At 72.9% G+C, this 56807-nt stretch carries 50 protein-coding genes (1 of these 50 only partly in view); 21 read left to right on the forward strand and 29 right to left on the reverse strand.

What is annotated here, in order from left to right:
- The first annotated feature begins 398 nt into the window (after positions 1–398).
- Positions 399–968: a sigma-70 family RNA polymerase sigma factor gene (locus ACFVS9_RS08160; protein ID WP_383113705.1), complete on the forward strand. Its 570-nt coding sequence runs from the start codon at positions 399–401 to the stop codon at positions 966–968.
- On the opposite strand, the gene ACFVS9_RS08165 is transcribed toward ACFVS9_RS08160, so the two are convergent.
- The gene (locus tag ACFVS9_RS08165) at positions 902–1099 is read right to left on the reverse strand and encodes a zf-HC2 domain-containing protein (protein ID WP_389930967.1); all 198 of its coding nucleotides are present in this window, start codon (positions 1097–1099) and stop codon (positions 902–904) included. The two genes, ACFVS9_RS08160 and ACFVS9_RS08165, sit on opposite strands and share 67 nt — an antisense overlap.
- A gap of 111 nt (positions 1100–1210) precedes the next feature.
- Here ACFVS9_RS08165 and ACFVS9_RS08170 point away from each other — a divergent pair, with 111 nt between their 5' ends.
- Positions 1211–1720, forward strand: coding sequence for a hypothetical protein (locus ACFVS9_RS08170; RefSeq protein ID WP_383113707.1), 510 nt, complete (start codon positions 1211–1213; stop codon positions 1718–1720).
- A gap of 18 nt (positions 1721–1738) precedes the next feature.
- Here the strand turns inward: ACFVS9_RS08170 and ACFVS9_RS08175 are convergent, their stop codons facing one another.
- The 9 genes from ACFVS9_RS08175 to ACFVS9_RS08215 form a co-directional block, all read right to left on the reverse strand.
- Positions 1739–2962: a sensor histidine kinase gene (locus tag ACFVS9_RS08175; protein WP_383113708.1), complete on the reverse strand. Its 1224-nt coding sequence runs from the start codon at positions 2960–2962 to the stop codon at positions 1739–1741.
- Entirely contained in the window at positions 2959–4449 is a 1491-nt protein-coding gene (locus ACFVS9_RS08180) for a cation acetate symporter (protein ID WP_383113709.1), read from the reverse strand. Before ACFVS9_RS08180 ends, ACFVS9_RS08175 begins: the two co-directional genes overlap by 4 nt.
- On the reverse strand, positions 4446–4808 hold the full coding sequence (locus ACFVS9_RS08185; RefSeq protein WP_383113710.1) for a hypothetical protein: 363 nt from the start codon (positions 4806–4808) through the stop codon (positions 4446–4448). Before ACFVS9_RS08185 ends, ACFVS9_RS08180 begins: the two co-directional genes overlap by 4 nt.
- A 62-nt stretch (positions 4809–4870) precedes the next feature.
- Positions 4871–5623, reverse strand: a complete 753-nt coding sequence (locus tag ACFVS9_RS08190; protein ID WP_383113711.1) for a LytR/AlgR family response regulator transcription factor — start codon at positions 5621–5623, stop codon at positions 4871–4873.
- A 155-nt stretch (positions 5624–5778) separates the two neighbouring features.
- The gene (locus tag ACFVS9_RS08195; RefSeq protein WP_383113712.1) at positions 5779–6639 is read right to left on the reverse strand and encodes an Fpg/Nei family DNA glycosylase; all 861 of its coding nucleotides are present in this window, start codon (positions 6637–6639) and stop codon (positions 5779–5781) included.
- A 162-nt stretch (positions 6640–6801) separates the two neighbouring features.
- Positions 6802–7668, reverse strand: a complete 867-nt coding sequence (locus ACFVS9_RS08200; RefSeq protein ID WP_389930969.1) for an amidohydrolase family protein — start codon at positions 7666–7668, stop codon at positions 6802–6804.
- Between the two features lies 1 nt (position 7669).
- Complete coding sequence (locus ACFVS9_RS08205; protein WP_383113714.1) at positions 7670–8638, reverse strand: aldo/keto reductase; 969 nt, start codon at positions 8636–8638, stop codon at positions 7670–7672.
- A gap of 94 nt (positions 8639–8732) precedes the next feature.
- Entirely contained in the window at positions 8733–10085 is a 1353-nt protein-coding gene (locus ACFVS9_RS08210; RefSeq protein WP_383113715.1) for a wax ester/triacylglycerol synthase family O-acyltransferase, read from the reverse strand.
- 120 nt (positions 10086–10205) lie between these two features.
- Positions 10206–12272 (reverse strand): SpoIIE family protein phosphatase, encoded by a 2067-nt coding sequence (locus ACFVS9_RS08215; protein ID WP_389930971.1) that lies wholly within the window; start codon positions 12270–12272, stop codon positions 10206–10208.
- A 136-nt stretch (positions 12273–12408) separates the two neighbouring features.
- On the opposite strand from ACFVS9_RS08215, the gene ACFVS9_RS08220 reads away from it, so the two are divergent.
- Genes ACFVS9_RS08220 through ACFVS9_RS08230 form a run of 3 tightly spaced genes read left to right on the forward strand, consistent with a single transcriptional unit; the run spans position 12409 to position 15235 of the window.
- Positions 12409–13245 carry a YndJ family protein gene (locus ACFVS9_RS08220; protein WP_389930972.1) on the forward strand — a complete coding sequence of 279 codons (837 nt, stop codon included), beginning with the start codon at positions 12409–12411 and terminating at the stop codon, positions 13243–13245.
- Positions 13242–13751 carry a DUF1990 family protein gene (locus ACFVS9_RS08225; protein WP_383113717.1) on the forward strand — a complete coding sequence of 170 codons (510 nt, stop codon included), beginning with the start codon at positions 13242–13244 and terminating at the stop codon, positions 13749–13751. Before ACFVS9_RS08220 ends, ACFVS9_RS08225 begins: the two co-directional genes overlap by 4 nt.
- A 29-nt stretch (positions 13752–13780) precedes the next feature.
- On the forward strand, positions 13781–15235 hold the full coding sequence (locus ACFVS9_RS08230) for a lipase maturation factor family protein (RefSeq protein ID WP_389930974.1): 1455 nt from the start codon (positions 13781–13783) through the stop codon (positions 15233–15235).
- Positions 15236–15317: 82 nt separating this feature from the next.
- On the opposite strand, the gene ACFVS9_RS08235 is transcribed toward ACFVS9_RS08230, so the two are convergent.
- Entirely contained in the window at positions 15318–15491 is a 174-nt protein-coding gene (locus ACFVS9_RS08235; protein WP_383113757.1) for a hypothetical protein, read from the reverse strand.
- A 372-nt stretch (positions 15492–15863) separates the two neighbouring features.
- The gene (locus ACFVS9_RS08240; protein WP_389930975.1) at positions 15864–17354 is read right to left on the reverse strand and encodes an SDR family NAD(P)-dependent oxidoreductase; all 1491 of its coding nucleotides are present in this window, start codon (positions 17352–17354) and stop codon (positions 15864–15866) included.
- A 437-nt stretch (positions 17355–17791) separates the two neighbouring features.
- Here ACFVS9_RS08240 and ACFVS9_RS08245 point away from each other — a divergent pair, with 437 nt between their 5' ends.
- The 6 genes from ACFVS9_RS08245 (at position 17792) to ACFVS9_RS08270 (ending at position 24069) form a co-directional block, all read left to right on the forward strand.
- Positions 17792–18688, forward strand: a complete 897-nt coding sequence (locus tag ACFVS9_RS08245) for an RNA polymerase sigma factor SigF (protein ID WP_383113720.1) — start codon at positions 17792–17794, stop codon at positions 18686–18688.
- Between the two features lie 112 nt (positions 18689–18800).
- On the forward strand, positions 18801–20054 hold the full coding sequence (locus ACFVS9_RS08250; RefSeq protein WP_383113721.1) for a PP2C family protein-serine/threonine phosphatase: 1254 nt from the start codon (positions 18801–18803) through the stop codon (positions 20052–20054).
- Complete coding sequence (locus ACFVS9_RS08255) at positions 20051–21676, forward strand: ATP-binding protein (RefSeq protein ID WP_383113722.1); 1626 nt, start codon at positions 20051–20053, stop codon at positions 21674–21676. The genes ACFVS9_RS08250 and ACFVS9_RS08255 overlap by 4 nt, the downstream gene beginning before the upstream one ends.
- The gene (locus ACFVS9_RS08260) at positions 21673–22116 is read left to right on the forward strand and encodes a response regulator (RefSeq protein WP_383113723.1); all 444 of its coding nucleotides are present in this window, start codon (positions 21673–21675) and stop codon (positions 22114–22116) included. Before ACFVS9_RS08255 ends, ACFVS9_RS08260 begins: the two co-directional genes overlap by 4 nt.
- 97 nt (positions 22117–22213) lie before the next feature.
- Entirely contained in the window at positions 22214–22669 is a 456-nt protein-coding gene (locus tag ACFVS9_RS08265) for an ATP-binding protein (protein WP_383113724.1), read from the forward strand.
- 212 nt (positions 22670–22881) lie between these two features.
- Positions 22882–24069 carry a DMT family transporter gene (locus tag ACFVS9_RS08270; protein WP_389930978.1) on the forward strand — a complete coding sequence of 396 codons (1188 nt, stop codon included), beginning with the start codon at positions 22882–22884 and terminating at the stop codon, positions 24067–24069.
- On the opposite strand, the gene ACFVS9_RS08275 is transcribed toward ACFVS9_RS08270, so the two are convergent.
- Positions 24039–25274 (reverse strand): transglycosylase family protein, encoded by a 1236-nt coding sequence (locus ACFVS9_RS08275; protein WP_389931076.1) that lies wholly within the window; start codon positions 25272–25274, stop codon positions 24039–24041. The genes ACFVS9_RS08270 and ACFVS9_RS08275 overlap by 31 nt on opposite strands.
- A 231-nt stretch (positions 25275–25505) precedes the next feature.
- Between ACFVS9_RS08275 and ACFVS9_RS08280 the strand changes: the two genes are divergently transcribed.
- Positions 25506–26576 carry a LacI family DNA-binding transcriptional regulator gene (locus ACFVS9_RS08280; protein ID WP_389930979.1) on the forward strand — a complete coding sequence of 357 codons (1071 nt, stop codon included), beginning with the start codon at positions 25506–25508 and terminating at the stop codon, positions 26574–26576.
- A gap of 234 nt (positions 26577–26810) precedes the next feature.
- Here the strand turns inward: ACFVS9_RS08280 and ACFVS9_RS08285 are convergent, their stop codons facing one another.
- A complete protein-coding gene (locus ACFVS9_RS08285) occupies positions 26811–28145 on the reverse strand; it encodes an ROK family protein (RefSeq protein ID WP_389930981.1) in 1335 nt (444 codons plus the stop codon).
- Positions 28146–28288: 143 nt separating this feature from the next.
- Here ACFVS9_RS08285 and ACFVS9_RS08290 point away from each other — a divergent pair, with 143 nt between their 5' ends.
- The 6 genes from ACFVS9_RS08290 (at position 28289) to ACFVS9_RS08315 (ending at position 34973) form a co-directional block, all read left to right on the forward strand.
- Positions 28289–29602, forward strand: a complete 1314-nt coding sequence (locus ACFVS9_RS08290; protein ID WP_389930982.1) for an ABC transporter substrate-binding protein — start codon at positions 28289–28291, stop codon at positions 29600–29602.
- Positions 29603–29612: 10 nt separating this feature from the next.
- Positions 29613–30623: a carbohydrate ABC transporter permease gene (locus ACFVS9_RS08295; protein WP_389930984.1), complete on the forward strand. Its 1011-nt coding sequence runs from the start codon at positions 29613–29615 to the stop codon at positions 30621–30623.
- Complete coding sequence (locus ACFVS9_RS08300; RefSeq protein WP_389930986.1) at positions 30616–31491, forward strand: carbohydrate ABC transporter permease; 876 nt, start codon at positions 30616–30618, stop codon at positions 31489–31491. Before ACFVS9_RS08295 ends, ACFVS9_RS08300 begins: the two co-directional genes overlap by 8 nt.
- A gap of 97 nt (positions 31492–31588) precedes the next feature.
- On the forward strand, positions 31589–32038 hold the full coding sequence (locus ACFVS9_RS08305) for a family 1 glycosylhydrolase (RefSeq protein WP_389930987.1): 450 nt from the start codon (positions 31589–31591) through the stop codon (positions 32036–32038).
- A gap of 172 nt (positions 32039–32210) precedes the next feature.
- The gene (locus ACFVS9_RS08310; protein WP_383113731.1) at positions 32211–32591 is read left to right on the forward strand and encodes a hypothetical protein; all 381 of its coding nucleotides are present in this window, start codon (positions 32211–32213) and stop codon (positions 32589–32591) included.
- Positions 32592–32828: 237 nt separating this feature from the next.
- Complete coding sequence (locus ACFVS9_RS08315) at positions 32829–34973, forward strand: hypothetical protein (RefSeq protein ID WP_389930989.1); 2145 nt, start codon at positions 32829–32831, stop codon at positions 34971–34973.
- A gap of 215 nt (positions 34974–35188) precedes the next feature.
- On the opposite strand, the gene ACFVS9_RS08320 is transcribed toward ACFVS9_RS08315, so the two are convergent.
- The 3 genes from ACFVS9_RS08320 to ACFVS9_RS08330 all read right to left on the reverse strand — a co-directional run bounded on the left by ACFVS9_RS08320 (position 35189) and on the right by ACFVS9_RS08330 (position 39647).
- The gene (locus ACFVS9_RS08320) at positions 35189–36955 is read right to left on the reverse strand and encodes a discoidin domain-containing protein (protein WP_389930990.1); all 1767 of its coding nucleotides are present in this window, start codon (positions 36953–36955) and stop codon (positions 35189–35191) included.
- A 96-nt stretch (positions 36956–37051) separates the two neighbouring features.
- Complete coding sequence (locus ACFVS9_RS08325) at positions 37052–38173, reverse strand: DUF1996 domain-containing protein (RefSeq protein WP_383113734.1); 1122 nt, start codon at positions 38171–38173, stop codon at positions 37052–37054.
- Positions 38174–39257: 1084 nt separating this feature from the next.
- Positions 39258–39647 carry a VOC family protein gene (locus tag ACFVS9_RS08330; RefSeq protein ID WP_389930992.1) on the reverse strand — a complete coding sequence of 130 codons (390 nt, stop codon included), beginning with the start codon at positions 39645–39647 and terminating at the stop codon, positions 39258–39260.
- Positions 39648–39733: 86 nt separating this feature from the next.
- Between ACFVS9_RS08330 and ACFVS9_RS08335 the strand changes: the two genes are divergently transcribed.
- On the forward strand, positions 39734–40546 hold the full coding sequence (locus ACFVS9_RS08335; protein WP_389930993.1) for a TetR/AcrR family transcriptional regulator: 813 nt from the start codon (positions 39734–39736) through the stop codon (positions 40544–40546).
- A 1050-nt stretch (positions 40547–41596) separates the two neighbouring features.
- Here the strand turns inward: ACFVS9_RS08335 and ACFVS9_RS08340 are convergent.
- The 4 genes from ACFVS9_RS08340 to ACFVS9_RS08355 all read right to left on the reverse strand — a co-directional run bounded on the left by ACFVS9_RS08340 (position 41597) and on the right by ACFVS9_RS08355 (position 46118).
- On the reverse strand, positions 41597–42448 hold the full coding sequence (locus tag ACFVS9_RS08340) for an NAD(P)H-binding protein (RefSeq protein ID WP_383113737.1): 852 nt from the start codon (positions 42446–42448) through the stop codon (positions 41597–41599).
- A gap of 44 nt (positions 42449–42492) precedes the next feature.
- Positions 42493–43008 carry a hypothetical protein gene (locus ACFVS9_RS08345; RefSeq protein WP_389930995.1) on the reverse strand — a complete coding sequence of 172 codons (516 nt, stop codon included), beginning with the start codon at positions 43006–43008 and terminating at the stop codon, positions 42493–42495.
- A 287-nt stretch (positions 43009–43295) separates the two neighbouring features.
- Complete coding sequence (locus ACFVS9_RS08350) at positions 43296–44426, reverse strand: S1 family peptidase (protein ID WP_383113756.1); 1131 nt, start codon at positions 44424–44426, stop codon at positions 43296–43298.
- A 177-nt stretch (positions 44427–44603) separates the two neighbouring features.
- Positions 44604–46118, reverse strand: coding sequence for a carboxylesterase/lipase family protein (locus ACFVS9_RS08355; RefSeq protein ID WP_389930996.1), 1515 nt, complete (start codon positions 46116–46118; stop codon positions 44604–44606).
- A gap of 212 nt (positions 46119–46330) precedes the next feature.
- Between ACFVS9_RS08355 and ACFVS9_RS08360 the strand changes: the two genes are divergently transcribed.
- Positions 46331–46978 carry an HD domain-containing protein gene (locus ACFVS9_RS08360; protein ID WP_383113739.1) on the forward strand — a complete coding sequence of 216 codons (648 nt, stop codon included), beginning with the start codon at positions 46331–46333 and terminating at the stop codon, positions 46976–46978.
- 75 nt (positions 46979–47053) lie between these two features.
- Entirely contained in the window at positions 47054–47536 is a 483-nt protein-coding gene (locus tag ACFVS9_RS08365; protein ID WP_389930998.1) for a hypothetical protein, read from the forward strand.
- A 161-nt stretch (positions 47537–47697) separates the two neighbouring features.
- Here ACFVS9_RS08365 and ACFVS9_RS08370 read toward each other — a convergent pair whose 3' ends face one another.
- From ACFVS9_RS08370 to ACFVS9_RS08405, 8 genes are all read right to left on the reverse strand, one after another.
- Positions 47698–49242 (reverse strand): ABC transporter ATP-binding protein, encoded by a 1545-nt coding sequence (locus tag ACFVS9_RS08370; protein ID WP_389931000.1) that lies wholly within the window; start codon positions 49240–49242, stop codon positions 47698–47700.
- Positions 49239–50048: an ABC transporter permease gene (locus ACFVS9_RS08375; RefSeq protein ID WP_389931002.1), complete on the reverse strand. Its 810-nt coding sequence runs from the start codon at positions 50046–50048 to the stop codon at positions 49239–49241. Before ACFVS9_RS08375 ends, ACFVS9_RS08370 begins: the two co-directional genes overlap by 4 nt.
- Entirely contained in the window at positions 50045–50998 is a 954-nt protein-coding gene (locus ACFVS9_RS08380) for an ABC transporter permease (protein WP_383113743.1), read from the reverse strand. The genes ACFVS9_RS08375 and ACFVS9_RS08380 overlap by 4 nt, the downstream gene beginning before the upstream one ends.
- Positions 50995–52587: an ABC transporter substrate-binding protein gene (locus tag ACFVS9_RS08385; protein ID WP_389931004.1), complete on the reverse strand. Its 1593-nt coding sequence runs from the start codon at positions 52585–52587 to the stop codon at positions 50995–50997. Before ACFVS9_RS08385 ends, ACFVS9_RS08380 begins: the two co-directional genes overlap by 4 nt.
- Positions 52588–52684: 97 nt before the next feature.
- Entirely contained in the window at positions 52685–53479 is a 795-nt protein-coding gene (locus ACFVS9_RS08390) for a class I SAM-dependent DNA methyltransferase (RefSeq protein WP_383113745.1), read from the reverse strand.
- A complete protein-coding gene (locus ACFVS9_RS08395; protein ID WP_389931006.1) occupies positions 53476–54750 on the reverse strand; it encodes an MFS transporter in 1275 nt (424 codons plus the stop codon). Before ACFVS9_RS08395 ends, ACFVS9_RS08390 begins: the two co-directional genes overlap by 4 nt.
- Positions 54747–55814: an enolase C-terminal domain-like protein gene (locus ACFVS9_RS08400; protein ID WP_389931008.1), complete on the reverse strand. Its 1068-nt coding sequence runs from the start codon at positions 55812–55814 to the stop codon at positions 54747–54749. The genes ACFVS9_RS08395 and ACFVS9_RS08400 overlap by 4 nt, the downstream gene beginning before the upstream one ends.
- Positions 55811–56807 carry the 3' portion of a PLP-dependent cysteine synthase family protein gene (locus tag ACFVS9_RS08405; RefSeq protein ID WP_389931010.1) on the reverse strand. Its footprint extends 89 nt past the window's final position, so only the last 997 of its 1086 coding nucleotides appear in the window; its start codon lies off the right edge, out of view; the stop codon is at positions 55811–55813. Before ACFVS9_RS08405 ends, ACFVS9_RS08400 begins: the two co-directional genes overlap by 4 nt.

Here is a 56807-nt window from a genome sequence, read left to right on the forward strand (position 1 = left end):
CAGCCCGTCCGCGCCCCACCCGGCGGGCAGGTGCCGCCCGGCGAAGCCGGACGTCGGGGGCCGTCGGCCGGAACAGGCCGTCGTGGTGGCCGGCAGACCCGCGACGGTGATCACTTCGCCCCGTGGGGTGTCCTTCACCGTCCGCACGGCTTCCGGTTCACATGATTTCGGCCATTCACCTCCACGTACGCCGAAACCTGCGAGTCAAGGACAAAGGCACCGGACTGCCCGAACCGGCCGTATCGCCGCCCACCGACCGTTCACCGCACCACTCGCCGCTCCGTGCGACCGCTCGGCGCACATCTCGGTGCACCGGCTGTTCTCCCACGCCCCGATGCGTTCGTATTCGCCAGGCGGGAGCGAGGCGTCAGGGGCCTCTTCGGGAAAGGACGTTCACGATGACCACTGCGACAACCGATGAGCGGGCCCTCGCGGAGCTCCAGCGGGAACACGGGCCCGCGCTGTTCCACTTCCTTCTGGGGCTGACGTTCGGCGACCGGCAGCGGGCCGAGGACCTGCTGCAGGAGACCCTGGTACGCGCGTGGCAGCACCCGGAGGCGTTCGACGCCCCCTACGACTCGATGCGCCCGTGGCTCTTCACCGTCGCCCGCCGGCTCGCGATCGACGCCCGGCGGGCCCGTCAGGCCAGGCCGGCGGAGGTCAGCGACGCGGTCCTGGAGGGCGCCCCCGCCCAGGGCGACACCGCGGACGCGGCGGTGCACGCCCTCGACGTACGCGAGGCCGTGAGCACGCTCAGCCCGGAGCACCGCGCGGTGCTCGTGCAGATCTACTTCCGGGGGCTCAGCGTGGGTGAGACCGCGCAGGCCCTCGGCATCCCCTCGGGCACCGTCAAGTCCCGCTCGTACTACGCGCTGCGCCTGCTCAGCCGCAACCTCCCCGGCTACTCCAGCAGGTCCTCCACGTCCAGCAGGGCGAGCAGGGACACCGCCTCCGCGACCTCGACGTAGGCGGCCGCACACGTCCCGCACCGCTGGAGGTGCCGTGCCACCGGCGCGCTCTCGTCGTCGTCCAGGGCGTCGAGCACATAGGCTCCCAGCAGCTGCCGCACATGCGGGCCGTCGCCGTGGTCGGCGGTCATCGCACCTCGAATCTCCCGACGGATCCTGCCCTTCTGCCCACGCGGGGCGCGTGCCCCCGGTTCAATGCTGCGTGTAGCCCGGTGCCGAGTCGACGAAAGAGGCGAGACGGGATGCGTCCCGAACATCACGAGGGGACCGGCGGGGGCGGACTGCCGGTCCCGATGGCCTGGATGTACTCCGAGTACCTCGCCGACGAAGTGCTGGCGACCGGCGACCTGATGGAACCGGCGACCCTGGAGTACCGGGCGGGGCGCGACGCCCTCGCGCTGACGATCTTCCTCTCCGACGGGGCGGTCGCGGAGGACCTTCCCGTGGCGCGGGTGGACGAGCTGAGGCTGCTCACGGCGTACGGCGCCACGTGGAGGGGCTGGGTGTGCGCACGGCTGGAGGCGCTGGAGCGGCCGTACCCTCCGGCCGGGCTGCCGGGCCCCGATCTCGCGCTGGCGCGGGCCGCCTGGCGGTGGCTGGAGGAGACCGAACTCCTGGCTGCGGACCTCGACGCGCTCGGCCCGGCGCCCTGGGAACCGGTGGACGGCGAGGAAGAGGGCGAGGTCCGGGTGTGGACCCCGGCCTGGCAGCTGGGGCTGCCCCTGGGACATCTGGCCGTCCACCTGTACTGACTCGGCCTCGACGGGCCGTCAGCCGTGCACGCCCGCACGGTACTTGGGGAAACGCAGGGTGATCTTCATGCCGGCTCCCACACCGGTCTCGATGACGAGGCCGTAGTCGTCGCCGTACACCTGCCGGAGCCGCTCGTCCACGTTGAGCAGGCCGATGCCGGTGGAGGCGCCGCCCTCGCCCCGCAGAATCTGGCGCAGGCGCTCCGGCTCCATCCCGGTGCCGTCGTCCTCGATGACGACCTCGGCCTCGGCGCCCGCGTCCAGTGCGCTGATCGTGACCCGGATCGGCGCGTCGCCCGCCCGGACGGCTCCGCGTGGCCGGGCGAGGGTCACGGCGCCCTCCAGTCCGTGCTTGACGGCGTTCTCGACCAGGGGCTGGAGGCAGAGGAACGGGAGGGAGACGGGAAGCACCTCGGGGGCGACCTGGAGTGTGACGGACAGCCGCTCGCCGAAGCGTGCGCGTACCAGCGCCAGGTACTGGTCGATGGAGTGGAGTTCGTCGGCCAGGGTGGTGAACTCCCCGTGCCGCCGGAAGGAGTAGCGGGTGAAGTCGGCGAACTCCAGCAGCAGTTCACGTGCCCGCTCCGGATCGGTCCTGACGAACGAGGCGATGGCGGCGAGTGAGTTGAAGATGAAGTGGGGGGAGATCTGGGCCCTCAGCGCCTTGATCTCGGCCTCGATGAGCTGTGTGCGCGACCGGTCGAGCTCGGCGAGTTCCAGTTGTACGCAGACCCAGCGGGCCACCTCCCCGGCGGCCCTGGCCAGCACCGCCGATTCACGCGGGGCGTAGGCGACGAGGGTGCCGAGCACCCGGTGGTCCACCGTCAGGGGGACGGCGACGGCCCAGCGCAACGGGCAGTCCAGGTCGCCGCAGTCGCTGTGGAAGGCGGTGTCCCTGCCGCTGGCGAGCAGCCCCTCGACCTGGTGCATCACGTCCTTGCCGTGGTGGTCCCCCTCACCGTCCCAGACCAGTACCCGCTCGCGGTCGGTGAGGCACAGGGCGTCGGTGCCCAGCAGCGAGCGCAGCCCGCGTGCCGATCTGCGGGCGCTCTCCTCGGTGAGTCCGGCGCGCAGCGGGGGTGCCGCGAGGGAGGCCGTGTGCAGGGTCTCGAAGGTGGCGTGCTCGACGGGCGTGCCGACGTCGCTGCCGCGTACGGGGCGGGCGGTGCGGCCCAGGAGGAAGCCGGTGCCGAACAGCAGCAGCACGAGCACGGTGATGACGGCGATCCCCGCCCCGGTCACCGCGGGCGCCCCGAGGTCAGCGCTTCGGGCAGGTGGAAGCGGGTCATGGCCGCGTTGGTGCCCGGCGGTATCCGTCCGGGGGTGGCCAGCGAGACCAGGATCATCGCGAGGAAGCCGACCGGTACGGACCAGACGGCGGGCCAGGCCAGCAGGGCGTGCGGCCAGCCCGGCGGGCGTACGGCGCCGCTGACGGTGATGGCGACGGACAGCAGCGCGGACCCGCCGCCGAGCAGCAGTCCCGCGATGGCGCCCGGCGGGGTGAGCCGCCGCCACCAGATGCCCAGGACGAGCAGCGGGCAGAAGGACGACGCGGAGACCGCGAAGGCCATCCCGACGGCGTCGGCCACCGGCACCCGGCTCACCACCAGCGAGCCGGCCAGCGGCACGGCGATGGCCAGGACGGTGGCCAGCCGGAAGTGCCGTACGCCCCGCGAGGGCAGGACGTCCTGGGTGATGACTCCGGCGACGGCCATGGTGAGCCCCGACGCCGTGGACAGGAACGCGGCGAACGCCCCGCCCGCCAGGAGGGCCGCGAGGAGGTCACCGCCGAGTCCGCCGATCACCCGGGCGGGCAGCAGCAGCACGGCGGCGTCGGCCTCCTCACCGTGCATGAGTTCGGGCGCGTACAGCCGGCCGAGGGCCCCGTACACCGGGGGCAGCAGGTAGAAGAGTCCGACCAGGGCGAGGACGGCGACGGTGGTGCGGCGGGCGTCGCGGCCGTTGGGGCTGGTGTAGAAGCGGACCACCACGTGCGGCAGCCCCATGGTGCCGAGGAAGGTGGCCACGATCAGTCCGTACGTCGCGTAGAGCGGATGGTCGGCGCGGAAGACGGAGATCTGCTCCTCGAAGCTGACGCGGGGGCGCCCGTCGCCCTGCCAGGCGAGCACGAGGAAGATCGCGGGCACCAGGAGGGCGGTGAGTTTCAGCCAGTACTGGAACACCTGGACGAAGGTGATCGAGCGCATCCCGCCCGCGGCGACGGCCACCACGACGACGGAGGCGACGAGTACGTCACCGAGCCAGCCGGGCGCGCCCGTGAGGATCTTCAGGGTCAGGCCGGCTCCCTGGAGCTGCGGCACGAGGTAGACCCAGCCGGCGCCGACGACGAACACGCTGACCAGTCGGCGCACCTGCCGCGACTCGAGCCGGCCTTCGGCGAAGTCGGGGAGCGTGTACGCGCCGGACCGGCGCAGCGGGGCCGCGACGAAGACCAGCAGCACGAGGTATCCGGCGGTGTAGCCGACCGGGTACCAGAGCATGTCGGGCCCGTGCACGAGCACCAGTCCGGCGATGCCGAGGAAGGAGGCGGCGGAGAGGTACTCGCCGCTGATCGCCGCGGCGTTGAGTCTCGGCCGCACGGTGCGCGAGGCGACGTAGAAGTCGGAGGTGGTGCGGGAGATGCGCAGCCCGAACCCGCCGACGAGGACGGTGGCCAGGACGACGAGGGCGACGGCCACCACCGCTGCCGGGTGGCCGGGTGCGCTCACGGTGCGGGGAGGCCTTCCACGAGTCTGGCGAAGTCCCGCTCGTTGCGCTCCGCCCGGCGCACGTACCACCAGGCGGCCAGGGTGAGCGGCGGGTACGTGGCGAAGCCGAGGACCGCCCAGACGAGGGCGTTGCTGTGCAGCGCCTCGAAGACCAGGGGCAGGGTGCCGGCGACGAGGGCGAGCACGGCGAAGACGGTGAGTCCGGCGCGGAGCTGGCCGCGCATCAGCGAGCGGACGTAGGCGCCGCCGAGGGCGGTCTGCTCGTCGATCTCGGACTGGGCGCGGTAGCGGGGCAGCGGACGCACCCGCCGGGGCTCGCCCATGACCACCTCGCGCCGGGGCGTGCTCTCTGTGGGCATGGGCCCGGAGTGTAGGCGGCACAGGGCCCGGCTGGGAAGTGCCGCACCCCGGTAGCGCCAGGTCAGCGGCCGGTCTGGCGCATCAGGAGATCGCGGACGGCACGGGTGTGACGACGGCTCACCGCGAGTTCGGCGTCCCCGATCCGGACGCTCATGCTGCCCGCGTCGAGCCGGAGTTCGTCGATCCGGCCCAGGGCCACGAGATGGCGGCGGTGGATGCGTACGAATCCCCGGGAGCGCCAGCGCTCCTCCAGCGTGGTGAGCGGGATCCGGACGAGGTGGCTGCCGGTCGCGGTGTGCAGCCGGGCGTAGTCCCCCTGGGCCTCGGCGTAGGCGATGTCCTCGACGGGCACGAAGCGGATGACCCCGCCCAGCTCCACCGCGACCTGGTCGGCGGCCGTGTCGTGGACGGACGCCGTGCGCTCACCGACCTGTTCGGCGACCCGGCGGACCGCTTCGGCCAGCCGCTCGCGGCGGACGGGCTTGAGGACGTAGTCGACGGCCTTGAGGTCGAAGGCGTGGACGGCGAAGCCCTCGTGGGCGGTGACGAAGACGATGAGCGGGGGCGCGGCGAACCCGGCCAGCAGCTGGGCGACGTCGAGGCCGGTCAGCCCCGCCATGTGGATGTCCAGGAACACGACGTCGATCGCCGAGGGGTCCTCGGGTCCCGCGTCCACGGCACCCCCGATGCGGCGCAGCGCCTCGGTGGCGCCGGTGGCGCCCTCGGCGCTGCGGATGCGGGGGTCGGCGCGCAGGAGGTAGAGGAGTTCCTCCAGGGCGGGTTCTTCGTCGTCGACGGCGAGTACGCGCAGCATGAGGCCGGAGTTTAGGGGCTTCGGCGGGGTGATGGCGTACGTGGTGCGCAGGTGCGTCCCACCGGTGGGATCAGCGCCCCGCCGGGCCCTGCCGCCGGACCGGGGGCCCGCGCGGCGGGCTTCCGGCACGGCTGTCGGTGTGGTGCGCGCGGGCGCTACTTGAGCAGCCGGGACAGCCTGCGGTCGGCGAGTGGCTTGCCACCGGTCTGGCAGGTGGGGCAGTACTGCAGGGACGAGTCGCTGAACGACACCTCCAGCACGGTGTCACCGCAGACCGGGCAGGGCTGGCCGGCGCGTCCGTGCACCCGCATGCTGCTCCTCTTCTCGGCCTTGAGCCGCCCCGCCGCGACCCCACGGGAGCGTTCGACCGCGTCCTGGAGCGTGGTGCGCAGGGCGTCGTGGAGATGGGTGATGTCGTCGTCGCCCAGGCTGGTGGTGAGCTTGAACGGTGACATCTTCGCGACGTGCAGGATCTCGTCGCTGTAGGCGTTGCCGATGCCGGCGATCAGCGACTGGTCGCGCAGGGCTCCCTTGACCTGTCTGCGGGCCCCGCCGAGCACCGCAGCGAACGCGTCGCGGTCGAAGGAGTCGGCGAGCGGGTCGGGCCCGAGGCGTGCCACCCCGGGGACGTCCTCCGGATCGCGCACCAGGTGGACCGCCAGGCGCTTGGTGGTGCCCGCCTCCGTGAGGTCGAAGCCGTCGCCTCCGGTGAGGACCGTACGCAGGGCGAGCGGGCCCTTGCCGGGCCGCGGCGGGGCCGCGGGGAAGGAGTCCTTCCACCGGAGCCAGCCGGCCCGGGCCAGGTGGATGAGCAGGTGGAGCTCTCCCGCCGTGATGTCGAGGAACTTCCCGTGCCGGGTCACGGAGGTGACCGTGGTGCCTTCCAGCTGTGCGAGCGGCGGGTCGTAGGTCTTCAGGACGCTGATCGCGAGCGGCACGACACGGGCGATCTCCCTGCCGACCAGATGGTCGTCGAGGAAGTCCCGCAGGGCTTCGACTTCCGGCAGTTCGGGCATGCCTCCAGCCTGCCGCACGGGCTCCGCGTGTGCCCGCCGGGTGCGGCGGCAGCTGTTCGGACGGCGGGCCCCTCCAGCAGGTGGACCCGCCGCGCCGTGCGGCACGTGTTCGGACGGCGGGCTCCTCCAGCCGGTGGACCCGCCGCGCGGTGCGGCACGTGTTCAGACTGGGGGCTCCTCCAGCCGGTAGACCCGCCGCGCGGTGCCGGCGAGGACCGACCGCTGCCCGTCCTCGCCCAGCCGGCCGGTCAGCTCGCGCGTCGCGTCCAGGACGTCGGCGTACCCGGCGGCGAGCCGGCAGACGGGCCAGTCGGAGCCGAACATGACGCGGTCCGGTCCGAAGGCGTCGATGACCGTGTCCGCGTACGGGCGGAGATCCTCGACGGTCCAGGACCGCGGGTCCGCCTCGGTGACCAGGCCGGAGAGTTTGCAGACGGTGTTGGGCAGCGCGGCGAGGGCCCGCACGCCGTCGGCCCAGGGCCGGGTCGTACGCCGTGCCACCGGGGGTTTTCCGGCGTGGTCGAGCACGAAGGTCAGCTCCGGCACGAGCGCGGCCGCGCGGACGGCGGCGGGCAGCTGGTGGGGCAGGACGATCAGGTCGTAGACGAGTCCGGCGGCGGCGACGGCCCGCAGCCCGCGCAGGACGTCGGGGCGCAGCAGCCATTCCGGGTCGGGTTCGCCCTGGACCTGGTGGCGGATGCCCTTGAGCCGGCCGCCGCCGGGCAGGGAGCGGAGCCGGGCGAGGGCGTCGGCGATGTGCGGTGCGGTCAGGTCGGTCCAGCCGACGACAGCGGCGACGAGGTCGCTCCCGTCGGCGAGGGCCAGGAACTCGGGGGTCTCCTCGGCGACCGTGACCGTCTGGACCAGGACGGTGGCGGCCACCCCGGCGGCGCGGGCCTCGGGCTCCAGGTCGGCGAGGGTGAAGGTCCGGCGGATGGGCGCGAGTTCCTCGCCGGTGATCCAGTCCTGGTCGCGCACCGCGAGGTCCCACACGTGGTGGTGGGCGTCGATGACCGGCAGGGAGGCCATGTCAGAGCAGCCCCCGTGCGCGGAGGTCGTCCCAGAGCGCGTCGGGGACGGGTGTGCGCAGCTGGGCCGCGGCGTCCCGCACCTCGTCCGGGGACCGGGTGCCCACGAGGACCCCGGCGACGGCCGGATGGCCCAGCGGATAGCGCAGTGCGGCGGCGCGCAGCGGGACACCGTGGTCTTCGGCGACGGCCCGGATGCGCAGGGCGCGGTCCAGGAGGGGTGCGGGGGCCGCCGCGTAGTCGTAGGTCGCGCCGGGGCGCGGGTCGGCGAGCAGCCCGGAGTTGAAGACACCTCCGACGATGACGCCGCGGCCCCGGGCCGCGGCCTCCGGCAGCAGGGTGTCGAGTGCGCTGTGGTCGAGGAGGGTGAAGCGGCCGGCGCAGAGGACGACGTCGACGTCGGTCTCGCGCAGGAAGCGGGTGAGCATGGCGGTCTGGTTCATGCCTGCGCCGATGGCGCCGACCATGCCCTCCGCGCGTAGTTTCTCCAGCGCCGGGTAGCCCTCGCGGAAGGCGGCTTCCGCGTGGTCGTCGGGGTCGTGCAGGTGGACGACGTCGATCCGGTCGAGGCCCAGGCGTCCGAGGCTGTCCTCGATGCTCCGGCGGATGCCGTCGGCGCTGAAGTCCCAGCGGCGCCGGTGGGTGTGCGGTACGGCGAATCCGTCGGACAGGCCGTTCAGGGCCGCCGTCTCGGCGGGGGACAGCGGGTCGAGCAGCCGCCCCGCCTTCGTGGCCACGGTGTACGCGTCCCGGGGCCGGTGGCGCAGGGCGTCGCCGAGGCGGCGCTCGGAGAGGCCGAGGCCGTAGTGCGGTGCGGTGTCGAAGTGGCGTACGCCCTCGTCCCAGGCCGCGTCGACCGCGGCGGCGGCCCGGGCGGGGTCGACCTCGGTGAAGAGATTCCCGATGGCCGCTGCCCCGAAGGAGAGTTCGGTGATCTCGACCGCGCTGCGTCCGAGTCTGTTGCGCCGCATGCCTGTGCCGCCCCCGCCGGTGATCCCTGATGGTCCGTACAGGACTATTCATCGGATCAATCGGCCGCGTCAACAGGATGCGGCGGATCGGCCCTCAGGCGGGCGCAGGCACCGTGGGCACGAGTGCGTGCAGGTCACGCAGCTCCGCCCGGACCGCGGCGGCCAGCCGGTCGAGATCCGGCAGCGCCTTCCCGTCCGCGACCAGTCCGACCTGCACGCGTCCGCCGTAGGTGGACAGGGCCACGGCCAGCGACTGCCCGCGGGCCAGCGGTGCCATCGGGTAGACGGCGCGCAGCGGGCACCCGCCGAGCGAGAGGGCCGAGCGGGGCAGCGGCACGCTGGTGACCAGGACGTCGAAGAGCATCCGGGCGGCGTTCCCCGCCAGCGGCGCTCCGAACCGGTGGGCCAGCGCGGGCAGTTGGTCGGCCAGTACGGCGACGGCACCGGCGCCGCGCAGTGGCCCGGCCGCCTTGTTGCGGTCCATGCCCGTACGCACGAGGCGCAGCCGTTCACGGGCGTCGGGCTCGCCGACGGGCAGGCCGAGGAGGTAGGCGGAGAGCCTGTTGCCGGGGGCCGCGCCGCCGGGCCGCCGCCGGGAGACCGGGACCAGGGCGCGCGGGTCGGCGCCGGGGAGCGGCTCGCCCCGTTCGAGCATCCAGCGGCGCAGCGCACCGGCCACGACGGCGAGCAGCACGTCGTTGGCCGTGCCGCCCTCGGCCCGCCGGACGCGTTGCACCGCTTCCGCGTCGAGTTCGGCGGTGGCGAGCCGGCGCGTGCCGCTGGAGCGTGCCGCCAGGGCCGTGGTGGCGCGCAGGTCGAGCCGGCTGGCGCGTACGACCGAGGCGCCGACGCCGAGCGCCCGGCCGACCTCCCCGAGCCGGCCCATCGCCAGGCCGGCCACCTCGTGCGGGCGGGGCAGCCAGGAGCGGTGCGGCACGGGGCTCCGGCGGCGGACCGTGCCGTGGCCGGCGGTGGCGATCTGGTCGAAGATGCCGGCGCCGATGGCGACGGCCCGCATCCCGTCGGCGAGCGCGTGGTGGAGCTTGACGAGTACGGCGAACGGACCGTCACCCGAGCTGTCGAGGAGGTACATCTGCCAGGGCGGCAGGCCCCTGCCGAGCGGCTGCTCCATGAGTTCACCGGCGAGCCGGGTGGCCTGTGCCAGGAAGTCCCCGCCGGGGAGCACGATCCGTCTGACGTGCCGCTGCACGTCGAAGTCCTGGTCGGTGAACCAGGCCGCGCCGCCGACGGGGAGCAGGACGTCGCGGACCCGCATCCGCAGCCGGGGGATGGCGGCGGCCCGGGTTCCGAGCAGGGCGAGCAGGGCGCCGGGGGCCGTTCCGGGTACGGGGTCGAAGACCGCGAGTGCGCCGAGGTGCATCGGATGGGCCTCGGATTCGAGGTGCCAGAAAGCCAGATCTAGAGGTGCCAGAAGCTCGGTACTCAACGGGGCCTCGCGTCGTCGACAACGGAACGGCGGGATCGCAGTCAATCCCGCAGCGTCAGTTACGGTCAAGTATGGACATGTTACGTACTGTTACAGTCTTGCGCGGCCTCGGCCACCGCGCTACCGGCGCTCCGGGACGAGGAATTCGCACCACACGCACTTGCCGTTGCCCCGGGGCTCCACTCCCCAGACGTCGGCCAGCCGGTCGACGAGCATGAGCCCGCGGCCCGAGACGCCGGACTCCCCCGCGTCCCTTCGGCGGGGCAGCGCGCTGGAGCGGTCCTCCACGTCGACGCGGAGGCGGCGTTCGGGTCCGGTGAGCACCCGGATGGTGACGATGGCACCGCCGTCGGTGTGCATCAGCGCGTTGGTGATCAGCTCGTCGGCCGCGAGCTCGACGTCGTCGGCCCGGCCCTTCGCCCCCCAGGCGCGCACCGCCGCCCGGATCATGTGACGGGCGGCGGTCAGGGCCTCCGGGTCGTTCTGCGCGACGTGCTGCTGGAGCCGGCCGCCCGGGTGCGGGGCGTGGGCCGCGTTCCGGCGCAGCAGGAGCACCGCCATGTCGTCCTCACCGCCGCGTTCGTCGACGACCTCGCAGAGCCGGTCGGCCAGCTTCTGGAGGTCCTGGGGCCCGTCCGTCACCGTCGCCGCGAGCAGGCGCATCCCGTCGTCGAGGTCGGTGCCCGGCAGCTCCACCATCCCGTCGGTGTAGAGGATCAGCGTCTGGCCCGGGTCGAGATCGACGGTGGTGACCGGGTAGTCGAGCTGCCCGAACTCCGCGGAGAGACCCAGCGGCAGCCCGCCGTCGACCGGCAGCCTGCGACAGCTCCCGTCGCTGCCGCGCAGGGCCGGGTCGATGTGCCCGGCCCTGACCAGCTGCACCACTCCGGTGGTCAGGTCCGCCTCGGCGTAGGTGCAGGTCGCGAAGCGGTCGGTGTCGAGTTCGTGGAGGAAGACCGAGGCCCGCGCGACGACCGTGGCCGGGCTGTGCCCTTCGGCGGCGTAGGCCCGCAGCACGATCCTGAGCTGTCCCATGACGGCCGCCGCGTGCGTGTCGTGCCCCTGGACGTCACCGATGACGGCGCCGACCCGGCCGCCGGGCAGCGGGATGACGTCGTACCAGTCGCCGCCGATGTCCCTGCCGAGCCGCGCCGAGCGGTAGCGGACCGCGACCCGGGCCCCGGGCACGTCGGGGATCCGGCGCGGCAGCATCGCCTGCTGGAGCCCCTCGGCGAGGTCGTGCTCCTGCTCGTAGAGCATGGCGCGCTGGAGGCTCTGGGCGATCGAACTCCCCAGGGCGACCAGCAGGTTCCGCTCGTCGCCGGTGAAGCCCGCCTTGTTGCCGTAGAGGAGCCCGAGCGCGCCGATCGGGCGGGCCTGGGCGATCAGCGGCAGGTAGGCGGCGGCCGTGATGCCCAGGTGGCCGATGTGGGGCCACAGGATCGGGTACGAGGTCGCGAAGTCCTCAGGCGTCTCGATGAAGCGCGGCGTGAGGGTGCGGATCACCTCGCTCATCGGATAGGGCTCGTCCGTCCGGGTGTAGCGGGTGCCCTGCACGTACGCGCCTTCCGGGCCGTCCGCCACGAGGTGGATCCGCCCGGACTCGAGGAGTCCCATGACGAGGCTGGTGGCGCCCAGGTTGGCCAGGCCCCGGGAGCTCTTCAGCACGTCGGTGACGTCCTTGACCGTCCGGGCGTGGGCCAGGGCCGCCGTCGTTCCCTCGACCAGGCTGGTCCGGCGCCGGCGCTCCTCGTCCACGGTCCTGCGGGCGGCGGACTCGGCCAGCTCCTGGGTGGCGTCCCGGACGATCCCGATGATGCGGCGCGGCCGCCCGGTGCCGTCACGGCGGATGAAGCCCTGGGTGTGGGTCCAGCAGAGGGAACCGTCCCGCCGTGTCCTGCGGAAGTACGCGCCGTAGTTGCTGCGGCCGCTCTTGAGCGCCTGCGAGACCATGTCGTCGAGCCTGATCGCCTCGTCGGCCGGGACGCGCCGCGCGAGGCTCTCCGGCCGGCCGTCGTAGTCGCCGGGGCTCAGGTCGAACACGTCGAGCGCGGGCTCGTCCATGTGCATGAGGCCGGTGTCGAGATCCCAGTCGAAGCTGCCCATTCGGTTCAGGGCGAGACTGAGGTCCGGGTGGGCGGGCCAGTCGTCCGGGAGTGACAGGGCACCCGCTACCCGATCATCCATGCGCCACACTCTGCCACGATTTGTCCGGTTACTCGACCGATCCGGCTTCTTGAACGCGTTCAAGAAGCCCTCTATGCTCGGCCCCATGAATTGAACGTGTTCAATTCATGGGGATCCTCGGACGGGGGTGGGCGCGATGTCCCTGCTGGTCGGCCTGATCGTGATGCTGGGCATGCTGGTCGTCGTCCCGTTGGGCCTGGGGCTCGTCGGCGACCCCGCGCTCGACCGGATACGGCGCTGGTGGCCGCTGTTCGCGGTGCCCGGCGCCGTGTCCCTGTGGCTGCCACGCGGCACCGCCGCCACCTTGCTCGCCCTCTGCTACGCGCTGGGGACGCTGCTCCTCGCCTGCCACGCTCCCCCGCGCCTCGCCCGTACGCGCAGCGCCCGCCCGGCGGAGGCCGCCCTGCTCACCGCGCTCGTCGCCCCGTCGGTCGCCGCCCTCGCCCTGGTCGCCGAACGCTCCGGCCACGAACTCCTCGGGTTCGGGCTCGGCATCCTGGCGCTGACCGTGCCCCACTTCCACTTCGCCGGTTTCGCCGCCGCTCTCGTCGCCGGCCTCGTCTGCCGGGCGGAGGACGGCGCGGCAGGCAGGTTCGCCGCCCTGAGCGTGCCCGCGGGCACGCTGCTCGTCCTCGTCGGCTACTTCACCGGGGAGCTGACCGAGCTGGCCGGAGCGGTCGTGCTCACCGCCGGGATGTGGACGGTCGCCCTCCTGACCCGGCGCACCGTCCGCACCCTCGGACGCGACCGCCTCACCCGGGCCCTGCTCGGCACCTCGGCCGGCGTACTCGCGGTGACCATGGTTCTCGCGCTGAGCTGGGCGCTCGGCGAGGCGACCGGACTGCCGCACCCCACCCTGACCTGGATGGCCGCCACCCACGGGCTCGGCAACGCGCTGGGCTTCGCGCTCTGCGCCCTGCTCGCCCGCCGCCGGCTCCAGGACCTCACCCACCCGGAAGGCAGGACCGCATGAGCACCCTGACGTACCCCGAGGTCGGAGCCACCCGGCTCGGGCCGCTCCCGGACGGCTACAACCATCTGCACCACCGCACGGCGGTCGGCAGGGGCCGGGCCGATTTCGAGGCCGCGGGCGCCGCCGTCACCGAATGGCGCATGCACCGGGCGGCGGGGGCGCGCGTGAACGCCTCGGCCGCCAGGGCCGCCACCGGAGTCGGTGTCGAGGTGTCGGCGGGCATCGGACGGCTCCGCGTCACCGCTCCCTGCGAGATCGTCTGGACGGCGTACGAGAGCGGCCGCACCGGCTTCGCCTACGGCACCCGGGACCGGCACCCCGAAACCGGTGAGGAGAGCTTCGTCGTGGAACTGGCGGACGACGGGACCGTCTGGTTCACCGTCCTGGCGTTCTCCCGGCCCGCCTCCTGGTACGCGCGGCTGGCGGGCCCCCTCGTCCCGCTCGCCCAGCACTGGTACGCCCGCCGGCTCGGAAAGGTGCTGCGCCGGACCGTGTCGGCGGTCTGACGGGCGGGGTACGGCCGATACTGGGGGCGATGCAGTGGTTCACCGCAGACGGCTACTGGCTGAGCAGGCTGGTCTTCCAACGCTCGCTGGCCGCCGTGTACCTGGTCGCGTTCCTCGCCGCGGCGCTCCAGTTCCGGGCGCTGATCGGCTCCCGCGGCATGCTGCCCGTGCCGGAGCTGCTGCGGAACACCTCGTGGCGCGCGGCTCCGGGACTGTTCCGGCTGCACTACTCCGACCGCTTCTTCGCCCTGGTGGCCTGGACGGGGGCCGCGGTGTCGCTCGCCCTGCTGGCCGGGGCCGACGGACATCTCCCGCTGGCGGCCGCGATGGCCCTGTGGGCGGTGCCGTGGGTGCTGTACCTGTCGATCGTCCAGGTCGGCCAGGTCTGGTACGGCTTCGGCTGGGAGTCACTGCTGCTGGAGACGGGCTTCCTCGCCGTGTTCCTCGGCAACTCCGGCACCGCCGCGCCGGTCACGGTGCTGTGGCTGCTGCGCTGGCTGCTCTTCCGGGTGGAGTTCGGCGCCGGGCTCATCAAGATCCGGGGGGACGCCTGCTGGCGCAGGCTGACCTGTCTGGACTTCCACCACGAGACCCAGCCGATGCCGGGGCCCCTCAGCTGGTTCTTCCACCGGCTCCCCAGGCCCGTGCACCGGGTGGAGGCCGCCGCCAACCACGTCACCCAGCTCGTGGTGCCGTTCCTGCTCTTCGCGCCGCAGCCGGTGGCGAGCGTCGCGGCCGGGCTGATGGTCCTCACCCAGCTGTGGCTGGTGCTGTCGGGGAACTTCGCCTGGCTGAACTGGCTGACCATCGTCCTCGCGCTGGCCGCGGTCGACTGGTCGCCGATCGCCGGCCCGCCGCCCGCCCAGCAGGCGGCGCCCCTCTGGTACGAGGTGGTGGTCATCGCCGTCACGGCCCTCGTCCTGGCGCTCAGCTACCGGCCGGCGCGCAATCTCGTCTCACGCCGCCAGGTGATGAACCGGTCCTTCGACCCGCTGCACCTGGTCAACACCTACGGGGCGTTCGGGAGCATCAGCAGGGTGCGGCTGGAGGTGGTGGTCGAGGGCACCGACGAGCCGGTGGTCCACGAGGGGACGCGCTGGCTGGAATACGGCTTCCGGGGCAAGCCGGGCGACCCGCGCAGGCTGCCGCGCCAGTTCGCCCCGTACCACCTGCGGCTGGACTGGATGATGTGGTTCGCGGCGCTCTCCCCCGCGTACGCCCGGCCCTGGTTCGGGCCGTTCGTGGAGCGGCTGCTGCGGGGCGACCGGGACACCCTGCGGCTCCTGGGCCACAACCCGTTCCCGGCGGGCCCGCCCGCGCACATCCGGGCCAGGGTCTTCCACTACCGGTACACGGACCGGCGGGAACTCCGGGCCACCGGATGCTGGTGGGACCGGACCTACGTACGCGACTTCATGCGGCCGGTGGCCCGGCCCGTACCGCTCGCGCCGGACGGTCACCCGCCGGAGGGGCGCCACCCGTGAAACGGCTCCGGCCCCCGCCGGGGCGGGGGCCGGAGCCGTGGGCGCCGCTCGAACCGGTGCCGGGACCGGTGGGGCCGGGCGGTCAGTCGATGCCGGGCAGGATGTGCGGCTCGGCCAGATCGTCCTCGTAGCCGGCCAGCCTGATCGGTGCCGACCGGGCCCAGACCTCGATGTTCCGGAGCTTCTCGGGCCGGCGGGCCCGCTCTCCGGCGCGTTCGGCCGGGCGTGTCTCGGTCTCGGTCATTTCAGGTGTCACCGCGGACTCCTTTGTGTCGCGTTACCCCGGGGCGGTGGCGACGCTGCGGCTGTGAGAACCGTGTCGACCGCCCACTGCGGGGCAGGGGCAGAAACAGTTCGGTCGCGGTGGCGCCGTTACGGGGTGGGACGGCGGGCTGCTTACAGACCTGTCCCAGGACGGCCGAGGAAGTTTCGTGGATCCCTTGGTGGCGTCCGTTCCTCCCAGACTAACCAAATGAGCGCCGTCCCGCTCGACAGAACGTGTGGCCCGGGTCACTTTCAGCCAACAAATCGGCGGCGGCCCGCTGTTCGCGGGGCCGCCGCCGTGCCACCTGTCATCGCAGGCGGTGGGAGGTGCTCGTGAGGCCGGTGGTGCCGGAGTCGGGGGAAATCACCAGCCCGCGGGGGCGTAGTCCTTCAGGAAGCAGCCGTACAGTTCCTCGCCCTGCTCGCCGCGCACGATCGGGTCGTAGACCCGGGCGGCGCCGTCGACGAGGTCGAGCGGGGCGTGAAAGCCCTCTTCCGCGAGACGGATCTTGTCGGGGTGGGGCCGCTCGTCCGTGATCCAGCCGGTGTCGACGGCCGTCATGAGGATGCGGTCCTTCTCGAACATCTCCTGGGCGCTGGTGCGGGTCAGCATGTTCAGCGCGGCCTTGGCCATGTTGGTGTGCGGGTGCCCCGCGCCCTTGTAGCCACGGCCGAACACCCCCTCCATCGCGGAGACGTTGACCACGTAGGCGCGTTCCGCCGCGGCCCTGGCCATCGCCGGGCGGAGCCGGCTGATCAGGATGAAGGGAGCCGTGGAGTTGCAGAGCTGGACCTCGAGGAGCTCGATGGGCTCGACCTCCTCCACGGTCTGGATCCAGCTGTTGGTGTCGTGCAGGTCGGGGACCAGGCCGCCGGCGTCGATCGCGGTGCCTGCGGCGATGCGGGCCGGCGACGCGGACCCGGTCACCAGCGCGAGATCCGTGACGTCCTGCGCGCTCAGCCCCTGGCCCTCTTTGCGGGCCGCGGGCAGCGCGGCGACGCGGTCGACGGTCCCGCTGCCGAACGTGCCGATCACCTGGGCGGCCGGGAGCTCGCCGGAAGGCAGCGGGGCGGACTCGGCGGCGAGGAGCTCGCCGTAGGCCTGCGGGGAGCGCCGGACGGTCTGGGCGGCGTTGTTGATCAGGATGTCCAGCGGACCCTCGGCGGCGACCGAGTCCGCGAGGGCGACGACCTGCGCCGGGTCACGCAGGTCGATGCCGACGATCTTCAGGCGGTGGATCCACTCGTCGCTGTCCGGCATCGCCTTGAAGCGGCGGATCGCGTCGCTGGGGAAGCGGGTGGTGATGGTGGTGTGCGCGCCGTCGCGCAGCAGCCGCAGCGCGATGTACATGCCGATCTTGGCGCGGCCGCCGGTGAGCAGCGCCCGGCGCCCGGTGAGGTCCGTACGCGCGTCGCGACGGCTGCGGTTCTCCGCGGCGCAGCGCTGGCAGAGCTGGTGGTAGAAGGCGTCCACCTCGACGTACCGGGTCTTGCAGATGTAGCAGGACCTGGGGCGCTTGAGTATGCCCGCGATCTCGGCGGTGGCGGAGGAGGACGGCAGGACGCCCTGCGTCTCGTCGTCGATGCGCTCGGCGGAGCCCGTCGCCGTGGCCTCGGTGACCGCCTTGTCGTGGGCGGTCTTGGCGGCGCGGCGCTCCTGGCGGCGGCGCTGCTTCACGGTGCGGTAGACCCCGGCGGTGGCCCGGCGCACCGCGACGGCGTCCGGATGGTCGACGTCGATGGTGTCCAGCTCGTCGAGCACGCTCAGGCAGACGGCCAGCCGCTCCGGGTCGATACCGGGACCGAACTCGTCGATACCGGGAGCGAACTCCTGGCTGTCCTCTGTCACCGTCATCGCCGTTCCTCTGTCACTCGTCACACGTGCCGCTTGCCGGGGTGGGTGGGGAGTGATCCGGCCGGGAGCCGGCGAGGGCAGGCGCGCACGGGCCGAATGCCCCGGTCAAGTCTGCCATGAGTCGGCCGCTGTTCCGGTCGGCCGCCGGCCCCGCCCCCACGGGCCCGGGCGGGGGCGCACCGCCCCGCCCGGACCTCGGCCGGACCCGGCGTGGGCGACGCCGCCCACGCCCCCCGCTCGGAACACGGACGGTGCGCTGCGCGCGCCCGCGTGCGGAGCAACAGGATCCACCCGCCCGGTCACCCGGCGTGACCGAGGATGGCCCGATCCGGCCCTCACACGGATCTCCACGAAAAAGTTCCGCATCGGGTGGCATTACTTCCGGTTCACGGGGCATGCGCCCGTCACTGCAGTGGATTTCCAGGGAGGGCGACACCATGACGGCCATGTCAGTGCGAACCACCGAAGCGATCGGCGCGGCGGCGACGCGATGCGACGAGGCGGGTGCGGTTGCCGGCACTGCTGAGCTTCCGTGGATCGAGGACGCCGGCAAGGTGGCCCCACAGGACGCACGGGCCATGTCGAAGCTGTTCTTCGACCGGCTCCAGGTCCTCGAGGAGGGGACCCACGAATACCAGTACGCGCGCAACACCCTGATCGAGATGAATCTCTCCCTGGTGCGCTTCGCCGCCTCGCGGTTCCGCAACCGCGGCGGTGACGACACCGAGGACATCATCCAGGTGGGCACGATCGGCCTGATCAAGGCGATCGACCGGTTCGACCTGTCGCGCGAGGTGGAGTTCGCGACCTTCGCGGTCCCGTACATCGTCGGCGAGATCAAGCGCTTCTTCCGGGACACGACGTGGTCCGTGCACGTGCCGCGACGGCTGCAGGAGCTGCGGGTCGAGCTGGCCAAGGCCAAGGAGCAGCTGTCGGCGAAGCTCGACCGCGATCCGACGGTCGCGGAGCTCTCGGCGCACCTCGACCTCCCCGAGGAGGAGATCATCGAGGGTCTCGTCGCCGCCAACGGCTACTCCGCGGGTTCCCTGGACACCCCGAACGCCGACAGCGAGTCCGGCAGCGACCAGCGCGCCTACGCCGATCTCCTGGGCGAGGACGACCCCGGGATGGAGAGCGTCGAGAACCTGCACACCCTGGCACCGCTGCTGCGTCAGCTGGACGACCGGGAGCGGAAGATCGTCCGCATGCGCTTCGGTCAGGAGATGACGCAGGCCCAGATCGGCGCGGAGCTCGGCGTCTCCCAGATGCATGTGTCGCGCCTGCTCAGCAGGATCGTCCAGCGTCTGCGCGCGGGCATGAGCGTAGAGGCCTGATCCGACGGCCCACCCACTGGACGAGGCCCGGCCGAGTGCCGGGCCTCAGTCACATATGCTTCCTGCCGAAACGGCCGTGGGTCTCCCGTGCCGTCCGTCGGAGGGGGTGGGTGTGACCGAGTCGCCGTTGGAACTCTCCGGGCGTACGCAGCCCGGCGTGATTCCCGAGCAGCAGGGGGTTCCCGTCCCCGACGCGTCCGTATGGGACGTGGACGCGGTCCTGCTCCTGGTCGAGGACGACTCGGGTGACGCGCTCCTGGTCGAGGAGATGCTCACCGACAGCGAGCTGGACGCCCCGCTCACGTGGTGCAAGACGCTGGCCGAGGCGCGGCGGTTCCTGCTCGGCTGCCGGTCGTCGGTCTGTGTCCTGCTGGACCTCCACCTGCCCGATGTGAACGGACTCGACGCGGTCCGTCAGCTCGTCGAGTCCGCCCCCGACGCCGCGGTGATCGTGCTGACGGGGCTGGACGAGTCGGAGACCGGGCTGTCCGCGGTGGCGCAGGGCGCCCAGGACTACCTCGTGAAGGGCCGGATCGACCCCGAGGTGCTGGGCCGGGCCGTCCGCTACGCCCTCCAGCGCAAGCACGCCGAACGCTCGGCCGCCGCGATGCGGACCAGCAGGCTGATCGCCCAGGAGAACGCCCGTCTGGAACGCGCGCTGCTGCCGATCCCGCTCCTGCTGGACGACGGCTTCCAGGTGGCCGCGCGGTACGAGGCCGGGCGCGCCCACGGGCTGTTGAGCGGCGACTTCTACGACGTGGTGCAGACCGCTGACGGTGCGGTGCACGCGGTGATCGGCGACGTGTCGGGCCACGGCGCGGCGGAGGCCGCCCTGGGGGTCTGCCTCCGGGTCGCCTGGCGCACCGCCGTACTCACCGGTGTCAGCCAGGGTGAGACCGTCGGTCTCCTGGAGAAGATACTGGTCGCCGAGCGCTCGGATCCCCATGTGTTCGCGACCGTGACGACGCTGGTCTTCCCGCCGGGTGGCGACAGGGCGCTCGTGTCGCGGGCCGGGCACCCCGGGCTGCTGCTGCGGCGCGGCACGGAGGTCGGCTGGGTGGAACCCGACACCGGCATGGCCCTCGGCCTGCTGCCCGGCGCCGGCCGCTGGACCATAACGGAACTTCCCCTCTCCCCCGACAGCGGCCTCGTCCTGTTCACGGACGGCCTCTTCGAAGGCCGTACGGGGCCCAAGTCCCGGCTGGGCGAGGACGGTCTGCTGGCCATGGCCGGCAAGTACGGCGCACTGGAACCCCGCGCGTTCGTGGACGCGCTGGTCGCGGAGGCCACCGAGAGTGCCTCTCCGTACGGCGGGCTGGCCGACGACGTGGCCGTTCTTCATCTCGGCTGGAAGGCGAACTCATGAGCACCGCACGGCAGACGGCCGGACGGCCCGGCCCGATAGCCCGGCTCTCGGTGCAGAACTGGGTCCATCTGATCCTGGCCGGCTTCGTGCTGGTGGTGTGCGGATGCCTCGTGGTGGGCGGGCTCGTCCTGTCCCGCATCTCCGACCGGACCACGGAGCTGGTGGACCGCATCCAGCCGGCCCGCTCGGCGTCGTTCCAGCTCCAGAACTCGCTCCTCGACCAGGAGACCGGGGTGCGCGGTTTCGCGCTCACCGGTGACAGCACGTTCCTGGAGCCGTACGAGGCGGGCATGCGCGCCGAGCAGGACCGGCTGGCCCGGGTGCGCTCGCTGGTCCGCGGCGAGCAGCCGTACGCGGGGGACCTGGAGCGGATCGAGGAGGCCGCCCAGGAGTGGCGGGCCCTGCGGGCGGAGCCGCTGATCGCGGCGGTGCGTGCGAACGGTCCCACCGGGGCGTCCTCGGCGCCGATCATGCGGAGCAAGGCGGAGTTCGACACGCTGCGCGCCCTGTACACCACCCAGCAGAGCCACCTGGACGAGGCTCGCGACGCGGCCCGCGCCGGGCTGGACGACGCGCGCTCCACACGCGACCGGGTGCTCATCGCCCTGGTGATCGGCTTCGTGCTGGCCGTCGTGTCGCTGAGCCTGCTGCTGCGGCGTGTGGTGGGCCGGCCGCTGGGCGCCCTGACGGCGGCGTCGGACAGGGTGAGGTCGGGCGCCTTCTCGTCGAAGATCGAGGTCCGCGGCCCGTCGGACGTGCGGGCGGTCGCCGCGGCGGCCGAGGACATGCGCCGGCGCCTGGTCGCGGAACTGGCCGAGTCCCAGGAGCGGGAGACGCTGCTGGCCGAGCAGACCTCGGAGCTGCGGCGGTCCAACTCCGAGCTGGAGCAGTTCGCCTACGTGGCGTCCCACGACCTCCAGGAACCGCTGCGGAAGGTGGCTTCCTTCTGCCAGCTGCTGGAGAAGCGGTACAGCGCGGAGCTGGACGACCGGGGCCGGCAGTACATCGACTTCGCGGTCGACGGTGCCAAGCGGATGCAGGTGCTCATCAACGACCTGCTGACCTTCTCCCGGGTCGGCCGGGTACAGCAGAGCTGGAAGCCCGTCGACCTCGACGCGGCCCTGGACCGGGCCCTCACCAACCTCACCCTGGCCGTCGAGGAGTCCGGAGCCGTCGTCGTACGCGAGGAGCCGCTGCCGGAGCTGCTGGGCGACTCGACGTCGCTCACCATGGTGTGGCAGAACCTCATCGGGAACGCGGTCAAGTTCCGCCGGACCGACACGCCGTGCCGCATCACCGTCGGGTGTGTCCGGGAGGGCGACGACTGGCATCTGACGGTCGCCGACAACGGCATCGGGATCGCGCCGGAGTTCGCCGACAAGGTGTTCATCATCTTCCAGCGCCTGCACGCCCGCGACGAGTACGAGGGAACCGGAATCGGTCTCTCCCTCTGCCGCAAGATCATCGAGTTCCACGGTGGCCGGATCTGGCTGGATCCGGAGCCCGCCGAGGGCACACTGATTCACTTCACCCTGCCCGTTCTTCCTGAAGCCCCCACACACACCACGGCGGAGCTGCTCGCCCCCGCCCCGCTCACCCCCCGGTCGGGAGACACCCCGTGAACGACGCCGTCAAGCCCATCGAGGTCCTGCTCGTCGAGGACGACCCCGGCGACGAGCTGATGACCCGTGAGGCGTTCGAGGACAACAAGATCCGCAACACCCTGCACGTGGTGCGGGACGGTCAGGAAGCGCTGGACTTCCTCTACCGCCAGGGCGAGCACGGCGACGCCCCCCGCCCCGACCTGGTACTTCTCGACCTGAACCTCCCGAGGTACGACGGCAGGCAGGTGCTGGAACGGATCAAGACCGATCCCGAGCTGGCGCTGATCCCGGTCGTGGTCCTCACCACGTCCTCCGCCGAGGAGGACATCCTGCGCAGCTACAAACTGCACGCCAACGCCTATGTCACCAAGCCGGTCGACCTGGAGCAGTTCATCGGCGCGGTGCGCCAGATCGACGACTTCTTCGTCAGCGTGGTCCGGCTGCCTCCGCGTGCGTAAGATCGGAGGGATCTCCCGGAGTGGGATCTCTCGACGCGGGTAGACGAACGGCGAGAAGAGGTCTGCGACCTCCCCTGCGGCGCCCTGGCTGGAGCACATGAACGAACAGGCCACTTCCCGGCCGGACGACCCCCTGCAGGGGTCCCCGTCCACGGAGGTACTGCTCACCGCCGAGGTGTTCGACGGTGAGCCCGGATGCATCGCGCAGGCCCGTGCGCTCGCCGACCGCTTCCTCGCGCGGCTCGCGGCCGAGTGGCTCGCGGTCCTCGGTGAGCACACCCGCAGCGACCTGATGCTCGCCGTCAGCGAACTCGTCACCAACGCGGACCGCTACAGCCACGGTCCATATCTGCTGGAGCTGGAGGGCGACGCGCGGCGCATCAGCGTCACGGTGTACGACAGCAGCACGGCGCTCCCCGTGCTCTACTCCCCCGACCCGGCCCGCCTCGGCGGTCACGGCATGGAGATCGTCGTCGCGCTCTGCGACCGGCTCACGGCCGAGCGGGTGCCCGTCGGCAAGCGCATCCGCGCCGAGTTCATGCTCAGCACCTGACCTGATTCCCCGCTGGGCGGCCCGGTCGTGGACACCCGGTGGCGCCGGCCGGACGCGGGGCGTGACCGCTCCCGCGGACCCTCGACCCGGGGCCGAGAGGAACAGCGCCGGGAGGAGGACCATGGAGTGATGGACGTACTACCGGAGCAGTACGCCGAATCGCAGCCTCAGGGACGACGACGCGGCGGCTCCGCCGGGACATCGTGGTGCACATGAGTTCCCTGGCGTTTTCCGTGCTGCTGTCGCTCGTCTCCGCCGTCGCCTACGCGGCCGGCGCGATCGTCCAGGAGCACGTGGCCGCGGCCGGCGACAGCCGCCCGTACGCACCTCTGCGCAACGGCGTCTGGTGGGTGGCTGTGGGGCTCAACGGAGTGGGAGCGGTGCTGCACGTCGTGGCGCTGGCCTACGGACCGCTCAGCCTCGTCCAGCCCCTCGGCGCTCTGACGATCGTCTTCGCGCTGCCGATGGCGGCGCTCTTCGTGCACCGCAGGGCGGGGCGGACGGCCTGGCGGGGCGCCGTGATGGCCACGGTGGGCCTGGCCGGGCTGCTGGCCCTCACGGGGAACGCCGGATCGCACACCCTGGCCGGCCCGGAGCAGTTCGTGCTGGCGACCGGGACGGCCGGTGCCGTCGTGGGCCTCATGCTCCTCGCCAGGGCGCTCCGTCGGCCGATGCTGCGCAGCGTGGTGCTGGCCACCGGCGCCGGTGTCGCGTTCGGTATCGCGTCCGTGTTCACGAAGACCGTGGCGGTGGAGTGGACCTCCGGCTCGGTGACGTCCGGCCTGCCGACCCTCCTCGCGATCGCCGTGTTCGCGGCCGGAGGGCTGCTGCTCTCCCAGGCGGCGTACCGGGGCGCCGGACTGGCGGCGCCGCTCGCGACGGTCACCGTGGTCAATCCGGTCGTCGCGGCGGCGGTGGGCATCACCCTGTTCGGGGAGCAGTTCCGCTACGGCCTGACGGGCACCCTGCTCGCGCTCGGCTGCGGTGCGCTGGCGGCGGCCGGTCTGGTGCTGCTGACCACGGAGCGGGTGGGGGCCGAGCGGCGTACGCAGGAGCGGGACGCCGCCGGTGGGAGTACGCCGGCGGGGGCCGGGAAGCGTACGGCGGCGCGGAGCACTCGTGCGGCGCGGGTGCCGCAGGCGCGCACCGACACCGACGAGGCCGCGGCGGGCGCCGGCGGGCCGCACGCGGAGCCCGTGGTTGCCCAGGGGGCGGCGGTTCTGCCGGACCCGTTCCCGGCGCCGACGGCCCTCTCCCTCCCGTTGACGCTGCCGTTGGACCACGGTGGCGGGCGGGTGGAGTTCGACGGCCGGCGGCCCGCCGCGGGCCCGGCCCGCCGGGGTGACTTAGAGGGCCGGGCGGGGACCGTTCAGACGCTGACGCCGCCGGCCCTGAGGTAGGCCAGGGGGTCGATGTCGGATCCGTAGCCGGGGCCGGTGCGGATCTCGAAGTGCAGGTGCGGGCCGGTGCTGTTGCCGGTGGAGCCCGAACGCGCGATCCGCTGGCCGCTGCCGACCTGCTGGCCCTCGCGCACGTGCAGCGAGGAGAGGTGGGCGTACTGGCTGTACCTGCCGTCGCCGTGCCGGATCACGACCTCGTAGCCGTAGGCGCCCGCCCAGCCCGCCGAGACGACCTTCCCGGACGCCACGGCCTTGACCGATGTACCGGTGGGTACGGGGAAGTCGACGCCCGTGTGGTAGCCGCTGGCCCATGAACCGGCCTTGTGGTACGGGGTTCCGGTGCCGGCGGCCACGGGGGCGGTGAGCCCGGACCGCGGCTCGGACGCCTTCTTCCCGGCGGCGGGAACGGCCTTCTCCGCGGTCTTCGGGGTGGCGGAGGCCTTCTTCCCGCTCTTCTCCGGGGCCTTCGGGGCTGTCCTGGGGGCGGCCTTCTGCTTCGGGGCGGCGGCCGGCGCCCCGGCCACGTCGAGGGTGAGCCGCTGTCCCGGGATGATGAGGTCGGGGTCGGCGCCCACCACCGTGCGGTTGGCCGCGTACAGCCGGTGCCAGCCGCCCTGGACCCGCTCCGCGGACGCGATGCCGGAGAGGGAGTCGCCGCGGGCGACGGTGTACGAGTCGCGCCGGCCGGGCACCGTCGTCGGTGACGCCTTGGCCGTCACGGCGTCGCGGGCGGTCGTCCTCGCGGGGCCGGACTTCACCGCCTTCTGCTGCCCGGCGTCGACGGCGACCTGGCCCTTGGACTGCGGGACGATCCCGGGCCCGTCGCCGCCCCGCTCCAGACCGGCGCGTGCGGAACACGTCGGCCAGGCCCCCGGGCCCTGGCCGTCGAGCACCTTCTCGGCGACGGATATCTGCTGGTCCTTGGTCGCCAGGTCCGCCCGGGCGGCGTAGGCGGTGCCGCCGTAGGCCGCCCAGGTCGACCGGGTGAACTGGAGTCCCCCGTAGTAGCCGTTACCCGTGTTGATGTGCCAGTTCCCGGTCGACTCGCAGGCGGCGACCTTCTCCCACACATCGGTCGTGGCGGCCCCCGCCGAGGCGGCCGTGAGGAGCGGGAGCGCTATGCCCGCGCCTCCCGCCGTCACCGTGAGCGAGGCACGGTTGATCCGGCTGGGCTGGTATCTGCGGTGCCGTCCGTTCGCGGCCATGATCAGGCTCCCCCACTGGCTGTAGGACACGTCGCAAGCGGCCAACGTATGGGCATACAACGGGTGATGACAAGGGAACAGTCCGCACCCGTCGCCCGGACGCACCGGCGTACGCCCTCACCGGCGGCACCGCCACCTCCCGCTCCGGCCGCTCCGGCCCGAGGTGAAGTCGTCGGGAGCGTCCGGGAGAGCGCTCTATCCCGGCGTCCCGCTGATGCTATAAATGCGCCCATGACGCAAGCTCCGCGAGCGGCCGGCGCGGCCCCCACCCTGGAGGACGTGGCGAGGGCGGCCGGCGTCTCGCGTGCCACGGTCTCCCGCGTCGTCAACGGGGTGCGCAACGTGGACCCCGCGATCCAGAAGGCCGTACGGCAGGCGGTTTCCGTCACCGGCTACGCGCCCAACCGTGCGGCCCGCTCCCTGGTCACCCGCCGTACGGACGCCGTCGCCCTGGTGGTGTCGGGCGCGGGGGTCGAGGCGGACGGCCGGGGGCCCGCCGAGGAAGGGGCCTTCACCGCCCGGGTCTTCGCCGACCCGTTCTTCGGCCGGGTGCTGACGGGGGTGGTCAACTTCCTGCGGCCACGCGGGATGCACCCGGTACTGATGTTCGCCGAGACGTCACGGGCCAGGGACGAGGTGGTGGCGTACCTGCGGCAGGGCAGCGCCGACGGGGCGCTGATCGTCTCCACGCACGCGCAGGACCCGCTGCCCGGCCTGGTGGCCGGGGCGGGGCTGCCCGCCGTGCTGTACGCGCGCCCCTCACGGCCCGTGGGCATCAGCTACGTCGATCTCGCCCATCGTGACGGCGCCCGGCTGGCCGCGGAGCACCTGTTGGAGCGCGGCTGCCGGCGGATCGTCACCATCAGCGGGCCGCTGGACGTACCGGCGGGGCGGGAGCGGCTGGAGGGGTTCCAGGAGGCGTTGGCCGAGCGGGGATCGTCCCTTCCCCCGGTCGCCGAGGGGCTGTTCACCCAGGAGAGCGGCGAAGCCGCGATGGAGCGGCTGCTCGCCGAACACCCCGGTCTGGACGGGGTGTTCGCGGCCAACGATCTGATGGCGACGGGGGCCTGCCACGTCCTGCGGGAACACGGCAGGCGGGTGCCCGAGGACGTGGCCGTGGTCGGCTTCGACGACAGCAGCGCCGCCTCCGCCTGCCGGCCGCCGCTCACGACGGTGCGGCAGCCGGTCGAGGACATGGCGGCGGAGATGGCCGGCCTGCTGCTGGACCGTCTGGCCGCACCGGAGAGGCCGGTGACGTCGGTGATCTTCGAACCGGTGCTCGTGGTGCGGGATTCCACCTGACGGGAGCGGCGGGAGCCGCCCTGGCGCCGCCCGCCGCTTCCGCCGGGGGCGTGCGCGGCGAGGGGTCTCCGCCGGGGCGTACGTGGCGAAGGGCCTCCGCCGGGGCCGTACGCGGCAGGGGGTTCGTCCCGGCGCCGTCAGCCTCCTCCGCCGGGGCGCACCAGCTCCAGGTCCGCACCCCGGGCGTCCGGCACACCGCCGCGACCGGCCATGCACGGCCAGGGCCCCCCGCGTTCAGCCCGCCGCCGCCCGCCCCCGGCCCGTCGGCGCCGCCGCACGGTCCGGGGTCGTGGTGCCCGGGAGTGACGTACGCGCGGGGCGGGTGCCGCCGCGCGCCAGGAAGTCGGACAGGGGCAGGGTCGCGGCGCCCACGGTGACGGCGTCGGGCCCCAGGTGGCCCAGGTCGACCGTGGTGCGGGCGACGGCGTGCTCGAGCGCGTACTCCTGGGTGTACCGGCGGATCTGCGGAAGCAGGTGAGGGCCGATCAGCAGGCCCGCCCAGCCGCCCAGCAGGATGCGTTCGGGCAGGAAGAGGTTGACCAGATCGGCCAGGGCCGCCCCCAGGCACTCGGCCGTCTCGTCCAGGATCGCGACCGCCACCGGGTCCGGGGAGGCGCCGCCGGGGCCCGGGTAGGCGGCCGCGAGGAGTGCGGCGAGCGCGGTCTCGTCGTCGGCGTCCGGGGGCAGCGGGCCACCGGCCTCCCGCCAGCGCTCCCGCATCGCCTCGGCGCCGGCGTACGCCTCGAGGCAGCCGATGGAGCCGCAGCGGCACCGGCGGCCCCGTAGCTGCACCGTGGTGTGGCCCCACTCCAGGGCCGCGTTCGAGAGGTCCCCGTCGAGGATGTCCCCCCGGTTCACACTGGCGCCCACCCCGGAGCCGATCAGGGCGACGGCCGCCGCGCCCGCGCCCCGGCCGCCGCCGAACCACATCTCGGCCTGGCCCAGCGTCTTCGCCCCGTTGTCGATGAAGAACGGCGTCCCGGGCGGCACGCCCACGGCCTCACGGAGCAGTCGCTCGAAGGGGACGGCGCTCCATCCGATGGTCTGGCCGTGCACCACCGCTCCGGGACCGCCCGCGGCCTCCGGGGCGTCGCGTTCGATGATGCCGGGCACCCCGATGCCGATACCGAGCAGCGTGCCGGGGTCGGCGCCCGCGTCGCGCAGGACGTCGGCCACGCCCGAGCGGACGTGGCCGACGATGCGCTCGACGTCGTATCCGTGCTGGGCCAGCAGCCGGTCGGTGCGGGCGAGTTCGGTCAGCGAGAGGTCGAAGAGCTCGACGCGGACCCGGGTCTCGCCGATGTCGATGCCGATGAACAGCCCGCCGTCCGGGGCGATCCGCAGCAGGGTGCGGGGGCGCCCGCCGTCGGAGTCGACGACGCCCGCCTCCTCCAGGAGACCTTCCGAGGCCAGCTCCGCGACCACGTTGCTGATGGATCCCGAACTCAGCCCGGTGGCGGGCCCCAGCTCCTGACGGCTCAGCGGGCCGTCGAAATACAACCGTTGCAATACCCGCGCCCGATTGCCCCTTCGCAGGTCACGCACGGTCCGTCTGCTGCGCTCAGCCATGGTGCTCCCTTCGTCCCGGCAACATACCCCGGTCACGGGCCTTGACGCGCACTTTCTTCACCTCTTAAATCATCTCTTAAATTAAGAGCGGAAGGGTCGTTCGGATCCCGAACCACGCCCTCCCCGGAAAGGGGCCACCTTTCATGCGCCACCTCAGAGCCGCAGCAGCGATCGCCCTCGCCGTTTCCGTCGCCGCCGGTGTGACCGGCTGCGGAGGCGGGACGTCGTCGGACGGCGGCAGCAACGCGTCCCCCAGGACCCTCACGTACTGGGCTTCCAACCAGGGCCCGAGCGTCGAGGCGGACAAGAAGATCCTCACCCCCGAGCTGAAGAAGTTCGAGGAGGAGACCGGGATCAAGGTGAAGCTTGAGGTCGTCCCCTGGGCCGACCTGCTGAACCGGATCCTCGCCGCCACCACGTCGGGCCAGGGCCCGGACGTGCTGAACATCGGCAACACGTGGTCGGCGTCCCTCCAGGCCACCGGGGCGCTGCTCCCCTGGGACGACGCGAACTTCGAGGCGATCGGCGGCCGGGACCGCTTCATCGACTCCGCGGTCGCCTCCGCCGGCAAGGAGGGCGAGCCACCCGCCGCGGTACCGCTCTACTCGCTCTCGTACGCCCTCTACTACAACAAGAAGATGTTCGCCGACGCGGGCATCACCGCTCCGCCCGCCACCTGGGACCAGCTCGTCAAGGACGGCAAGAAGCTCTCCAAGGACGGCAGGTGGGCCCTCGGCGCCGAGGGCTCCAACCTCTCCAACAACATCCACCAGACCTTCGTCCTGGGGCAGCAGCACGGCGCGGACTTCTTCGACAAGGACGGCAGGGCGGACTTCACCTCGGACGGAGCCGTCGCCGCCGTGAAGCAGTACGTCGACTTCATGGCCAAGGACAGGATCATCGCGCCGGGCAACGCCGAGTACGCCCAGAACCAGTCGCTGACGGACTTCGCCAAGGGCCGGACGGCCATGGTCCTGTGGCAGGCCGCCGCCACCACCTTCGCCGCGCAGGGCATGAAGCCCGAGGACTGGGGCGTGGCCCCCGTCCCCGTGCCGGCCGGTGCGCCGGGCGCGGGCGAGCGGACCAACTCCATGGTGGCCGGCATCAACATCGCCGTGTTCAAGAACACCAGGAACATCGACGGTGCGAAGAAGTTCGTGAAGTTCATGACCAGCGACGAGGAACAGAAGATCCTCTGCCGGACCTACGGATCGATCCCGCCCGTCAAGGCCGCCCAGTCGGATCCCGCCTTCGCCGCCCCGGAGCTGAAGGTCCTGCGCGACACCCTCGCCACCAGCGCCGCGCCGCTCCCCCAGGTGCCGGACGAGTCGCAGTTCGAGACGGCGGTCGGCACCGCGGTCAAGGAACTGTTCGCGGATGCCGCGGCCGGAACCCCCGTCACCACCGAATCGGTCAAGGCGCGCCTGGAAAAGGCCCAGCAGACGATGCAGCAGTGAGGCCGACTCCATGACCGCCACCGTGACCACCGCCCCCGGGACCGACAGGCCCCGAAAGGGTACGAGCCGGGGCAGCGGGGGTGCGCGCCGCAGAACGCCGCGCATCCCCGACCGGATCCGCCGCGGCGGACTGCCCTACCTCCTGCTCCTGCCCGCCGTCCTGCTCGAACTCCTCATCCATCTGATCCCGATGACCGTCGGCATCGTGATGAGCTTCCGCCGGCTCACCCAGTTCTTCATCGGCAACTGGGGCGCGGCACCCTGGACGGGGCTGGACAACTACCGGATCGCCGTGGACTTCGACGCGCCGATCGGTGAGGCCCTGCTCCGTTCCTTCTTCGTCACCTGCGTCTTCACCTTCTTCGCCGTCGGACTCGCGTGGCTCTTCGGGGTCACCGCGGCGATCATGCTCCAGGAGAACTTCCGGGGCCGCGGCTTCCTGCGGACCGTCTTCCTCGTCCCCTACGCGCTGCCGGTCTACGCGGCGGTCATCACCTGGGCGTTCATGTTCCAGCGGGACAACGGGCTGGTCAACCACGTCCTGCACGACCAGCTGGGACTGACCGGCCGGCCGCCCTTCTGGCTGATCGGCGACAACAGCATCTACGCGCTGATCGTCGTCTCGGTCTGGAAGGGCTGGCCCTTCGCCTTCCTCATCGTGATGGCGGGGCTCCAGAACATCCCGCGTGAACTGTACGAGGCCGCGTCGATCGACGGCGCGGGCGTCCGGCAGCAGATCCGCAGGATCACGCTGCCGGCGCTCAGGCCCGTCAACCAGGTGCTGGTGCTCGTCCTGTTCCTCTGGACCTTCAACGACTTCAACACGCCCTACGTGCTGTTCGGCAAGTCGGCCCCCGCGAGCGCCGACCTCATCTCGATCCACATCTACCAGTCGTCGTTCGTCACCTGGAACTTCGGCACCGGTTCCGCGATGTCCGTGCTGCTGCTGCTCTTCCTCCTGGTCGTGACGGCCCTGTACCTGCTCCTCACCTCACGCGGAAGGAAGGGCGCCGATGCCTAGCCCCGCCCGGTCACGCGTCCGGTCCCCCATGGCGGCGCCCCGGTCCTTCCTCTGGACGCGGCGCATCGTCCTGACCCTGCTCACGGGGTTCGTCCTGCTGCCGGTCTACGTCATGGTCAGCAGCTCCCTGAAACCCCTCCAGGAGGTCTCGGGGAAGTTCCGTTGGATCCCTCACGGACTCACCGTGCAGCCGTACCTCGACATCTGGGACACCGTCCCGCTCGCCAGGTACTTCGTGAACTCCCTGATCGTGGCGGGCGCCGCGACCGTCTGCTCGGTGGTGATCGCGGTGTTCTCCGCGTACGCCGTGAGCCGCTACAGCTTCCGCGGCCGGCGCGTCTTCACCGTCACGGTGCTGTCCACGCAGATGTTCCCCGGGATCCTCTTCCTCCTCCCGCTGTTCCTGATCTTCGTCAACATCGGCAACAGCACGGGCCTGGCCCTCTACGGCTCGCGGGGCGGCCTGATCCTCACGTACCTGACGTTCTCGCTGCCCTTCTCCATCTGGATGCTGATCGGATACTTCGACTCCATCCCGAGGGACCTGGACGAGGCGGCCATGGTGGACGGCTGCGGTCCGGTACGCGCCCTGGTCCGGGTGGTCGTGCCGGCGGCCGTGCCGGGGATCGTCGCCGTGTCCGTGTACGCGTTCATGACGGCGTGGGGCGAGGTGCTGTTCGCCTCGGTGATGACCAACGACGCCACCCGCACCCTCGCGGTGGGGCTCCAGGGCTACGCCACCCAGAACGACGTGTACTGGAACCAGGTGATGGCCGCCTCACTCGTCGTCAGCGTGCCCGTCGTCGTGGGGTTCCTGCTCCTCCAGCGCTACCTCGTCGCCGGACTCACCGCCGGAGCCGTCAAGTGACCGACACGGAAAGGCGTGCGGTGAACGGCCCCGGCGCTCTCCCCGCCGGTTTCACCTGGGGGGTCGCCACCGCCGCGTACCGAGCCTGATCGAGCCTGTGCTCGTCGGCCCGGCCGACTTCGCCGCGGCCGTCCGGGCCGACGAGCACGGGCCGGTCCCCCATGCGAGGCAGACACGGCCGCCCGGTGCCCGGCGTACCGCCAGGGACCGGGAGGTCCACTCCGCAGGCCCGGAACACCTGCCGCCTCACCGAGGAGTACGGCCCCGGCGGATCCATGTCGCGGAGAACGGCCCGGCCCACCGGGACGCGGTCCGGCCCGACAGCTGGGTGCACGATCCGGAGCGCACCCGCCGACTGGCGGAGCACTTCGCGGTCGGCGCCCGCGCGGTGCGCAAGGAGGCGCCCCTGGCAGGCTGCTTCGCCTGGTCGCTCCTGGACGGCTTCGAGTGGGCGTACGGCAACGACAAGCGCTTCGGCCCGGTCCACGTCGACCACGCCACCCGGCGCCGCACGTCAAGCGCGGTGGGCGGCGCTACGCGGAGTTGATCCGCGAGGCCTCGGGCGGTGGGCCGCGCACAGCGGTCCGCGCCCCTCCCCCGGGCGACGGCCCGGGCCCCCGGCGCGCGGCGGCCCCACCCGCCCGCGCCCGGGGCGCCCCCGTCCGGCACACCGCCCGACGGCGATCGGACGGGCATGACCCGGCGCTTATGCTCACCGTATGGAGCAGAGCGAAGTCCTCAAGCGAGTGATCGGCATCCTCACGGAGGCGGGCGAGATGCAGCGCCACGCCGAGGAGGACACGGTCGGCGTCGACCCGGACGCGAGCGGCAACATGGTGACGACCCTCCTGAACGAGACCATGCCGCACATCGCCATCCCCTCGGACGCCACCGTCGAGGAGATGGCGGCCCTCGTGGGCAGCGAGGTCGGCGGGGCCGTCGAACAGCTGGTCGGCGCGTTCACCCTGGCCTTCATCGCGCTCGCGCAGATCCACGACTCCGGGCAGGAGGACGTGACCTCGGCCGATGTGCTGCAGGACCTGGCCTTGCGGGCCGAGGAGCTGAGCTCGGGCGACGAGGGCCCCGAGGGGCCCCTCTAGCCGTCGCGCGGAGCCGGGGACGGGGGACGGAAGGGCATCCCCTGCGGGCCCGACCTGTACGGACAGGTTTTCAGGACCCGGTGGGCCCACCTGCACGGACGGGTGTTCAGGACCCTGGCGGGCCGAGGTCCCCGGAGCGCAGGCGCGGGTCGGTCGCGGGGCCGATGTGACCGTCACACGATTGGCTCGTTTTCCGGGTGACGGTTCTCTGCCCACGGCCCGGAAGGCACCCACCTCATGCCCCTCCATCCCCCGCCGCTCCGCGCCCTCGCTCCCGGCGCACACCTCGGTGTGAAGGAGGCCGAGGCGGCACTCGTCGAGCACTACCCGCGCCTCGTACGCCTGGCCTACCTCACCCTGCCGCCCCGCCTCGGCCGGCACCGCCGGGTGCTCGCCGCGCACGCCGTGGTGCAACGGGCCCTGCGCGGAAGCGCGCGGCCCGCCCCCGGCGCGGGCGCGGAGGACGTCCCCGCATCCCCGCCGGACGCGGACGTCGTCCCCGCGCCGGAGCCACGGCCGGAGGCCGCTCCCACGCCGGACCGGGACGCGGATGCCGCCGCTCCCGCCCCGGACGGGAACGCGGGAGGTGCTGCCGCACCGCACGGAATCCCGGCCCCTCGGTCCGGCGTCCCCGCCGGCGACGGTCCGCGCACACCCGCGTACGCCGCGGTCCGCCTGCGGGTCGTGCGCTCCGCGCTGGCGTACGAGTGGAGGCCCCGCTGGTGGCCGGGGCGGGCGCCCGCCCCGGCGGCGCTGCGGCCCTCGTTGCCGGTCGTGCGCGGGCTGCGTCTCTTCCCACGGGCCGGCGGGATGGACGAATTCACCCTGGACCGCGCCCTGGCGGACGTCCCGGCGGCCGTGCGGGCGGCGTTGGGCCTGCGTCTGCTGGAGTCGCTGTCGGCCGACGGTACCCGGGCACTGCTCGCCGAGGCGGGCGCGGCGGATCCGGCCGACGCCGTGCGGGCCGCCGCCCGGGTGGCCGGGAGCGACCACGAGCGGGTCCGGCACATGCTGCGCTCGGACGAGTTCGACCCGTGCACGGTGCAGACGCGCCCCGGTGACCTGCTCCGGCGCCGGCACCGGGTGCGGGCGGGGGCGGCGGCCCTGGCGCTCCTCGCGGTGGGGGGCGGTCTGGCCCTCTCGGCCGACGGGGGCGCCGGGGACACCCGCGCGCCGGTCTCCGCCCTGCGCGTCACGGTGCCGGGCGGGGCGCTCGACCCCGCAGGTCTGGTGAGGACGCCCGCGGACCGGTGGGCGGACACCTCCCGGGTGGACTTCAGCGCCTGGCCGCCCCGTGGCAGCCGCACCGATGACCGTGCGCTGCTGGGGCGGGCCCTCGCCGACTGGGCCCGGCCCCGGACGGACACCACCGTTACCTCGACCCCCGGCACCGCGACCGTGCCGCCCGCCCAGTCCCCCCAGCTGCTGTTCGCGGGCGAGCTGGGCGGCCGGGCGGTGGTGCTGTTCCACGACGGCGGCGTACGCGTCGTCCGGTACGCCGAGCCGCTGGCCGGGGGCACCGCCTCCGTGGACTTCGCGCGGGTCGACGACGCGGACGTCACCACGGCGGCGGCGCTCGTCGTCAGCCGCTCCGGCACGTCGGCGCGGTATCTGCTGGCGCCTTGGGTGGCGGAGTCGGCGACCCGGGACCTGCTCGCGCCGGACACTCCGGCGCGGGCGCTGGACGTGAACGGCGACGGCGTCACCGCGGCGGTGCGCGGCCCGGCGGCGGGCGGCGGGTGCGCCTCCTGGCCCGTGATGCAGCTCAGGTCGTCGGAGAGGATCGTGGAGAAGCACGCGTTCCTCGTCACCGATCTGGGCGACCTGGCGCCGGTGCACCTCACCCACACCCCGGCGCCCGGATCCGGCGCTCCCGCCAGGCAGCCCCGCGAGGCGACGGGTACCGACGCCCTGACCGGCTGGGCCCGCACGGCCTGTTCGCTGCGGGAGCTGCGTCATTCCGGGGTGCGGGCCGTCAACCACTGGCAGTTCGCGCGGCAGCCTCTCCCGGGCACCCGCTCCACGGCGGACTGGGTGTGCACCAGGGCGGACACCTGGGGCGGGCAGGGCCGGGTCCTGTTGCAGTTCGTGCCGCCCGCCAGCTCGCCCTCCGCGCAGGGCGAGGTGGTGTCCGAGCGCCGGAACACGGCTCTGTGCAGCCGGTTCGGCCAGCACGTCGTCGCCGGCACCCACTGGAGGTCGCCTGCCGGAGCCTGGTACGTGCTCGCCGCCGGCAGCCGCGCCGTGGAGCGGATCGAGGTGGCGGGTTCGGTGCGCGGCGCCTCCTCCGGCCCCACGCTCGCGGTGCGCGCGGCGCGTGACGCCCGGTTCGAGGTGGACGCGCGGCTGCGCGGCGGCGGGACGATGTCCTCGGACCGCTGACGCTCCCCCAGGAGCGCTCGCCGCGTGTGGGGCCGGACCGTGTCGGCCCCTGTGTAGGGCCTGACCGTGTCGGGCCCTCTGTGCGGGGCCGCACCGTGTAGGGCCCTCTGTGCGGGGCCGGACCGTGTAGGGCCACGGAGGTCCGTGGCCCGACACGGGCTTCCCGGCCGCACCACCGACGGGGCGTAGGACGGCGCGGCGGGGCTGTCGGCCTGTCAGCTCCGGTAGACGCCGAACTCGTAGAGCGAGTAGCCCCAGGGGGTGCCGCGTACTGACGTGTTCACCCGGACGTAGCGCGCCTCGCCGGTGACGTCGATGTCGTCGATGCCGCCGTTCCCGTCGGTGACGGTGTGCACGGTGGTCCAGTCCTGACCGTTGTCCGAGGTCTGCAGGGTGTACCCCTTGGCGTACGCGGTCTCCCAGGCGAGCTGCACATGGTCGAACGCGGTCCTCGCCCCGAGGTCCACCTGGATCCACTGCTGGTCGGCCCACTCGCTGGCCCAGCGGGTGTCGAAGGATCCGTCGACGGCGTTGCCCGCGGGGCACGGGCAGCCGGTGCCGTCCGGCTGGAAGGTGGACGCGGTGGCCGCCTTGCCGCGGGCCACGTTCGTACCGCCGACCTGGGGCGGGACGACCCGGAAGGACCGGGTCTCGATCCCGACGTTCCCCTTGCCGTCGGAGGACTTGAGATACACCTTCCACACACCGAGGCGGTCGGGCGCGGTGACCTCGAAGGTGCCGTCACCCTTGTCGGTGAACCGCACGTCGACGAGCTGCCCGCTGTCGTCCACGTACTTGCTGCCCAGCAGCACCTGGTGCGTGAGCCGGTCGCCGTCGGGGTCGGAGACCGACGCCCTCACGGTGAAGGGCCTGCCCGCCTGGACGGCCGAGGCGTTGTCGACGGTCATGCCGGAGATCACGGGCGGGGTGTTGTCGCCCGGGGTGCCGGCCCCGTAGGCCTTCTTCACCGCGTAGTACGAGAGCCGCTTCTGGCCCGCCGGGAGCAGGTTGAACCAGACGCCGCCGAAGTCGTACTCGGTGCCGTAGTGGAACAGGGTCGCGCCGAGTGCGACGCCCGTGTGTCCGCTGACGCACTGCCAGGCCCGTTCGTAGCCTGCGGCCTTCGCCGTGTCGGTGGGTTCGTCCGGTACGCCGTTGGCGTCGTCGGGCACCTCCCACTCGCCGGCCGGGCCGCCCTCGGTCACGATGTAGGGCTTGTCGAAGCCGCCGTCCTCCCAGGTCCTGCGGATGTCGCAGACGGCGCCGTAGGAGTTCACGGCGTACAGGTCCAGGTCCGGCGCGTTCCTCCGGTAGTACGGCCAGGCCCCGGTCCAGGCGTCGGTCGAGGTGACCGGGTGGTTCGGGTCGACCGCGTGGATCCTCCTGGCGATGTCGTTGACGAAGGTCGTGTAGGCGTCACGCTGCTGTTCGAGCGCGGTACCGCTGTAGCAGTTCTGGAGACCGAGCACGGACTCGTTGCCGACGTTCCACATGAGGACACCGGGGTGGTCCTTGTACGCCTCCACCCACTTGGGGAACTCGGCGAGCATGTCGTTCTTGTACCCGGTGTCCGTCAGGTAGTCGACGCAACCGCCGCTTCCCGGCCCGCCGCCGGGCTGGAGCCAGAAGCCGGCGATGACCTTGATGCCGTGGGAGGCCGCACTGTCCAGCAGGGGCCTCGTCGTGGCGTCGGTGCCCCAGGTCCGGATGGTGTTGACGCCCATCGACCGGACGTCCGGCATGTACTGCCCGGCATCGGCCACGGAGGGGCCCCAGGTCAGGCCCTTCACGGTGTACGGCGCGCCGTCGACGGTCAGTCTCCAGGCGCCCTGCGATCCCTCGACCTTCACCACGCTGCCGGCCGCCTGCGCGGCTGGCACGGGCAGGGTGACCGCTCCCGCGGCGACGAGGGCGGCGACGGCGAGACGTGCCGCCGTGCGTCTGAGGCCGGAGGCCAGGAGGGTGGGACGTGGCGATTTCATGGGGAAGACAGCTCCTCGTGGGGGGAGAACGGGAACAGGCGTGGGAGAGCGCTCTCCCTCCTGGCCTCGGAGAGCCCGGGAGGGAGAGCGGAAGGGTCAGGGCAGTTCGTAGTTCTCGTTCAGCGCGGCGCCCTCACCCGGGTTGTTCTGGTCGTAACCACGGGCGTCGCACTGGAGGCCGCCCACGACGCAGTGACCGACCATGGCGGCCTGTGTGGCGTCGTCCCAGGCGTTGAAGAAGTCGTAGTGGAAGGAGTGGCCGGTGCCGCTGGCCAGCCTCACCTTCGACATGTCACCGTTGACGGGCCACGCCATCTTGAACTCGATCATCGGCAGGGCCACGGGGTGGCTGGCCGGGCAGACGTCCTGGTTGGCGCCCGTGACGACCGGGTAGGCCATGTGGGCCTTGTGGTCCGGAGTGTCCAGGTACTTTCCGTCCCAGCAACTGGGCGCCTGCATGCGGAGGTTGAGCTGGGTGTCCCGACTGGTCGGGCACACCGCCGGGAACTCGTAGTTGTGGTAGCTCTCCCCGCACTCGTACCCCTCGACCATGCCGGGGTGGTCGCGGAACTCCTCGGCGGTCTGTGTCGGACTGCCGACGACGAAGCGCAGCCCCCGGGGGAACGGCCGGACGGTCCGGTAGTCGGTGACACCCGCCTTGTAGTAGATGGTCTGCGGACCGACCGGGCGCACCTCCTGGTCCCCGTTGTAGAGGGTCGGCATCCAGTAGGCGGACCGGTCGCCGGGCGCCTTGCAGGTGGTGCCGCCCGCACCGAGCGAGGCGGTCGTGGAGTTCTCGTCCGTGGTGTCGTTCCCCATGAACGTGTGGTTGTGGGACTTCCCGGTCTGGCCGGGGTAGACGATCGGGTCGACCGAACCGGTGTGGTCGACCGAGCAGTTGGCCTGGAACTCGTGGAAGTACCGGTGGGGCGGGATCTCGCTCGACGGCACCACGCCGGTGACCGGCGGGTTCGCCGGGATGTAGCCGTCGCCGTCGGGGTCGTCACCCGAGGGGACGGGGTCGGCCGCCGCCATGGCGTGGCCCTGCACGTGCTGCGTTTCCTGGACGGCATGGGACACCCCGGCCGGCTCGGCGGCGGCCTCGGGGGCCGGTGCTCCGGCCTGGGTGATCGCACTGAACCCCATGACGACCAGGGCCAGTGCGGTGGCGACCACCAGGGCGGACACCAGGGTGGATCTGCTGATTCTTTCGGCCATGCGGACCTCCGTGCCGCTCTGCGTCCGCGCACGTCGGGTGCGCGGTGGGGGGAGAGTGGAGCTGGACGGTGCGACGTGCGGAAAGCGGTGGGAGAGCGCTCTCCCAATGGCTTCAGTGTTACGTCGCTGCTGAGAACATGTCAAGAGTCGATGAACGGGGCACCGGGCGGGCGGCGTTGCCGCGCCGACCGACGGAACGTGGCCGGTGCCTCGCCGAGGTTGTGTTCCGCGATCCCCCGCATGACCTCCTCGTCCCGGAAGTCGCCGTCGAGCAGCCGCAGGGGCCGGCCACCGGGGAGAGGCGGACGGCCGGGGCGTAGAGCCCCAGGCGGTCGGGGTCCAGGCCGGGCGGCCGGTTCATCGCGGTGCGGGCAGAGGCGGAGTCCGACGAAGACGTGCTCCCGCTCGGCGTCGAAGTACATCCGGCCCTCGACGCCGATGGGCGCGGTATGTCTCTCGGGGCCCACCGGCAGCGGTCGGGGCCGAGCTTCCCGTGGATCGGACCGTATGCGGCACGGACACGGGCTCGACCCCGCACAGCCGCCACCTGAGTCGGTCGCACGCGTCCCGGCTCGCGCTCCGCCACCTCCGCAAGGCCCAGCGGCGCGCGGTCGAGTGCCGCCTGCTCGCCAGGAGGTGCCGAACCCGCCACGCAGGAGGTCGGCCCTGCCGTAGCGCGGGGTCCTGTGACGCCGCATCAGTTCCAGGCTGCGGGCCGGATCGGCGGGCACGGCGACGGCGCTCGCACCGGATCTGCCCCGAAGGGCTCCGGGAGCGTTCAGCCCGTGGCGGCTCTTGACCACGGCGTGGTCCGCCGCGGATGTGCCGCCGGACACCGGCACGCGGGGTACGCGGACGGCCGGCCCCGGTCGGTTCGCGGTGAGCGGCCGGGAAGGGCACCAGACCGGCGGCGATCCTGCCGGCTCATTCCGCGCCCAGCGGTGCTGACGGCTCGCCGGTCGGGACACCATCGGCCGCCCGCGGTTCCCGGTCACGGGCGGGGTGCGGAATGTCGATGCAGCCGAGCCGGCGCCCCCGTACCCCTGACCGTGCGTCAATGCTGCTGGTGGCGCAGCAGGTTGCCTCAGGGGCTGGTGGGTGCGTTCCAGTCGACCAGCTGGACGATGACACCGTTGGGATCGCGGACCTGAAAGGCACGCTCCCCCCACTCCTCGTCGGTCAGCGGCATGGTGATCGCGACGCCTTCGGAGCGCAGGCGCGCCAGCTCGCCCTCCAGGTCCTCGACGACGAAGGCGAGGATCAGGCCGGCGGTGTGCTCGTCGCGCTGGTCCGCCGGGAGGGATTCCAGCCCCCGCCGCAAGAAGATGACGTTCATGCCGACGTCGTCGCGCGTCAGGGACGCGAAGCCCTCGGCGGCCATTTCCTCGCGGAACCCGAAGTGCTCGACGAGGAAGGCGCTGGATGCGGGCACATCGTCGACGTTGAGCGACACGGCACTAGAGGTGATCTTCATGAATGTTCCTCCGAGATCGCGCTGAGCATTCTCCGTACGACGTACAATGTACGCCGTACGGAGTTCGATTGCGAGAGGATGGCCCCGTGCCAGCGGAACGAACCAGCTCGGGCGACCCGGCCCGCACCCTGCAACTGCTGTGGCGCAGCTCCCCCTCCGAGCCCCACCGAGGACCGCGACGGGGGCTGAGTATCGACGCGGTGGTCGAGGCCGCCACCACCGTCGCCGACGCCGAAGGCCTGGACGCGGTGACCATGCGCCGGGTGGCCAAGGAACTCGGCGTGGTGCCGATGACGCTGTACACCTACGTCCCAGGCAAGGCCGAGCTCCTCGATCTCATGCTCGACGCCGCCTATGCCCGCATGCCCCGCACCGACACCACCGGACAGCCCTGGCGCCAACGCGTCATCGCTGTCGCCGAGGAGAACAAGGCCCTCTTCGAACACCACCCATGGGCTGCGGCCGTCTCCACCGCGAGGCCTCCGCTGGGGCCGGGGCAGATGGCGAAGTACGAGCACGAACTGTCCGGGCTCGACGGCCTCGGCCTCAGCGACGTCGAGATGGATGACTGCCTGAGCCATCTGCTCACCTTCGTGCAGGCATGCGCCCGCGCCGTCGCCGATGCCCGCGCCGCGCAGCACGACAGCGCCATGAACGACAAACAGTGGTGGGAACTGAACGCCCCGCTCGTCGCCCGGGTCCTCGACGAGGACGCCTACCCCACCGCCGTCCGCGTCGGCGCGGCCGCGGGTGCCGCCCACAACAGTGCCTACGACCCCGCCCACGCCTACTCCTTCGGCCTTCAACGCGTTCTCGACGCCTTCGCCGCCCTCATCGGGCGTAGCGGAGACGCGAAGACACCGGCTTCACCGCACCGGGACGACGCCATCACCCCGTGAGCCGGAGCACCTGTGGCCGGGTCGGGGAGATCAGTGAAGAGGTCTGGCCCTTCTCCGCGCACAGGGGTGCCCTGGGCGGCGGCTGCTCGCCGGGCGCGACCCAGAGTCAGGGGGCACAGTCGCAGGTTCACGCTGAAGGACCTCCGGTTTCCCTGAACTGCCTTCGGCAGCAGATCGAGCCCGCTCTCCTCCGTCCCCCTGCTCGACCACCCGCGCATGGAGCTCGGACAGCACCGAGGCGTCGGACCCGTGATCATCAAGTCCCGGGCCGGGCACGCATCTCAGGTTCATGCCACAGGGCAGGCGAGTTGTTCGCGGACGCCGAGTTCATGAGGCGTTCGAAGCCGGAGGACGGCCAGGCCGGTCACGGGGACGGCTCGTCGCGGTGACGGTGTTGCAGTTCGCCGAGAACCGCACCACCGGGGCCGGCCTCATCGCCGCCGGACACCTCGAAGCCGCCGGTACCGTCCGGAAGCTGCCCGCCGACCTGTTCCCCGACTGGGACCCGGTGCGGCAGCGCATCGGGGCATGGACCCGCGTCGCCAGCGGGTACGGGCCCCGTGCTGCCACCGCCCGAGCCACCCGCGCGGCCGGCTCGGGCGCCTTCGGCCGCGGCCTCGGCTGCATCGACATGTCCACACCCCACGCGCGACCGGGAACGTCGGACGGCGACCGCTGTCCTGGCCGACGAGCCGTCGGACCTGCTGGGTACGGAATGAGCCAGCAGGATCCGTGGCAGGCACGAACGGGTCCGTGGGTGCCCGGGCGGGGCCGGTATCCGGTCAGAAGTCCTCTTCGACGGCCCGCCTGTAAGAAATGACGCCAGGGCGTGTGTCGGAAGTGCTCAAGAACTCCCGCGGAGATGCCTTTCTGGGATGCGGATCCTTCTGAGTGACCGCACGCCATAGCCACGAGATGGCCCCCGACCTGCACGGTTCAACCACGAGAGGCTTCCCTGGGCAGGGGCCCGGCCTCGGCGTCGCGCGCGTGTGTGACGGCGTCGAGATCCGGTGCTTCGGTCGTCTGTGCCAACGTGTACCGACGTCCCTCTCAGCGGAAGTCCGCCGCGTGGTCCACCGCCCACTGCCGGAAGGATCGGGCCGGGGCTCCCGTGATGCGCTCCACTTCGTCGTTGACCGGCTCCGGGTCGTCGAGCATCTCCGCCTGGGCCGGCAACACGGCCTCCACCAGCTCTGCCGGGTAGCCCACGGCCTTCATCTGCTCGATGGCCTCGTCCAGCGCGACCTCCTCGAACCGCACCGGTCGCCCGATCGCCTCGCCGATCAGAGCCACCTGCCGTTCCTGGGTGATCAGTTCAGGGCCGGTGATCACGGGGTGGGCGCCGAGCAGAGCGTCGGTCGTCAGTGCCTGAACGGCGACCGCAGCCATGTCCGCCTCATGGATCAGCGGACGGGCCAGCCTTGCCAGCGGCGCCCGTACCGCACCGGTGGTGCGCACCTGATCCGCCCAGCCAAGCGTGTTGCCCGCGAACCCGGTGGGCCGCAGCGCCGTCCACTCCAGGCCCGATGCCTCGATCAGCCGCTCCAGCTCCGTGTGGAACATGGTGATCGCCTCGCCCGGCTCCTTCTTCTCGCTCCCGACCCCTGCGGATGACAGGTACACCACCCGTCGAGCGTGCTTCCCGATCACGTCGATCACTTCCGGCGCGCCCTCAGCGCTCAGGAACGGCCACACCAGGAAGACCGAATCGACGCCCTCCAGAGCCAAGCGCAGCGACGCGGGATCACTGAGATCGCCGCGCACTGCCTGCACACCCTTCGGGAAGTCCGACTTCCCTCGCACCAGCGCCCGCACGGGCACGCCCGCCGCATGCAGTTGGCCGACCACCGCGCCGCCGACCTTTCCCGTCGCGCCGGTCACCAGAATCACGGGCTGTGTCATAGGAATCTCCTCGTCTCGCCGTTCGATGACACAACCCTCATATATCAACCAAGGTTCAGGTCAAGTACCGGCCGGGGGCTGCCGTCAGGTGCGGTTCCCACCAGCGATCTGGCCGCGGTGGTGGAACGTGGATCCCGCACGTGACGGCCGGGCGTCACAGCCACTCGTCGACGGAGCGATGAGTACGGTCGCCTCGTGGCGGACCGCGGGCTTGTCGTGTCGCGTGGCGACGGCACGATGCCTCTTGAGGCGATTGATCCCGCGCTCGACCGCATGACGATCCCGGTGGTCGAGCGGGTCGGAACACGGCGGCCGGCCGCCGCGGGAGCCAAGCTTCCGGAAGTTGCGCACCTGGTCGGTCCTGTCCGGGGTGGTGCAACGGGTCCCGGACGGCGCAGGTGGGCGCGGTTCCTGCGGGAGGCGTACGCCTTGTCAGCGCGCACGCGATCGGGACGGACACGTGGCCGGCCCCACCCGATGCGGGGCACGCGGACCTTCTCCAGCACAGGCTCGAACTGCGGCGAGTCCCCGCACTGTCCAGTGGTCACCACGATCGACATGGGCTTCTGCGCCTGCTCGACGGCCAGGCGCGGTGATCAGTGATCGGCCCGCGCGATCAGCCCCTGCCCTCGGCCACCGCAAGCGATCCCCCCGCTCCCCGGCCGTCGGCGGCCCGTCCGCCGGGCAACGGGGTCCCCACCACGCGGAGTCGGCCCCGGCCGCTCCGGCCTTCGGCTGTCGGCCTGTGCGGGGCGGACACGAGGTCTGCCGCGGCAGGGGGCCACCCTGCTGCCGCGGCAGACCGGTCACGTTCTGCCGGGTCCCGGGGGCCCGGCGGGGTCATCCGTCAGGCCGTGTGGAGGGTCAGCCCGTACCGGTTGAGGATCTCGTTGATCGGCTGGTGCCAGGTCTCCCCGCCGCCGCTGCAGTTGCCCCAGCCGCCCGAGGTGACGCCCTGCGCCTGGTCGCCGCTGATGAACGAACCGCCGGAGTCGCCCGGTTCGGCGCAGACGCTGGTCTTGGTCATCTGGTGGACGGCGCCCTGGCTGTAGTTCACGGTCTCGTTCTTCGCGAGGACGTTGCCGCAGTGCCAGTGGGTGGTGGAGCCGGAGCGGCAGATCGAGGCGCCGATGGGGGCCTCGTTGGAGCCACGGACCAGCTGGTCGGAGACGGTGCCCCAGCCGAGGACCACGGGGACGGTCCACCAGCCGCTGCCCACGCTCACCCAGGCGTAGTCGTTGTCGGGGAAGGACGAGCCCTGGAAGGAGCCGATGGCCGAGCCGTCCCAGCCCCTGACCGCTCCGCCCGCCTGGCCGCAGTGGCCCGCGGTGACGAAGCCGCCGTGCACGGAGAAGCCTATGGAGCACCGGACGTTGCCGGTGTAGTACGGGTCGCCGCCGACCGTTCCCGCGGCGAAGGTCTGCGGTGCCTCAGCGGTCTGCTTCACCGTGACGGGACCGGCCTCGCGCGCCTTCGCGACGAACGCGCGGACATCGTTGTCACCCTGCTCGGAGGCGACCACGTTCACCACGACGCTGTTCGCCCGGGGGTCGACGTGCCAGCTGCTGACACCCTTGGGGGCGGAGAGCGCGTCCAGCCGGTTCTTGACCGCGTCGAGCTCGCGCTCCGTGTGGCCGACCACCCGGACGTCCGCACCGGTGGCCCGGACGGCACCGGTCCTGGCGCTGTCGGTGACCGCGACCGTCAGCCGGCCGCTGCCCGCGTCGAACCAGGAGCCGCCGTACGCCGCGCCGGCCGCGCTCCGCGCGGTCCCCTGGAGGGCTGTCGCCGCCTTCTCCGCACTGAGCCGCGCCTCGGCCTGAGTCTTCGTCAGCCCGAGGTCGCGCTGCATGGCGGTGACGATCCCGGCCGAGGCCTGCGGCTCGGCCGAGCGGGAGTCGGCGGCGGTGGCCTGGGTCAGACCGGCGGTCGCCCAGGTACCGATGATGAGCAGTGCGGAGAGACCCGTCCGCACCATCGTGGTGTGTCTCAAGGGAGTGCCCCTTCTGTTTGTTCCAGCGTCGTGGGGGTGGAACAGAAAGCGTCCGAGAGCCACTGAGAGCGCTCTCAGGGGTGCCGCTACGGACTGTAGTCCAGTTCGACGGGCAGGTCCATGCCAAGCACACCCCGTGAGTCGGCCTACGGTGACGGTGGATCAGGGGACCAGCAGCGGGAGTCCGGCGGCGCGCCACGGTGTCCGGAACGCGTCCCACCGGCCGCCGCCCCGCGCGGGTGAGGTGTCCCAGATGCGCACGGCGCCGGCGGGGGCGGAGGCGACGTGCGGCCAGCCGGGGTCGCCGGTGGCGGCGAAGGCGGCCCACGCCCGTGCCATGCGTTCCGCGAGTGCGCGGTCGGCGGCGCTCGGAGGCCCTCCCAGGAGGAAGTGGACGCTCTCGTCCTCCAGGGTGCCGAAGGCGAACGGAATGTCCGCGCAGTGCCAGGCCCGCACCGGCTCCCCCCGGCCGTCGCGCTGCCGGACGAAACGGGAGAGGTGGGTCCGGCCTCCCGCCCGCGCGTGCGACTCGGCCAGCCTGCTGCTGTACTCCCCGAACATCAGGTCTCCGTAGACGGCGAGGTAGATCTCGTTCGCCCCGGCCCCGGGCATCAGCGCACGGTAGGAGTCCAGCAGGGACGGCGGGAGCCGGTGGTCGGCGGCGAACGCGGCAAGCCCCGGCTCCGTGGTGACCCGGGCGCAGCTGCCCACGGCGTCCAGCAGCCAGTACTCCTCCGGGGTGTGACACACCATCAGGTCCACCTCACGGGCCGCTCCCGCCGCGCACGCGGTGAGGGGGTCGACGGGGAGTCCCGGCACACCGGCCACCGGCCCGTAGATCGCCGGGTCGTAGTGGCGGTGGCCCGAGGCGGGGTCGCGCCGGTAGCTGTCCGCCACCCGGTCGGAGGCGTCGACGAGGGCTTCGGGCGAGGCCGACACGAGCCCTTCGTACGTGGCGGGGACTCCTGCCGCCGCGGCCACCTCCCGCGTGGTGCGGGCCGCCGACTCCGGCGTGGCGCAGGCGTTCACGGCGCTGTGCGCGATGACACGGCGGAAGAGGCCGCGCGCCTGGTCCATCACCATCAGACAGGCGGCCGAGGAAGCCCCCGAGGACTGGCCGGCCACCGTGACGCGCCCGGGGTCGCCGCCGAACGCGGCGATGTTGTCCCGCACCCACCGTAGGGCGGCGATCTGGTCGAGCAGCCCCCGGTTGTCCGGGCAGGGTTCGGTCCCGTCGGGGGTGGGGACGTGGCCGAACCCCTCGAAGCCCAGGCGGTAGTTGAGGGTGACGACCACGAGCCCGTGGCCGGCCAGGGCGGTCCCGTCGAAGTCGGGCTGGGCGGAGGAGCCGAAGGCGTAGGCGCCCCCGTGGATCCAGACGAGCACGGGCAGCGCCTCTCCGCTCCCGGCCGGGGTCCAGACGTTGAGGCTCAGGACGTCCTCGTCGCCGGGTGACCAGGCGGGCGAACCGGGCAGCTCGGCGGACTGGGGGGCGACGGCCCCGAAGGCGGCGCAGTCCCGGATCCCGTCCCAGGAGGCGGCGGGGCGCGGCGCCCGGAACCTGGCGGCGCCGAAGGGCGGGGCGGCGTAGGGGATGCCGCGCAGTACGACGACTCCCGCGTCGCGGGCGGCCCGCTGTCCGGCGACCACCCCCGCCCGCGTCGTGAACACGCTCATCCGTCTCCCCCGTATCCGCCCCCTCCGGGGGCACGGGTGCCAGCCTCGCAGCGGGCGGACGGCCGGCGCCAACACCTGGATCGCGTCCGCTGACGCACCTCCGATGTGAATCAGTCGGGGGATCAACGGCCTGTCGGCCCCGGCGCGGCGCTCCGGTGCGCCGATCCTGGAAGGGCCCGCCACGATCCCCGTACAGGAAGCTGGGTGGCTCCATGGCAACCGACCCGTCCCGGACGGCCGGTGTCCTCGTGCCGGACACGAGGCTCGCGGCCGAGGCGACCGAGCTCGTACGTGAGACGACCGACGACCTCGTCTACCACCATTCCCGCCGGGTCTTCCTCTTCGGCGCCCTCCAGGGCCGCCGCCGGGACCTCTCCTTCGACCCGGAGCTGCTGTACATCGGGGCCATGTTCCACGACCTCGGGCTCGGCGAGCCCTTCCGCTCCAGCGGGCGGCGCTTCGAGGTGGACAGCGCGGACGAGGCACGCCGCTTCCTCCGGTCCCACGGGGTACCGGAGGACAGTGTGCGGCGGGTGTGGACGGCCATCGCCCTGCACACGACGCCGGGCATCCCCGCCTTCATGGAGCCGGAGGTGGCGCTGGTGACCGCCGGCGTGGAGTACGACGTCCTCGGCATCGGCTACGAGGACGTCCCGGACGCCGACCGTGCCGCGATCGTCGCGCTCCATCCGCGGCCGGACTTCAAGCGGCGGATCCTCGGGGCGTTCACCGAGGGGATCCGCCCGAAGCCGGAGACGACGTTCGGTAACGTCAAGGCCGATGTCCTTGAGCACTACGTTCCCGGCTTCGAGCGCGGGGACTTCGTGCGCACCGTCCTCGAATCGCCCTGGCCCGAGTGAGGGCCGTCCGGTGCGCCGGCACCGGACTCCCCCGGGGCGGACGCAGCCACGCACGGCAGGATCGGAGTGATCGTCATGAGCGGGGAACGGGCGGAGATGCTGGAACGCCTCGACGTCTTCATCGGTGAGTGGGTCCTGGAGGCCCGGTTTCCCGGGGACCGTCCGCCACCAACCGGCCCGGGCGGGGGCGGGCCGACGGGACGGAGCCGGTTCGAGTGGGCCCTGGACGGCCAGGTCCTGGTACAGCGCACGGAGATCCCGGCCCCGGCCGCACCCGACGGCCTGATGGTCGTACGGGCCGACCCGGGGACCGGCACGTACACCCAGCACTACTTCGACTCACGCGGCGTGGCCCGCCTGTACGCGATGACCTTCGACGGCGGGGTGTGGACGCTGACCCGGGATTCGCCCGACTTCACGCCCCTTCAGTTCCACCAGCGCTTCACCGGTAGGTTCAGCGAGGACGCCGGCACGATCACCGGTGGCTGGGAGGTCCGCTTCGACAGTACGGGTGCGTGGGAGCACGACTTCGCCCTCGACTACCGCAGGGTGGGGTGACCCCGACCCGTACCGGCGTGGCCGGCGGGCCGTGAGCGCGCGCGATCCGCTGCCCGGGCGTTGCGTCACGCCGGGTTCCGGCGTCGATGTGCCCGGCGACGTCACCGTGCGGCCGGGCACCGCGGCCGGGGAAGCCCACGGTGCCGGGCGGCTCCCGGCCCTCAGGGGCGCACGGCGGGCCCCCACTTCCTGGACGCCCCGACCAGCGAGACCGTGAACGGGTGCCGGGGGCTGTTCAGGAGCTCTGCCGCCGGACCCTCCTCGACCACCCGTCCGCCGTCCAGCACGGCCAGGCGCGTGGCCGGAGCCGCGGTGTCGAGGTCGTGGGTGATCAGCAGGACGGCCGGGCCGTCCTGACGGCGCATCAGCTCGGCGAGCAGGTCCAGCAGGGAGCGCCGGGTCACCGGGTCGAGCCCCGAGGTGATCTCGTCGCAGACCAGGACCCGGGGCCGCGCGAGCAGGGCTCTGGCCAGGGCGGCGCGCTGGAGTTCGCCGCCGGACAGCCGGCCCGGCGGTCTGCGGACGAGCGCCTCGTCCAGTCCGAGGTCCGCGAGCACCCGCCGGGCCTCCGCCGCCGCCTCCTGCCGGCCGGCGCCGCGCAGGCGTACCGCCGTGCGGGCCACCTGGTCCAGGACCGGCCGGTGTTCGTCGAAGGCGGCGCGGGCGTCCTGGAAGACGTACTGCACGGCGGCGGTCTGCTCACGGCCGCGGTCCCGCAGGCTGCGCGGCAGGGCCGCGCCGTCGAGCAGGATCTGTCCCGTGTGGTCGCGGTGCAGGCCCACGAGGCAGCGGGCCAGGGTCGTCTTGCCGCTGCCCGAGCGTCCGACGAGGGCGAGGCACTCCCCCCGGCGGAGGGTGAGCCGGTCCACGCTCAGCACGGGCACGCGCGTACCGCCGTTCCGGTGGCGGGCGGTGAGTCCGCGGACGGTCAGCAGCTCCGCACCGGTGTGTCCGGGGTCCGCGTACGGCAGGGTCCTCGGTCCGGCGAGGAGTTCCGCGGTCCAGGGGTGCGCGGGGGCGTCCAGGATGCGGTGGGCGGGTCCCTGCTCCACCACCCGGCCCCCACGCATCACCAGGACCTCGTCGGCCAGTTCGCGTACGACGTCGAGGTCGTGGCTGAGCAGCAGCACGGCGATGCCACGGCCTGCCGCGGCCGCGAGCCGCCCGGTGATGCGGCGTCCGGTCAGGGCGTCCTGACCGGTGGTGGGTTCGTCGGCGACGATGAGGCGGGCGCCCTGGAGCAGCGCCTGCGCGAGGACGACGCGCTGCTGCTGGCCGCCGGAGAGCTGGTGCGGATAGCGGCCGAGCACCTCGTCGGCGGCGAGCTGGGCGTCGGCGAGCGCCTGCGCAACGCGCTGCCGTGCGGCGGGGCGCCGGCGCCGGCGGGGCAGGTCCTGGACCTGCTGCCGTGCCAGGTCGCTCAGGAGCGCTCCGGTACGGCGGACGGGGTTGAGGACGGCCGCGGGGTGCTGGGGGACGTAGCCGGTCCGGGTGCCGGGTACGGTCACCTCCCCCGTCACCCGCGCGCCCGGCGGGTATTCACCGAGCAGGGCGAGCCCGGTGGTGGTCTTGCCGCTGCCGGACGCGCCGACCAGGGCGGTCACGGTGCCGGCGCGGATCCGGAACGACACCCGGTCGACGAGTACCCGCCCGTCGACCTCGACGGTCAGTCCGGTGACGGCGGCGATCACGGGGCTCTCGTTCACGGGCGGCGGCCCTTCCGGGGCGGGGTGCGGTTCTCCAGGGCGGCGTCGACGAGCAGGTTGCTGCCCATGGTCAGCGCGACGATGAGCAGGGCGGGCACGACGACCGCCCAGGGCTGGATGAACAGTCCGGTGCGGTTGCGGTCCACCATCACGGCCCAGTCGGCTGCGTCGGGGGCCACCCCGATGCCCAGGAAGGCCGCGGTGGCCACCAGGTAGAGCACTCCGGTCAGCCGGAGACCCGCGTCGGCGGCCAGGGTGCGCAGGATGGACCGCCCCACGTATCCGACGGCGATCCGCCACCAGCTCTCCCCCTGCACGCGCATCGCCTCCACGGCCGGCCGGGACGCCGCTTCCGCGGCGGCCGCGCGCACGATGCGGGCGGTGTCCGGTACGGAGACGAGGGCCACCAGCAGGGCGAGCCCCGCAGCGCCCGGCGGGAAGGCGGCGGCGACCAGCAGGATCATGAGCAGCGAGGGGACGGCGAGCAGTACGTCCGGTGGGCGCATCAGCACCTCCTCCAGCCATCTGCGGTGGGTGAGCGCGCTGATCAGCCCGAGTGGCAGGGCGACGAGGTAGGCGAGGGCGGTGGCGGCCAGCGCGACCAGGACCACGGGCCGCCCGCCGAGCAGCACCTGGTGCACGACGTCCCGGCCGACGAAGTCCGTACCGAGCCGGTGGCCGCCGCCGGGGGTGAAGGAGGCGGCGCGGGCCGGGGGCTCCCCCACGAGGAACGGCCCGGCCAGGGCGAGGCCGAGCGGGACCGCGACGAGGGCCGCCCCCGGTCCGTATCCGCGGAGCGGCCTCATGCCGCCACCCCCGCGCGGGGTGCGAGCCGGTGGGTGACGAGGTCGGCGCCGAGGTTGAGTACGACGGTGGCGAGGCCGAAGACCACCGCGAGGCCCTGGACGACGGGGATGTCGCGGTCGGCGACCGCGTTCATGAGGACGGTGCCGAGTCCGGGGATCACGAAGAGGGCCTCCACGACGATGACGCCGCACAGCAGCCAGTCGATGGTGCGGGCGAGCTGCTGGGTGGCGGGGGCGAGGGCGTTGGGCAGGGCGTGGCCGTAGCGCACGCGGGCCCCCGGGATGCCGTACCGCCTGGCGTGGGCGGTGTACGGGGCCGCGAGGGCCTCGATCATGCCGGCCCTGACCAGCCGGGCCAGCGAGCAGACGGGCCGGGCGAGGAGGACGAGGACGGGCAGGACGAGCACGGCGGGGTGCGCGAGCAGCCCGGTGCCGTGGCCGACTGCGGTCGGCGGGAGCCAGCCGAGCCGCAGGGCGAACACGCTCACCAGCAGCACTCCGAGGGCGAATTCGGGGACGGCGTAGACGCCGAGGGTCGCGGAGCTGATCAGCCGGTCGGTGAACCGCCCCTCGTGGCGGGCGGCGAGTACGCCGAGGCCCACGCCCACCGGGACAAGGATCAGGACCGTGAGCGTGGCGAGGAGGAGGGTGGGGCCGAAGCCGTCGGCGAGGAATCCGGCGACCGGCCGCCCGGAGGTGAGAGAGGTGCCGAAGTCGCCGTGGAGCAGGCCGGTGACCCAGTCGGCCAGCCGCTCGTGGGCGGGCCGGTCGAGCCCCATCGCGCGGCGCACGGCCGCGATGCGTTCCGGGTCGGGCTGGTCCCCGGCGAAGGCGACGGCGGCGTCGCCCGGCAGCGCCTCGGTGAGCGCGAAGACCAGCAGCACGACGGCGGCGGTCTGCGCGGCGCCGAGGAGCAGCCGCCGGGCGATCCAGGCACGCGACCCGGTCACGCCAGCCAGACCTTGTCGAAGCGGGCCCAGTCCAGGGTGTTGGCGGGTGCTTCGCGGGCGACACCCCGCAGGGAGGGTGCGGTGCCGAGGATCCAGTCGCCGAAACCCCAGACGAGGAAGCCGCCTTCGGCGTACAGCTGCCGCTGCATCCGCCCGTAGAGGGCGGCACGGGCCGCCCTGTCCCTGGTGGACTGGGCCTGCCGGTAGAGCGCGTCGAAGGCCTTGTCCTGCCATTTGGTGGCGTTGGTGGTGGAGTCGGTGAGCAGCCGCTGGGAGATGTGGGACTCGATGGGCATGGCTCCGGAGCGGTAGCAGCACAGGGTGCCGGAGTCGAGGATGTCCTTCCAGTAGGAGTCCTTGCTGCCCATCCGCACATCGACGGTGACTCCGGCGCGCGCCGCCTGGTCGCGGAAGATGCCGGCTGCCTCGGTGAAGCCGGCGGCGACGGTGGAGGTGTCGAGGGTGACGTGGAGGCCTTCGGTGCCCGCCTGTTTCAGGAGGTGGCGGGCGCGGTCGATGTCGGGTGCGCGCTGGGGGAGTTCGTCCGCGTAGTACTCGTACCCCTTGCCGAAGAGGTCGTTGCCGGTCTCCCCCGCGCCGGAGAGGGCTCCCCGCACCAGTTCCTCGCGGTCGGCGATGAGGAAGAACGCCTCGCGGACCCGGGGGTCGTCGAAGGGCGGGCGGTCGGTCTTCATGGCGAGGGCCTGCATGGCGCTGTTCCTCAGCCGGACGATCCGGATGCGGCCCGCCTTCTCGTGGGCGCGGCCGGTCGCGGGGTTCAGCTCGTGGGCGTACTCGATCTGGCCGCCGAGGAGGGCGTTGACGCGGGCGGACTCCTCGTTGGCGATGACGAACTCGAGGGTGTCGAGGTGCGGGGCCCCGTCCCAGTGGGCGTCGTGGCGCCGTAGGACGGTGGAGCGTCCGGGGCTGAAGGAGACGAAGCGGAAGGGGCCGGAGCCGACGGGGGCGCGGTCGAACGCGGTGGCCCCGTCCTGCACGATGTAGGTGCCGAAGGCGGCCATCACGTTGGGGAATTCGGCCGTCGGACGCTTGAGGACGAACTCGACGGTCCGCTCCCCCGTCGCGCGGCTCGCCTCCAGGTCGACGGGTTCCAGGGACGCGCGGGCGCGGTAGGCCTTCGCGGGGTCGGCGATGCGGCGGTAGCTGTACAGGACGTCGGCGGCGGTCACCGGCTTCCCGTCGTGGAACTCCGCCCGCCGCAGGGTGACCGTCCAGCGGTCGAGGCCGTCGTCGGGCTCCCAGGACTCGGCCAGGCGTGGCACCGCGGCCAGATCGGCGCCGTAGTCGGCGAGTTTGTCGAAGAGCGCCTTGCTCCGGGCGGCGTCGGCGAAGAGGTTCCCGAGGTGCGGGTCGAGCGTTTCGCTCGCTCCGCCCCCGGCGAAGGCCGCGCGCACCCGTCCGCCCCGGCGGGGCGTGCCGTCCCCCTTGTCCTCGGCTCCCCCGGTGGCGGCGGGTCCCGCGCAGCCGGCGAGCGTGAGCGCGCCGAGGCCGGCCGCTCCTCCGGCGGCGAGGAAGCCGCGTCTGCGCAGGCCCGGGAAGCGTTCGTGTCGGTCGGCTGATGCCGTCATGGCTGTTCTCCTGTTGCTGGTGTGCCGGGTCGCCGTCGGCTGACCCGGCGGTGCGGCCGCCGGTTCGTCCCCTCCGGCCGGCGGGTGGACCCGCGGGTCACGCGGCGGGCTTCCTGGCGACGAGGTGCAGCCGGTCGCCGTCGGCGGCGGTACCGGGTTCCGCGCCCGGCCTCCAGAGGGGTTCGGTCCGGGGTCCGGGCCCGTCGTGCAGGGCGAGGACGTCGAAGCCGTGGACGGTGAGGAAGTGGCGCAGTTCCTGGGGCAGGAGCAGCCGCCAGGCGGAGTGCTCCTCGACGGGCGGGCTGCCGTCGTCGGCGGTCCAGTCCCGGGTGCGCCGCAGCAGTTGGGCGGCGCGGTCGACGCGCAGTGCGGTGGTGGAGCGGTACGTCGTGCCGTTCCAGGTGAAGCGGGACACGGCGGGAGCGGTGGGAGGTTCGTCCCGCCCGAGGAAGTAGGCGCCGTTGCGCATCTCCGCGACCAGCAGGCCGCCGGGCACGAGGGTGCGGCGGCACGAGGTGAGGAAGCCGTCGAGCTGCTCGTTCGTGTGGCAGTACAGCAGTGAACTGTCCAGGCACACCACGGCGTCGAAGACTCCCTGACCGAAATCGAACCGGCTGAGATCGGCCTGCCGGTAGTCCGGTCCGGGGTGGTGGGCGCGGGCGTGGGCGAGCATGGTGGCGGAGAGGTCGGCGGCCGTGACACGCCGTCCGCGGGAGTGGAGGAGGGCCGCGTCCCTGCCGGTGCCGCAGCCCAGGTCCAGGACGGCGGGCCCCACGCCGTACCGGAGCAGGAGGTCCTCGGCCCAGCGACCGGCGAGGCGTTCCGGGTCGGGGAACCTGGCCTCGTACAGCTCCGGGCGGTCGGTGAGCAGGTTCCCCGGCCGGGGCTTCACGCCGTCACCGCCACGGGGGCGGGCCGGGTGCGGGGCAGGGTCCCGTTGCGGTGCAGCCAGGTCACCGCGCCCGCCGAGACGAGGCCGGCCAGCAGGCAGCAGGCCCAGGGCAGCAGGGCGGCCGGGCCGTCGCCGCCGGCGTTGCGGGCGGCGTCCATGGCCCGGCCGACGGCCGCGTTCCCGACGGCCGCGGCGATGCCGGAGACCGCGTAGAAGACCCCGAAGTACGTGCCCGTGAGGGCCGGCCGTCCGAAGCCCGGGATCAGCTCCATGACGAAGGGCTGTGCGGTCATGACGCCCAGGTGGAGCAGGAGGGCCCCGGCCAGCACGGGCAGTGCGCGCAGGGTGGCGTCGAGGGCTCCGTCCGGGGGTGCGGTGGTGCCCGCGACGAGCATCGGCGGTACGAACGCCAGGCCCATCAGCACCAGTCCGGCCGTGATCCAGCGGCCCCTGCTTCCGCGTCCCTTCAGTGCGCGGGTGAGGCGCAGCTGGAAAGCAATGCCCGCGACCGTCCCCACGAGGAGGACGAGTCCGGCGGCGCCGTCCCATCCGGTGGCCTGCCGGGCGCCTGCGGGGAGCAGGAGGTAGAGCTGGTTCTCCAGGGTGAACATGCCGACCATGGCCAGGGCGAAGGCGATGAAGGCGCGGTTGCCGACGGCCTCGCGCCAGTCGGCGGTGACGCTGCCGGTGGCGGGTGGGGCGGGCCGGGCGGGGAGGACCAGGGCCTGGGCGACGGTGAGCAGGGCGAAGACCGCGGCCGCGGTCAGCGCGGAGGCCCGGAAGTCGACGAGCAGCAGGGCGCTGCCCAGGAGCGGTCCGACGAGGGCTCCGGCCGTCGCGAAGACGTTGAACAGGGCGAACGCCTCCGCTCCGTGCTCCCCCGCCTCCCGGGCGAGGTAGGTGCGGACGGCGGGGTTGAACAGGGCGCCCGCGACCCCGCTGAGCACGGAGGCGGCGAGCAGCACCGGCAGGCCGTCACCGAGGGCGAAGAGGGCGAAGCCGACGGTGCGTATCGCGCAGCCGGCGATGATGACGCCGCGGGGGCCGAGCCGGTCGGCGGCGGAGCCCCCTACGAGGAAGAGTCCCTGCTGGCTCAGGTTGCGTACGCCGAGGACGATGCCGACGACGGCGGCGGACATGCCGAGGCCGTCGCCGAGGTGGGTGGCGAGGTAGGGGATGAGCAGGTAGAAGCCCGTGTTGACGCCGAACTGGTTGACCAGCAGAAGCCGTACGGCGGGCGGGAACCGGCGGATCTCACGCCAGGTGCTCACGAGGCCGCGCTCCGGGCCGCGTCCGCCGTGCGGGGACGTACGCCGAGCCCTGGCCGTCCGCCGGCCGCGACGAATCCGTCGCCGCCTCCGATTCCGGTCCAGGGGTCGTGGGCGAGCAGGAGGTGCCCGTCGAGGTCGGTCCAGCGGGCGCGGTCGGCGATGTGGACGGCGGGGGCGATGCCGAGGGTGCTGGCCGTGAGGCAGCCGAGCATCAGGTCCGTGCCACTGCCCTCGATCAGGGCGGCGATGCGCAGTGCGGCGTGGACACCGCCGCATTTGGCGAGTTTGACGTTGATCCCGTGGACACGTCCCGCGAGCCGCCGCGCGTCCTGGAACGTGACCGCGTCCTCGTCGGCGATGACGGGCACGGGTGAGCGGGCGGCGAGCCGCGCGAGGGCTTCCGGGTCGCCCGGGGCGATGGGCTGCTCCACCGCCTCGACGCCGAGGCCGGCGAACCGGGGCAGGAGCGCGCGTGCCCGGCCCTGCGACCAGGCGCCGTTGGGGTCGAGGAGGAGCCGGGCGGCGGGAGCCGCGGCGCGGACGGCGCGCACCCGGTCCAGGTCGCACTCCTCGTCCCGGTCGCCCGCCTTGATCTTGATCACGGAGAACCCGGCCCCGGCCAGTCGGCGGGCCTGGGCGGCCGCCCGTCCCGGGGAGACGATCGAGATCGTGCGCGCCGTCGCGGACCTCGGCGCCACGGGGGCTCCGAGCAGGCGGTGCACGGCGGTCCCGGTGCGCTTGCCGGCCAGGTCCAGGAGCGCCGCCTCGGTGGCGGCGGTCACGGCGGCCGGGGTGCCGGGCTCGGTGAGTTCACCGGCGCGCAGGGCGTGCAGCGCGCTCTCCGGGTCGGCGAAGCGGGTGAGCCGCTCACCGGTCCGGGCGGCGAGGCGTCGCAGGGTCCGGATGTCCAGGCCGTAGAAGACGCTGGTGACGGCCTCACCGTGGCCGCTGAGCCCCTCGTGTCCGACGGTGAGGCGTACGGCGTCGCGGGCGGTCATGACCGATCGCGAGATGCGCAGGGGCTCTGCGAGCACGAGCCGCACGGTGTGCTGGGTGAGCTTCACGGCTTCCTCTCCAGGCGTTCCGCCAGCGGGTCGGTGACGGTGGTGCACCGGGCCCAGCCCCCTGCGTGCGGGGTGCGCGGGTGCGGGACGTCGACGGGATCCTCCGCCGCGAGACCGGGCTCCAGGTGGTGGGCGGTCATGAAGTCGTCGTCGTACACCGTGCCGAGGTAGCGGTGGGGGCCGTCGGGGAAGACGGTGGCGACGGCGGCGCCGGGGTGGGTACGGGCGGCCCAGGCGGCGACGCGCGCCACGGCTCCCGTGCTCCAGCCGCCGCTGACGAAGTTGCCGCGGGCGAGCCGCCGGCAGGAGTCGGCGGCCTCGGCCGGCCCGGTCCAGTGGACCTCGTCGAAGGCGTCGTAGGCGACGTTGCGCGGATGGATGCTGCTGCCGAGGCCGCGCATCAGCCGGGGTGCCGCCGGCTGCCCGAAGATGGTGGATCCGGTGGAGTCGACGGCGACGAGGCGCAGGCCGGGCCAGTGCCTGCGCAGCGGTCCGGCGATCCCGGCGCTGTGTCCTCCGGTGCCGACGCTGCAGACGAGGATGTCGAGGTGGTCCAGCTGGGTGGCGAGTTCGGCGGCGAGGGAGGCGTAACCCGCGGTGTTGTCGGGGTTGTTGTACTGGTCGGGCCAGTACGCTCCGGGCAGCCGGGCGAGCAGGTCGTGCAGCCGCTCCAGGCGGGCGCCCTGCCAGCCGCCCTGCGCGGCGGGCCGGTCCACGAGCTCCAGGCGCGCTCCGTACGAGCGGAGCAACTGCCGCATGGAGGGTTCCAGTTCGCTGTCACCCACGAGGACGACAGGGTGCCCGAGCGCCTGTCCGGCGAAGGCGAGGCCTATGCCGAGCGTGCCGGACGTCGATTCCACGACCGGTGCGCCGGGGAGCAGTTCGCCGCGCTCCTCGGCGCCGAGGAGCATCGAGACGGCCGCACGCGCCTTCATCCCGCCCACGGCGTGGCCTTCGAGCTTGGCCCAGAAGCCCGGGTGGGGCCCCGGCAGG

Source organism: Streptomyces sp. NPDC058008 (genome assembly GCF_042886395.1).
Classification (GTDB): Bacteria; Actinomycetota; Actinomycetes; order Streptomycetales; family Streptomycetaceae; genus Streptomyces.

Bases quoted from the DNA above. Each gene is read 5' to 3' on its own strand.
- ACFVS9_RS08165 (WP_389930967.1), bottom strand. From the start codon at position 1,099: ATGACCGCCGACCACGGCGACGGCCCGCATGTGCGGCAGCTGCTGGGA.
- ACFVS9_RS08385 (WP_389931004.1), bottom strand. From the start codon at position 52,587: ATGACGGCATCAGCCGACCGACACGAACGCTTCCCGGGCCTGCGCAGA.
- ACFVS9_RS08300 (WP_389930986.1), top strand. From the start codon at position 30,616: ATGCCTAGCCCCGCCCGGTCACGCGTCCGGTCCCCCATGGCGGCGCCC.
- ACFVS9_RS08330 (WP_389930992.1), bottom strand. From the start codon at position 39,647: ATGAAGATCACCTCTAGTGCCGTGTCGCTCAACGTCGACGATGTGCCC.
- ACFVS9_RS08325 (WP_383113734.1), bottom strand. From the start codon at position 38,173: ATGGCCGAAAGAATCAGCAGATCCACCCTGGTGTCCGCCCTGGTGGTC.
- ACFVS9_RS08185 (WP_383113710.1), bottom strand. From the start codon at position 4,808: ATGCCCACAGAGAGCACGCCCCGGCGCGAGGTGGTCATGGGCGAGCCC.
- ACFVS9_RS08310 (WP_383113731.1), top strand. From the start codon at position 32,211: ATGGAGCAGAGCGAAGTCCTCAAGCGAGTGATCGGCATCCTCACGGAG.
- ACFVS9_RS08315 (WP_389930989.1), top strand. From the start codon at position 32,829: ATGCCCCTCCATCCCCCGCCGCTCCGCGCCCTCGCTCCCGGCGCACAC.
- ACFVS9_RS08200 (WP_389930969.1), bottom strand. From the start codon at position 7,668: ATGGCCTCCCTGCCGGTCATCGACGCCCACCACCACGTGTGGGACCTC.
- ACFVS9_RS08290 (WP_389930982.1), top strand. From the start codon at position 28,289: ATGCGCCACCTCAGAGCCGCAGCAGCGATCGCCCTCGCCGTTTCCGTC.
- ACFVS9_RS08345 (WP_389930995.1), bottom strand. From the start codon at position 43,008: ATGTCGATCGTGGTGACCACTGGACAGTGCGGGGACTCGCCGCAGTTC.
- ACFVS9_RS08365 (WP_389930998.1), top strand. From the start codon at position 47,054: ATGAGCGGGGAACGGGCGGAGATGCTGGAACGCCTCGACGTCTTCATC.
- ACFVS9_RS08160 (WP_383113705.1), top strand. From the start codon at position 399: ATGACCACTGCGACAACCGATGAGCGGGCCCTCGCGGAGCTCCAGCGG.
- ACFVS9_RS08240 (WP_389930975.1), bottom strand. From the start codon at position 17,354: ATGACGGTGACAGAGGACAGCCAGGAGTTCGCTCCCGGTATCGACGAG.
- ACFVS9_RS08360 (WP_383113739.1), top strand. From the start codon at position 46,331: ATGGCAACCGACCCGTCCCGGACGGCCGGTGTCCTCGTGCCGGACACG.
- ACFVS9_RS08230 (WP_389930974.1), top strand. From the start codon at position 13,781: ATGCAGTGGTTCACCGCAGACGGCTACTGGCTGAGCAGGCTGGTCTTC.
- ACFVS9_RS08190 (WP_383113711.1), bottom strand. From the start codon at position 5,623: ATGCTGCGCGTACTCGCCGTCGACGACGAAGAACCCGCCCTGGAGGAA.
- ACFVS9_RS08220 (WP_389930972.1), top strand. From the start codon at position 12,409: ATGTCCCTGCTGGTCGGCCTGATCGTGATGCTGGGCATGCTGGTCGTC.
- ACFVS9_RS08195 (WP_383113712.1), bottom strand. From the start codon at position 6,639: ATGCCCGAACTGCCGGAAGTCGAAGCCCTGCGGGACTTCCTCGACGAC.
- ACFVS9_RS08295 (WP_389930984.1), top strand. From the start codon at position 29,613: ATGACCGCCACCGTGACCACCGCCCCCGGGACCGACAGGCCCCGAAAG.
- ACFVS9_RS08355 (WP_389930996.1), bottom strand. From the start codon at position 46,118: ATGAGCGTGTTCACGACGCGGGCGGGGGTGGTCGCCGGACAGCGGGCC.
- ACFVS9_RS08245 (WP_383113720.1), top strand. From the start codon at position 17,792: ATGACGGCCATGTCAGTGCGAACCACCGAAGCGATCGGCGCGGCGGCG.
- ACFVS9_RS08270 (WP_389930978.1), top strand. From the start codon at position 22,882: ATGAGTTCCCTGGCGTTTTCCGTGCTGCTGTCGCTCGTCTCCGCCGTC.
- ACFVS9_RS08320 (WP_389930990.1), bottom strand. From the start codon at position 36,955: ATGAAATCGCCACGTCCCACCCTCCTGGCCTCCGGCCTCAGACGCACG.
- ACFVS9_RS08280 (WP_389930979.1), top strand. From the start codon at position 25,506: ATGACGCAAGCTCCGCGAGCGGCCGGCGCGGCCCCCACCCTGGAGGAC.
- ACFVS9_RS08205 (WP_383113714.1), bottom strand. From the start codon at position 8,638: ATGCGGCGCAACAGACTCGGACGCAGCGCGGTCGAGATCACCGAACTC.
- ACFVS9_RS08350 (WP_383113756.1), bottom strand. From the start codon at position 44,426: ATGGTGCGGACGGGTCTCTCCGCACTGCTCATCATCGGTACCTGGGCG.
- ACFVS9_RS08340 (WP_383113737.1), bottom strand. From the start codon at position 42,448: ATGACACAGCCCGTGATTCTGGTGACCGGCGCGACGGGAAAGGTCGGC.
- ACFVS9_RS08215 (WP_389930971.1), bottom strand. From the start codon at position 12,272: ATGGATGATCGGGTAGCGGGTGCCCTGTCACTCCCGGACGACTGGCCC.
- ACFVS9_RS08375 (WP_389931002.1), bottom strand. From the start codon at position 50,048: ATGAGGCCGCTCCGCGGATACGGACCGGGGGCGGCCCTCGTCGCGGTC.
- ACFVS9_RS08285 (WP_389930981.1), bottom strand. From the start codon at position 28,145: ATGGCTGAGCGCAGCAGACGGACCGTGCGTGACCTGCGAAGGGGCAAT.
- ACFVS9_RS08265 (WP_383113724.1), top strand. From the start codon at position 22,214: ATGAACGAACAGGCCACTTCCCGGCCGGACGACCCCCTGCAGGGGTCC.
- ACFVS9_RS08170 (WP_383113707.1), top strand. From the start codon at position 1,211: ATGCGTCCCGAACATCACGAGGGGACCGGCGGGGGCGGACTGCCGGTC.
- ACFVS9_RS08225 (WP_383113717.1), top strand. From the start codon at position 13,242: ATGAGCACCCTGACGTACCCCGAGGTCGGAGCCACCCGGCTCGGGCCG.
- ACFVS9_RS08255 (WP_383113722.1), top strand. From the start codon at position 20,051: ATGAGCACCGCACGGCAGACGGCCGGACGGCCCGGCCCGATAGCCCGG.
- ACFVS9_RS08275 (WP_389931076.1), bottom strand. From the start codon at position 25,274: ATGGCCGCGAACGGACGGCACCGCAGATACCAGCCCAGCCGGATCAAC.